The organism is Pseudoalteromonas sp. 1181_04, from assembly GCF_052850545.1.
In genome coordinates, this window is record NZ_VXCS01000026.1 from 1 (window position 1) to 57,671 (window position 57,671).

Sequence of the window (57,671 nt, forward strand, 5' to 3'; positions counted from 1 at the left end):
GTGTTACGGGAGTCATTCATCAAGTCTTTCACAAAGTACTTTGACATTTTAAAGGACATATTATGTTGACGAAGTATTTCATTGACCGAACATTCTAATGCAAATATTTCAGCTTCAGTAATCATTTTATGCACCTCCAATGTGCTTATTATATAATTCCAATAACTTCGAATTCAGTTCATCATCAGTAAAAGCAACAATATTACCGGCTGGCTTCGAATCATCTAAGCTTCCTATTCTCACTTCAAAATTTTCATTATCAAAACTATCTATAAAAATATGACTTCCTTTTTGTTCATCAAAAAATGATGCAAAGTTGTCTGTAATTGTCATATCAAATTTCATGTTTCTTCCTTGTAGATTAAACATCAAATAATAAAATCTAGTAACATTCTTGCCGATGTATGCAATAGCTTTGTAAATACTCCACGCGACATATTAAACGTTTCGCGAATATTGATTATTTCATCGGGTGAAATGGCGGGCTTATTTGCATCATTCATAGCATAAGTGAGTAAGGTTAGCTTGTCTTGTGCATGCGCTTAAATGTACGCAAATTACTTACACTTATTAAGTTAGCACTATGACGCGATATAAACCTGCTACCAGTGTGTAGCCGCAGGTTTATACCCCGTCAAATATATAATTTAGACGTTGGATAAAACTCAGCTGCAGAGCAAACTCTGTCGCGATATAAAATAGCTGCCACATGGCTCGTTAAAAAAGAAAAGCGCGGGATCTCTCCCGCGCTTCATTTTTCGCTTTAGTAATTTTGGTAATTACTTAGCTTGCCGTTTGTTCGTCATGGCTGCGTTTTTTGTCACCTTTTTTACGCATGTGTTTTTTAATTTCTTGGTACTTTTCACGTTGTTCAGCATTTAATACTTGCCATACTTGATGCTGCGTTTTTAGGTTAATTAAGCCAAATTGCTCGCCTTTGCTTTGGCGCTGCGCTAATAACTCTTTCGCTGCGGCTTCATCAAAGGTTGGCATATCTAACAATGCTTGCATTTGTGCCTTATGGGCAGCACGCTCTTGCTTCATGGCCTGTTTATCGTTGCCACGTAGCGCTTTAAACTGTGCTTTTTGCGCATCAAAAATGCTTTTTAACTGAGTTTGTTGTTGCTCAGTTAAATCAAGCTTTTTAACGCCACGCTCAGAGAGTAAAAAGCGCGCTTGTTTATGCTGTTGAGAATGGCCTGGTTTATGATCCATGCCCTCTTTTGCTATTACGGCGCCAGTGCCTAATGTTGCTGTCGCTAATCCACAAATTAATACTAGTTTAGAAACTTTACTTGAAATAGTCATAATCATTACCTTTGAGTTGCTTGTAACTTAGTGTCTGTTCAGTTGTTATGTTCACTATAACTAACCAAGTGCAAAGCAACGCAAAGCAATGTAAAGGTTGTGTAAAGGTTCACTTTTAAGTGCGTTAAGGCGTAAAATGAAGTTATTCCAGCGTGGTTAAGGTGAGCAAATAATGAAGCTATTAATGATTGATGATGATACCGGTTTATGTGAGTTACTCTCAGAGTACTTAACTGCGCAAGGTTTTCAAATAGAATGTGCCCATGATGGCGAACAAGGCTTAAAGCAAGCGCTTGAGCAAGAATACGCATTAATTTTACTCGATGTTATGTTACCGAAACTAGATGGCTTTGAAGTATTAAAACAGCTTAGGCAAACAAAATTAACGCCGGTGATCATGCTAACCGCCAAAGGTGAAGACTTTGACCGTATTTTTGGTCTTGAACTAGGCGCTGATGATTACATTCCTAAACCATTTAATCATCGTGAATTACTCGCACGGGTTAAAGCGATTACTCGTCGTATTGAACATATTACTAGCCTAGCAAATACCAGCAGTAATAAGTTAACCGTTAATAATATTGTTATAAATTTAGCTGCCCGCGAAGCGTATGTAGATGAACACCCGCTAAGCCTAACCGGTACTGAATATGAAGTACTTGCCTTACTGGTTAAACATGCAGGTGAAGTGGTCAGTAAAGAGCAAATAAGTGAAGAGGTGCTCGGTAGACGCCTAGCCTCTTTTGATCGCTCAATTGATATGCATGTGAGTAATATTCGTAAAAAAATTGCCGAGTTCAACAATGCAGAACGAATAAAAACCATGCGAGGGACTGGTTATGTCTTTATCCAAGGGGAGTAATAAAACTCGGTTTTCTTGGCTAAAACATCCTCAGCACTTTTTATTTTTCAAAATTTTTGTGTGGTTTTGGCTAACAGTAATAGGCACCATAACTGCATTGGTGTTTTTAAGTAACATTGCGACCAATCAAGTCAGTTATGAGAACTTACATGGGCCCATGCAGAAAAACTTGCAATACACGGCCAAAGGCATCGAACGTATGGTAGTCAAACATAATAAATCGATTGCCGAAATTTTAACTCATCCGCGGCTTGCAAAACAAAAGTTACTATATTTAAATTCAGATCAGCCAGATCACTCGCTCAGTAGCAGAGTACCATCAAGTGAGATTGATTTAAGTTTACTTAATTTCACTAAAAACATGCCGCCACAAATTATTTTTACCGAGTATTATCAAGCATTCGGACCGATAGAAATAAACCTTCCTGAGGGGCAATTTTACCTATACGAAATTGATGAGAATCATCAACCACCTTTTTTTATACGGTTAAAGCTGATGCCGATTTGGCTAAAAGTGATCATTGCTTTACTGGCTTCATTAACTTTAAGTTTTATATTTAGTCGTAACCTAATTGCACCTATTAATCACTTAAAGCAAGCTGCAATTAAGCTCTCTGACGGCGATTTAACCGCGCGCGCTGAAATTGATCCAAACAGGCAAGATGAACTGGGCGTACTTGGCCGTGACTTTAATAGTATGGCAACTCAGTTAGAGCAACTGATTTCTGCACAAAAGCGCTTATTGGCTGATATATCTCACGAGTTGCGTTCCCCCCTAACTCGCCTTAAAATGGCTACGGGTCTTGCGCAAATGCAGACCCCAGAAGAAAACCAAACCTATTTATTACGCATTGAAAAAGAAGCAAATCAGCTCGATAAAATGATCGCTGATGTGCTGCAAGTATCGCGCTTAGAGGCGAAAAGTCAGGCGCTATCGCTGCATCAACAATCCTTACAGATCATTATTGATCATGTTTTGAATGATGCGCAATTTGAAGCTAAACAGACCAATAAGCAATTAATTATAAATGGTCAACTCAATGTTGATATTTATTGTGACGAGAGTCTCATTGCCAGTGCGCTAGAGAATGTTTTACGCAACGCAATAAAATATGCAGAGCAAACAATCACCCTAACATTGAGTTTAAGTGATGCTATTTATATAGAGATCAGCGATGATGGCCCGGGCGTCGAAGCGCAAAATTTAGCCAAATTATGTGAGCCATTTTTTCGCCAATCGGATGCACGAGACAGAACTAGCGGCGGTACAGGACTTGGCTTAGCAATTGCTAAAAATGCAATTGCCGCCCATTCTGGCAGTTTAACGCTGCATAATAAACAACCAAGTGGGTTATGTGTGCGTATCGCCTTACCTCTGGATAAACAAAAATAATCATGGCCATTATGTTTTACAGCACAGAGCAAAACTTACTTTCCCAACAACCTGAGATCACAGAGTTTTTTCAGCAGCAGTTGCACAAAGCGCAGCTGACTACCGATAATGGCGATTTATATTATGGCTATGTGATACCTGAGCATGCCAAGGCCGCTATTGTTATTTGCTCTGGACGCATTGAAGGATTAGATAAATACCAAGAGCTAATCTGGGAGTTATACAAAAATAACTATGCGGTGTTTATTATTGATCATCAAGGCCAAGGCCGTTCTTATCGCGCTTTAGCCAACCCTCATAAAGGTTTTGTTAATAAATTTAGTGATTATGCTGATGATTTAGCACTGTTTGACCGTTTAATTGTCAGTAAACTCTACCAAGGCAAAAAGGTCATCCTCGGGCATTCAATGGGCGGCGCGATTGCTTTTGATTTCCTAACCCGGTTTGAACATAACTACAGTGGGGTATTTTTGTCTTCGCCCATGTTTGATATTTTCACTAAAGGTATTCCCAAACCAGTTGCTAAACTTGCCGCTCGTATTGCCTGTTTATTTGGTTTTAATAAACACTATGCATTTGGCCAAGCAGATTATCTGCCTATTGCTTTTACACAGAACGACCTTACCAGTAGCGAAACTCGCTATGATTTATTTAGACAGACCTACCAAACGGATAGCGCGCTACAATTAGGCGGGGTGACTTACGGCTGGTTGAATGAAGCTTTTGGTTTTATGACAACTATTGAGCAACAACAGCTATCGATTCCACTTTTTATAGCCAGTGCTGAGCACGATACTGTGGTTGATAACCAAGCCCAATTAGCCTTAGTTCACCGTCAAAGTAATGCTATTTTACAAACATTTACGAATGCTAAGCACGAGTTACTGTTTGAACAAGACACCATTCGCAAAGCTGTGCTTAGCCGTTTTTATCAGTTTTGTGATTCATTAACTTGAGCGCGGCTATGGCTCAATGACATTGGATCTTGATGGATCAAAATATCCATTTCACAATTAAATTCTTGTTGGATCATCGCCACTACTTCATCTGCTACATAATGAGCACGGATCAAGGGGAGTTGATCTTCAAGCTCTAAATGCATTTGAATAAACTTAATTTTACCACCTTGTCGCGTGCGTACATCGTGTACGCCAAATACATCGTTATGACTGTTAGCGATTGATATGATACTGGCTTTTTCGTCCTCAGGTAGTTCTTTATCCATTAAGTGATCAGCGCTTTGCCTAGCAATATCCCAACTGTTATAAAGCAAATAACCTGCAACACCAATGGCAAAAATAGGATCCGCGTACAGCATGTCATTTTGCGCAAGCAGTATGGCCAGCAGTACTGCTGCATTTAAAATTATATCGCCTTTGTAGTGCACAGAGTCTGCTTTAACTGCAATGGACTCGGTATGCTTAATGACTTGAGTTTGTACATAAACCACCACTAAGGTGCAAGCAATCGCAAATAGACTAACCCATACCCCGAGCATTGAATGATTTAACACCACAGGATTAAACAATCGTTCAATGCCATGAAACGCCAATAAACAGCCAGAGCCTGCAATAAATGCCGCTTGCCCTAAACCCGCCAAGGCTTCAGCTTTACCATGGCCAAAACGATGATCGTCATCAGCTGGGCGCAGTGCATAAAAGAGCACCATAAAACTCATTGCTGAAGCGGTAATATCCATCAATGAGTCGGTAAGTGATCCGAGCATAGACGCAGAGCCAGACGCAAGCCATGCCCAACATTTAGCAGCAATCATTAAACTCACCATCACCATAGTGACCACACTTGCTGTTTTTACCCAAAACTCATAACTGCGCTGATGCACGTTTTTGCCTATGCCTAAAGTGTTTACTTAAAATGAGTATATCATTTTTTTTATCTGTTTCGTGTATACTCTCGAACGTCAAAATGTAGATCACCAATAAGGCTCGTTATGCTTGATATCGTTTTATACCAACCTGAAATTCCACCTAACACAGGGAATATTATTCGCCTGTGTGCAAATACGGGCTATGCTTTGCATTTAATCGAGCCTTTGGGCTTTGAGTGGGACGATAAGCGCGTGAAAAGAGCTGGCCTTGATTACCATGAATTTAGCCATGTGCAACGCCATCCATCATTTGTAGCTTACTTAGAAAAATGCCAACCTAAAAAAGTATATGCATGTACCACTAAAGGCAGTCAGTTTCACCATCAAGCAAGTTATGAAGCGGGTGATTGTTTAGTGTTTGGCCCAGAAACCCGTGGCTTACCAGATGATATAATTCAATCACTACCTAATGAACAACGCGTGCGTATTCCTATGCAAGCTAACAGTAGAAGCATGAACTTATCTAACGCAGTGGCTGTTTTTGTTTATGAATCATGGCGTCAGTTAGGCTTTCCTAACGCGCAGTAAGTGATATTAAAATGCGCCTATACCATTGGGCGCTTTCTCCTCTAATTATCTTTAAAATTTAGCACCGCCTAGCGCAATAAATTTGCCTTGCGTGGATTCGCATTATTTCTATTCCTACACTATTCTAAATAAGTTCTTTTTAAACTGATTCAACGGATTGTAATGCGTTTTATCCTTCAAACATGCTGTTTTATTAGTATGTTATCTACTGTAAATGTAAACGCGAGTGTAGCTGAATTAAATGCGAATGAGCTTTCGCTACCCGCCATTAATGACTTTACTCAAGACCCGAGTAATGCGTTTTGGCTCGCAACTAATAAAGGGCTGTTTAACTACGACTCGGTGCATCTTTTTAGTGGCCAAGCACCGCCTTTTTCATCATTTGCGAATCAAGCCATTTTACAAGTAGCGACTTATAAATCCTGGTTATTAATTAACACTGAGCAAGGGCTGAGTTTAATCAACTTAATTAACAACCAGTTAATTCAACTAACCGCAACACCGCTAAAACAGCCGATATTAACCACCGAGCTCGGCTTTTACTTTCTATACCAAGGTCAGATCCACACTATAAAAGACGAAAAACTCCATTCCCCATTCGCCTTTTCAGAGCAAATCGTCGAACTCGCATTGGGATTTAACAACAGCCTATGGCTACATTCAGGTAGTAATTTAGTTAGTCACTTTGATTTAGCAAGTAATGCAATTACAGCTCAGCTCATCGTCCCCGCGCCTATCGCGCAGTTAAGTCCAAGTCAAACCTCAGCAGCGATCCTTATCAATACCAATAACGACCAACATTACCTGTTTAACAACACGCACTCTATGCAAGAAATAAAACTCCAGCATGCGCATGTTCAACAACTAAATTACTTTGATGATCAGCTCTATTATTTGCATAAAAATCGCGCTTATAAACATGATTTAACGACCAAAAACACTAATCCTTTGTTTTATAGTGCTCCTGCACGCTTTTTATCAATTAAACAAAACAACCAACAACTGTGGCTGCAAACTGCCACTAAAAGCTGGCTAAAGCTCCCTGCAATGCAAATTATCACAACCCCTATCACCGATAATCCTGCTCCGCGTATGCAGCAATACTTTGACATGTTGGAGCAGTTAGGTAATTTTACACAACATAAAAAAATTATTACCATCGCTTATCTGCGCGAAGACAAATGGGCTGTTGCAACCGACACTGGTTTATATTTATACAGTGCCCGCAACCTCACTTTTGATTTATTAATAAAGGATCAAGTTGCTGCGCTGCATTCAACTGCCCCAACAACACTGTGGGTAGCAACCAAAAAGCAATTAATAAAATATGATTTTGCGACGCAGCAACAAAGCCAAACACTACCAATTAGTAACATTAATGCTTTAACATCCCTTAATGACGAGCAATATCTCGCAAGTGATGGTGAGCAATTATTTTATATTGCTAAACAACAGCTCACCGCCCTTGAGCTTGAAACTGAAGCCCTCGGGCAGATCAATGCTATGTATTATCAACGCAACTCTTCAAGGCTTTGGCTTGCGACAAGTAACGGCTTATGGCAGAGCCAATGGCAAGCACCTGAAAATTCTCAGCAAATAACACTTGAGATAAATTTTGATAAAGTAAGTACATTTAACACCACAGCCATTTACGAAGCACCACAAAATGCTTTGTGGATAGTTGATTCTCAAGCGATAAAACTCTACAAACCCAGCACTAACCTATGGGTTGAAAATGCCACTCATAGTATTGCCGCTTATATTGATGATTCTATTAGTTATGAGCAACTTCCAAAATCACTCTTTAGCGTTAGCTACCGTGATAAAATAATGTTGTTTGCGCCAACGGGTAATACTTTATTAGAAGTGCATTCAACACAAGTACCACCTCAAAACAGCTCTTTTTTAATCAGTCATCTGACTTTACACTATCAAGAGCAAGACCAAGACTATTACCACTTAGCAACCAACGCAGTAAATACCAGCCAACCGCTAAAAGGCATCTCTGTTTGGTTTAGCAGTAATGGCCTCTTACCTATGCAGCTCAATTACCGACTCGATCCCAATGGCGATTGGCTAGCACTGCCGAATGCTCAGACCATGCTGTCTCTGGCTAGTAATGCAAAGAATATTTATCTTGAAGTTAAAAACCTTAATCAAGTAAATAACGAGCCGTTAGTGTTAATGATTAAACAAACGGCTTTTGCCTTCCCTCACTGGATCAACCACCTCGTTTTAGCGGCTATTTTTGCTATTTTACTGCTGTTAATTGTTTATAGATTAAAAAGTGGTGCTAAGCATAATTTGGTCAACGCGTTAATGACGCAATCAAAAGATGCCATTTGGATCGCCAATGAGCAGTTTCAAATCACGAACATAAACCAAGCATTTACAACTATTTGTGGCTTTACTCTTGCTGATGTAGTGGGTAAAAAACCAAAAGCATTTACTGTAAACGGTCGCGATAAAAAATTAGAAAGCCTCATTTATAATGATCTAGAGGTTGATGGTTATTGGTCTGGTGAAATTTGGAATGTGCGTAAAGACGGGCAACCCTATGCCTTAGATTTATCGATAACCAAAGTAAAAACCCCTAACCTACGTACTAGTAGCGCGCATTATATTGGGTTATTTTCAGATGTAACTGCACGTAAGAATAATGAACGTGCGATGCTTAAATTAACCACTCGAGATTCTGTCACTGGGCTTTCCAATCGCACTATTTTTATTGAATCTGTAAATAAGGCAATTGCCAGCTGTAATAACAACTTCCCTAATTTACTGATTATTTTTATAGATTTAGACAATTTTAATAAAATTAACGAATCCCTTGGTCACGCAATCGGTGATGAACTATTAAAAGAAGTTGCGGGCAGACTCACTCGTAATCTTGATTCTGGTTATACCTTGGCCCGCTTAGGGGGAGATGAATTTGCTATACTCGTACCGCCCTATTTATATTCAGGCATGTCCGTCTTTTTCGCCAAAAAACTGGCCGATAATATCCTTAAACAATTCCAAACACCGTTTATGCTTGAGGGTATAGAGAGCTTTATTTCTGCCTGTTGTGGTATCGCCGGGTACCCAGAAAACGGTTATAACAGCGAAGCACTGATGCGCAGCGCCAATAGTGCGCTCAATCACGCTAAAAAGATGGGTCATAATAATTACCAATTTTTTGATAAATCTAAACACACAATTGATATGAATGAACTTAGTAAAGAAAGCGCACTTTTTCGGGCTATCGAACATCAGGATTTTCAATTATTTTACCAAGTAAAATATAACGCAGATAAAGATCAAATACATGGTTTTGAAGCCTTAGTGCGTTGGCCGCAAGTTGATGGCAGCATCATTAGCCCGGCTGAATTTATCCCTCTTGCAGAACAAAATGGCGCAATTATTCCACTCACTTTATTGCTAATGAAGCAGCTATTTAAACAACTAGAGTTATGGCGTAATGAAGGAGTAAGTTTTGGTAAAGTGGCAATTAATATTTCGGCTCTGCACTTTCAGCAAAGTAGTTTAGTCGAAACCCTCACTGAGTGTTTAACAAACTATGATGTGCCTGCACGCTGTGTTGAGTTAGAAATAACCGAAAGTGCCATGATGGATAACCCTGAATTTGCCCAACAGCAAATGAACCGCTTAAAAGCACTTGGCTTTACCATTGCGCTGGATGACTTTGGTACTGGTCATTCATCATTGGGTTATTTAAAACGTTTTCCAATCGATACTTTAAAAATTGATCGCTCTTTTATTAAAGATATTGTCGATAGTGAGCAGGATCGTAATATTACCGCGACAATTATTCGCCTCGCTAAATACTTACATATCGATGTTGTTGCCGAAGGAGTTGAAACTAAAGAGCAGGCTTATATGCTGCATGTTATGGGCTGTAATACGATGCAAGGCTATTATTATAGTCGTCCGCTTTGTGCTGAAAAGGTAGCTACTTATCTCGAAAAAAACAATCTGAGAAAACAATCTAATTTGATGAATGACTAAGTACCTTGTTAGTTATAAGATTAACTACCAGCGTTTATACAAACCCATAAACGCTGGCAGCTACAAGGCACTGTTACTCTGATTTTTGCTCGCGACCTAATAAAGCCATCGCGGCTTCTTTCACGTCTTTATTTTCATAAAGTACCTGATAGATTTGCTCAGTGATCGGCATTTCGATACCAGTACGTTGTGCAAGTAAATAGACTTCTTTGGTGTTGCGATAACCTTCGACCACTTGACCAATTGATGCTATCGCCTGCTCTACCTTTTCACCTTTACCCAGTGCTAAACCAAAACGACGGTTACGAGACTGATTATCGGTGCACGTTAGGATCAAATCTCCCAGCCCAGCCATGCCCATAAAGGTTTCTGACTTAGCACCAAGCGCGCAGCCTAACCGGCATAACTCAGCTAAACCACGGGTGATCAATGCTGTCCGCGCATTAGCACCAAAACCAAAGCCGTCAGACATACCAGCGCCAATCGCAATCACATTTTTAACCGCGCCACCGAGCTGAATACCAATAAAATCATTATTGTTATAGACCCTAAATGAGCGACCACAATGCAATAGTTCAGCTAACTGTTTTGCAAAGGCTGTTGATGTTGACGACACTGAAATTGCAGTAGGTAAACCCATCGCCATTTCTTTAGCAAATGTAGGGCCTGATACGACCGCAAGTGGCACATCATCACCTAATTCTTGCTGTGCAACCTCTTGCAAAAGTCGGCCTGTATCTGGTTCAAGCCCTTTGGTGGCCCATGCAACTTGTGCCCCTTCAAGTAATGAAGGCTTAATTTGCTGTAGCGTATCGCCAAATGCATGACTTGGCACAACAACCAAGATCACTTGGCTTGCAGTTACTGCGGTGTGTAAGTCGGCTTCAAGGTGTAAAGTGTCAGGAAAAGTGACATCAGGTAGGTAACGTTGATTTTTCCGCTCAGCTGCAAGCGTGGCAACGTCATCGCTATTGCGACCCCAAAGTGTCACTTGGTGACCGTTTCGGGCTAAACAAATAGCAAGGGCGGTGCCATAAGACCCCGCCCCTAATACAGTAACAGCTGAATTGGCTGTACTCATAAGTTATGCGTCTGCAGTTGCCTGTTCAGCTTGCGCTGCACGTTGCTGCATGTATTGAGCGAATAACGCATCAAAGTTCACAGGTGCAAGGTTAAGCTGTGGGAATGTACCACGGTTAACTAAGTTAGATACCGCTTCACGTGCGTACGGGAACAATACGTTCGGGCAGAATGCGCCAAGCATGTGTGCAAGTTGTACTTCTTCAACTTCAGCGATAGTGAAAATACCCGCTTGTTGAATTTCACATAAAAAAGCCGTTTCTTCACCGATAGAAGCTGTAACAGTCAGTGCTAATACTACTTCAAACACGCCTTCGTCTAATTTATTAGAACGTGTATCAAGGTCAAGCTTAACTTCTGGTGTCCATTCTTTTTGGAAAATAGCAGGTGAATTAGGCGTTTCAAAAGACACGTCTTTTGTGTAAATACGTTGAATCGTAAATTGTGCGCCAGTTTCTTCTTGTGCTGCTACGTTCTGATTTTCTTCGTTCATGATAATTCCTAACTTTTAATCGTTTTTATAATAAATGCTTAAGCGTTTAACTTAGCGTCAAGTTTGCCTTGGGCTTCAATCGCCATCATGTCGTCACAACCGCCGATATGCTCATCATTAATAAAAATTTGCGGTACTGTGCTCGCGCCACCTGCTTTGGCGATCATTTCGTCACGTAATTCAGGCTGTACACCAATGTCGATATTTGTAAATTGCACACCTTTATTTGTTAGCAACGCTAAAGCACGCTGACAAAAAGGGCAATACGCTTTGGTGTAAAGAACAACATTACTCATAACAATTCCTCTATCGGCCTAACTAACTTAATTAGCGACCTGTTGTCGTTGGTAGACCAGCACTTTGCCATGCACCCATACCACCAGATAAAACATAAACCGATTCAAAACCAGCTTTATGCATAGCAGTTGCGATACCTGAGGCTGTCATGCCTGTGGTACATACCAATATAATGGGTTTACTCTTAGACTTTTCAAGGCTTGAGAAGTCAGATTGTTTCGCTTTTTCAGGGCTAATATGCTCAGCGCCTGCTATACGGCCATTATTAAATTCTTTTTGTGCACGTATATCTACAACGACACCGTCTTCACGGTTAATTAATAACGTTAGTTGTTGCGGGTTTATTTGACGAATTGCTGAAAACTTACTTTTAATCCAACCGCCGACAATGAGTGCAACCAAAGCAACCCACGCTAAACTTAATATCGGATGATTACCGACAAATTCAATATATTGATCCATGCGTCTTCCACTATGAAAATTGTCCCGCGCCTGTAGCACTGGGGTTAAACGTAAGGGCAATGCCCTAGCCACGCAAGTATACGTGCTTGATTAGAAATTACCAGAGAGTGAAATATTTTAATATGTCCCTTTGATTGCTGATCATAACCACAAAACACGGTATGCTAAGGCTAAGCAGGAGCTAATTTTCAGGAACAAAAATGACACAACATAAAAAACCTCTCGTATTAATGATTTTAGATGGTTGGGGATACCGTGAAGATACCCAAAGCAACGCAATTTTAGCGGCAAATACCCCTGTTTTAGACGAACTTTGGGCAACTCGCCCGCACACCCTAATTTCTGCATCAGGTTTAGATGTTGGTCTTCCTGATGGGCAAATGGGCAACTCAGAAGTAGGCCACGTCAACTTAGGTGCTGGCCGAGTGGTTTATCAAGATTTCACCCGTATCACTAAAGCAATAAACGACGGTGAGTTTGCACATAATCCAACACTAGTTGAAAACATTGATAAAGCAGTGAATGCCGATAAAGCGGTGCATTTAATGGGTTTATTAAGCCCAGGTGGTGTGCATAGTCATGAAGATCATATTGTAGCTGCAATTGAATTAGCTGCAGCGCGCGGTGCTAAAGAAGTGTACTTTCATGCATTTTTAGATGGCCGAGACACTCCACCACGTAGCGCAAAAGCGTCAATTGAACGTATTGAAGCACTGTTTAGCAAATTAAACTGTGGTCGCTTAGCATCGATCATTGGCCGCTACTATGCAATGGACCGCGATAATCGCTGGAACCGAGTAGAGCAAGCCTACGACCTAATGGTCAGTGGGATCGCACAACATAGCTACGAAAATGGTGTTGATGCATTAGCTGCGGCTTACGAACGTGATGAAAACGATGAGTTTGTTGCTGCAACTACCATAGCAGCACAAGGCCAAGACGCAGTACAAATTAATGACGGTGATACGGTTATTTTCTTAAACTTTAGAGCCGACCGTGCTCGTGAAATGACCCGCGCATTTGTTGATAAAGACTTTGACGGTTTCGCCAAGAAAAAAGCCCCCGCACTAAGCGGCTTTGTTATGTTGACCGAATACGCAGCAGACATCGACGCACCAGCAGCTTTTGCCACAGTCCCTTTGACTAATGTATTGGGTGAATGGTTTGAAAAACACCATAAAACACAGCTACGTATTTCTGAAACCGAAAAATATGCACATGTGACGTTTTTCTTCAGTGGCGGACGTGAAGATGAATTTGAAGGTGAAACCCGCGAGCTGATCCCATCACCACAAGTTGCGACTTACGATTTACAACCTGAAATGAATTCAGAAATGCTCACCGATAAACTCGTCGAAGCGATTAAAAGCGGTAAATACGATGCAATTATTTGTAACTATCCAAATGGCGATATGGTCGGTCACTCAGGTGTATTTGAAGCCGCAGTAAAAGCCTGTGAAGCAGTCGATCATTGTATTGGTCGTGTTGTTGCTGCCCTTGAAGAATTTGGTGGTGAAGCATTAATTACAGCTGATCACGGTAATGCTGAACAAATGGCTAACCTTAAAACTGGCCAAGCGCATACCGCACACACCAGTGAACCGGTTCATTTCATTTATGTTGGTCGTGATGCAACACCAAGCGAAGGCAAAGCCCTCAGTGATGTTGCGCCAACCATGTTGCACCTAATGGGCATGGAACAACCAAGCGAGATGACTGGCACACCAATCATGACATTGAAATAAATCATGAACAAAAGTATTAACCCATTAATTTTTAGTACGCTCGTTGTTACTGCGTTAATACTCACTTCATTAGTGACGGCCCCTGCCGTCGCTAATGAAGATCGTACTAAAAAAGATCTCAGCGAAATCCAAACAGCATTAAAGCAAAGCCAAGCTGAACTTGCCGCCCAGCGTAAAGACATCGAAAAATCGCAAAAGAACCTGCAACAGCACGAACTCGAGATCGCAAAAAATGCCAAGGCACTGAATATTGCCGAGCAATCAATTCGCGATACTGAAAAACAACAACAGCAGCAACAGCAGCAAGCTGAAGCACTTGAGGAAAAACGCCTAGAGCAGCAACATGCACTCGCCGCACAAATTAAAAGTGCCTATATGTCTGGCGGACATGACTACTCTAAAATGCTATTAAATCAAGAAAATACTGCACAGGTTGAACGCACCTTAAGTTATTATAATTACCTCAACAAAGCGCGTATTGAGCAAATTGATGAGTTAAAAGCACTCCTGATTGAAATAGCGGATGTACAAACCGAACTTGAAAAAACCAAACAACACTTAGTTATGCTCCATAAAGAGCAAGCCAATCGTCATCAAGCACTCATTGCAGCGCAACAACAACGAAAAGCCAACATCAGTGAATTAAAAACCAAGCTTAGCTCAACCAAAAACTCAATTGATTACTTAAAAGATAATGAAAAAACTCTAGTAGCTACCTTGCAAGAACTTGAAAAAGAAAAAACTAAAAAGGTTGAGTTGCTGGGCCTATCAGCCAGTAAAGGTAAATTAAACTGGCCAACAAAAGGTAAAATTGAGCACAGCTTCGGCCAACATAAGCACGGTGGTATTGACTGGAAAGGCGTATTAATTGGCGCTAATGAAGGCAATAATGTGCATAGCGTCCACAACGGTCAAGTCGTGTTTGCTGATTGGTTAAAAGGCTACGGCTGGGTTATTGTTATTGACCACGGTGAAGGCTTTATGAGTTTATACGGCCATACTCAAACCTTACTAAAAGACGTAGGTGATATAGTACGCCAAGGCGATATTATCGCTTTAGTTGGTCAAAGCGGCGGACAAGCAAATTCTGGTCTATACTTTGAAATACGCCACAAAGGACGCGCAGTAAATCCTGTAACATGGTGCAGACGCATTTAATTGATTAAACAGCTGCACCCCACTGGGAGCAGCTGATGCTAAATACACAATTACAAATACAGCGGTTACAATACCCTGTTTTTAATCGCATTCTAATAAGCTATTTATTACTCGTTAGCGTTTTTTTGTGCCTGAGTTTTAATTGCTTTGCAGTGACCTCGGTGGGCGATTTAAAAAGCCAACAAAAAAACGAAATCCTCTTTAATATCCATGCCTATTATGTTGAAGACTTAGCTTTACAACAAAGCTTTGAAAGCAGCCAACAATTTGAAGCCCTGCTTGCACAGCTAGACCCATACTCTAAGTACCTTGATGAACACGAGTTAGAAGCGCTATTTAGCAGCACTAACGGCCGCTATACAGGCCTTGGGATTGAAGTAAAACAGCAACAACAAAAAATTATTATTGTAAATACGATCAAAGATTCTCCCGCAGCCATTGCCGGAGTACAAATGAATGATGTGCTACTTGCCGTTAATCAGCAAACGGTCGCACATAAAGACATCAATCAAGTTGCACAAATGATTAAAGCGAGTGACACAGCAACGGTTACCTTAACGATTGAACGAGGTAATTCACCACAAGCCATTTATTTTACTCTGACTAGATCAGAAATTAACTTAGAGAGTGTCACCAGTTCATTATCAGAGTTTGGTATTGGTTATTTGGCAATAAATAGTTTTACCAATCACACCTTGCATGATGTTGCGCGGCAAATAACAGCACTGCAAAGCCATTACGGTAATCCACTTACAGGCTTAGTGCTCGATTTACGCGACAATCCAGGCGGCACATTACAAAGTGCTGTAGCGGTATCGGATCTGTTTTTACAAAGTGGCACCATAGTCACCACCAAAGGTCGCTTTTATGATGCAAACCAGCACTTTCGCGCCAAAAAAGGTGATATTTTAAATGGTGCGCCAATCGTCGTACTTATTAATGAAAACTCGGCCTCAGCAGCAGAGATTTTAGCCGCTGCACTTAAAGACAATCACCGTGCCACACTAATTGGCAGCCAATCATTTGGCAAAGGCTCTGTGCAGTCTCTGATCCCATTAGGCAATGGTAATACAGCACTAAAACTAACCACTGCAAAATACTTTACCCCCTCAGGACAATCAATTGATGGCATTGGCGTAACCCCTGATGTGGCGATTAATCAATCAACCCTTTCGCAAATTGATAAAGTAGTTATAATAAAAAACGAACAAGGAAATGACGATCAGCTATGGTCACGCACAGACTCAGCTGATCCACTGTTATTAAAAGCACAGCAGCTATTAACTATGAAATAAAGCTTTTAGCTCACTATAAAAAAGATAATAAAAATTATAAACGTGAAAAAATTAACTTGGTTGTTCTGGCTTTTTTTTAGCTTGCCTACGCTTGCCGCAAATAAGCAAATAGCGATTGTAATTGATGATATTGGCAACCATCAACGCGACCTCGAAATCCTAAATTTACCAGGTAAAATATCGTTCTCGATTTTGCCTCATACCCCGTATTCGCAAATTTTTGCGCGCTTAGCCAGTAAATCAAATAAAGAATTACTGCTACATATTCCCATGCAAGCACTCGACAGCAGCAAAGCACTAGGCCCCGGCGCACTTACCAGCGATATGAGCAAAGAACAATTACAAATCACCCTCGGCAATGCGCTTGCAACCTTACCTCAGGTGAAAGGTGTAAATAATCATATGGGCTCAGCACTTACTCAAGAAAGCCTGCCCATGAAATGGACTATGGAGGTGCTGAAAAAGCGCAACCTGTACTTTTTAGATAGCCGCACCACAGGCTTAAGCCAAGCGCAAAATGTTGCCAACTTATATGGCGTTGAAAATGTCGGCCGCCATGTGTTTTTAGATAATATTCCCAATGAGAAACAGTTACAATTTCGCCTCAACGAACTAAAGTATAAAGCCGAACGTTATAACTTCGCCATCGCGATTGCCCACCCTTACCCTGAAACCATTGAATTTTTACAGCGCATGCTACCCGAACTTGAACAACAAGGTTTTGAACTCGTGCCGCTATCACAACTGGTAGAGCGTAAATATATACAACTCGCACAAGCTGAGCATAAAGGAGTGAGTGCTAGGTAAGCTTTAAAGTTACAAGGGAAAAGGAGCGAGGTTCTAGGTTCTAGGAAAACAGAATAGTCCGTCGTTAAATTAACTACCGTAGGTTGTGGTTGAGAGCAACGAAACCCAACAATGTAAGAATAAAATTGAGTGACGGCTTCGAGCGATGAGCAGTCAGTCACTAGCTATGGATTAAGCTTTATTAAAGACGATTTTATTGTTTGATTAAGAATAATTGCAATTAGCTAGCAGCAATATTATACATTTCTGATTTTTTTAGTAATATGTTAGTAGCCGATGGAGTTTTAAATACCAAAATGGTACCAACCATTTTTAAAGGGATGTTACATGGAATTCATTTTTATAATTGCAGTTGTTATATTGATAATTTGGTTAATTACCAGTTCACGCTCAAATTCAAATAAAGCAAAGCCTCGAGTATTAGATAATCCAAGCTCGGACATAAAAGGCACTCATGATACGTCAGCCTCTAAGTCTTCTATATCTGCTCTATCCAATGATGCAATCAGCCCAATAAAATCTATTAAAATTGATAAAGCATCAGTAAGCGTTGAATTACACGAACAAACTAATGAATTAGCAACCTCAAAGGAGACAACTCCAAAGCCACGCATCACTGCTGTTAATACACCTTCCCCAATTATAGAAAGTGCTGATAGTGCGACATATTCTGAAGATGAGCTCGCCACATTTAATATTTTTGAGAGCGCAGCCCCTCAAAATATAAGCATTAAAAGCACAAGAAAAGCCCAATGGCTTGATAAGAATAAAGAAACTATTATACAAAAGCGTAAGCTAATGGGGTTGATATACATAGGTGAGCAAATGGAGTCTATGAGAAGTTATGACCCAGACCCTGCGCTAATAAACTCCATTTTACCTGCATCAACACCTTTAGGGCATCAGCTGGGTTATTACACTGATGATTCGCTTGGTTACTGGCCAAGTTATAGCAGGCTTTCTAGGCAATGTAGAGGTGCCTATCTCGACTGGTTAGCAACCGACAGAAGCGCAGCTAATACCCCAATAGGATTCGTATTTTTGTACTTTTATGGATTTGAAAGATTTGTTGTTGTGAACAACAAAGACAATAAAGTTGCAGATGAACAATTCGAGGATATTTTTAATGAAGTACTTCGTTTACACAAGGTGTTTGCTTCAAATCGCTCTTTTGCTGGTTACTCAGCAAACTTTTTAGAATTTATGTATTTACTAAAACCTGAATTTTTTAAAAGTAAAAAACACATATTACCTAAGACACGTCATTCACTACTTTTTAAATTACGTCTTTCAGAGCAAATCGTTGCCACAGAAAAAGTGGATGATGAGTTGGCACTTGAATGGATCAAAAATACAGACCAATACAATTTAAAAACCGCAGCTAGGCGCTGCGATTTAGAGTTTGATTCACTTTTTAAACTTTACTACAAGCAAAAATTCCCTGAGGGAATGCAAGTTAAGCCCAATAAAACTAAATTAAACGCTGAGTACTTCTCTGCCAGCGGTAGTCTTCCTAGCGTTAAAATTTTACTAGATAGTTTACCAGACCCGAGCATATTAAAAGCCCCTATTAAAAAGCTAATACCTATTGCTGATAAAGTCGCTGAGGAACTAGCTAGTTGTAGCCGTTACTTAGGTAAAGCAGGCACTAGTAGAGATGACTTAGCTGCACTGATGTTACTGCCTCGCGCTATTGCTAGTAGTCAACCATCACCATTAATTGAAAAGTTTAAGAGGTGGGCTCAGGCTATTATTTTAGAAAATGGTGGGGTAACAAATGTATCTGAATTTTGGTTGCAAACAGACTTACCAGTACCAAAAGCGATAAATAAAAAGGAAAGTGACCTCATTTATAACTTAGCGAGCCTTGCTGATATAGGTATTGCGCCTGACTTACGTTACCACCATGCAAAACCTAGATTAGATGGCAAACTTGTCTTATTTACTCCAGGGCATGGGGAAGAGTTTGTCCCTAGTCATGTATTTAACCAAGTGGGTGTCGCACTTCGCTTAGGTGCGATGGTTGCAAACATAGATGGGGTTGTAGATGAGTCAGAAAGTTCTGAGCTAGAAAAGCTAATTGCTCATGATGAGAAATTAACGGATACAGAAAAGCGTTCTTTAAAGGCTTATCTTACATGGCGATTAGTTACCCCATCGGATAATGCGGGTTTAAAAAATAGACTTAATAATTTAGGTGAAACAGAAATAGAATTTGTGAAGCGGTTTATTCTGTCTATTGCGCTCGCTGATGGCAACGTCGATAACAAAGAAGTAAAACAAATCGAGAAGCTCTACACGAATTTAGGGTTGAATAAAGAGTCTGTCACGAGTGATATTCATCAGCTTACTACAAGTAGTCATCAGCTTGCGCCAAAAAGTCAAAATTCATCAGAGTTTAGCTTAGATGAAGCAATCTTAGCCCTTCATGAAAGCCAAACAACAGAAGCTAAAAATATGCTGGAAAAGATCTTTACCTCAGATGAAGATGAAAGCGATTATATTGAAGTCTCAGAGCTGACAAACGAAGTTGAAGGATTAGATCAGGCTCATAGCCAGTTGTTTGAAAAGCTATGTGCTAAAGCGCAATGGGGTCGCGAAGAGGTAGCTCAAATGTGTAGTGAGCTAAAATTAATGGTCGATGGTGCTATAGAAACCATTAATGACTGGTCATTTGATTTAGTGGATGCACCAGTAATTGATGATGACGGTGATATATACATTGATGAAGAAATAGTCGAAGAGATAAGGGAGTTATAACAATGGCAGCAAAAAAAATCAGATCAAAAGAGCGCGATGCAATTATACAGTCTCTTAAATCGGGTGTTACCCCAAAAGTCGGCATACAACATATACAAGTAGGTCGTGGTAATGAGCTTAAAGCGCTCATTAAAGATATCGACAGAGTGACAGAGGGCGGCTCTGCTTTTCGGTTAATTATTGGCGAATACGGCTCAGGTAAAACATTCTTTTTAAGTGTAGTAAGAGCGATAGCATTAGAGCGCAAGTTAGTTACTGTTAATGCAGATCTATCTCCTGACCGTCGTATTCATGCATCATCTGGACAAGCCAGAAACTTGTATTCTGAGTTAATGAGAAACATGTCTACTCGTAATAAGCCTGATGGTAATGCATTGACCAGTGTTGTTGAAAAGTTTATTACCGAGGCACGAAAAGAAGCAGATAATACAAGCAAGGAAATAACCACAGTGATCCACGAAAGGCTCGCGTCTCTCTCTGAGCTTGTAGGTGGTTACGACTTTGCAAAAGTTATAGAAGCATACTGGACTGGCCATGAAACAGATAACGAGCAACTTAAGAACAACGCTGTAAAATGGTTAAGAGCAGAGTATGCAACAAAAACAGATGCTCGCAAAGATCTTGGTATAAGAAGTATTATCTCAGATGCGTCGTTTTATGACTCTCTAAAGCTTATGAGTTTATTTGTAAGGCAAGCTGGCTATGAAGGGTTATTAGTTAACCTCGATGAAATGGTAAATTTATACAAACTCAATAGCACCCAAGCACGATTATCAAATTACGAGCAAATTCTAAGAATACTCAACGACTGCTTACAAGGATCGGCTGAGTACTTAGGGTTTTTACTCGGTGGTACACCCGAGTTTTTACTTGATCCAAGAAAAGGGTTATATAGCTATGAGGCGCTGCAATCTCGTTTAGCTGGCAATACGTTTGCAAAGCAAGCTGGTGTTATTGATTACTCATCTCCAGCATTGCATTTGGCAAGTTTAACGCCAGAAGAATTATTCATATTACTTAAAAACCTTAGGCATGTTTTCGCATCAGGTGATGAATCGCTATATTTAGTTCCTGACGAGTCCCTTAAAGCATTTTTAGTCCATTGCAGTAAAACAATTGGAGACGCTTACTTCAGAACGCCAAGAAATACGATTAAGGCGTTTTTGGATATGCTTGCCGTGATTGATCAAAACCCAAGTATTTCTTGGGACAGCTTAATTAAAAATGTTGATATTGCAGAGGAGAAGCCTTCCGATGTAGAGTTAGAAATTGAATCTGAGGACGATGAGCTAGCTGATTTTAAATTATGATTGATGCACACGAAAGGCTTGATTTTCGCATTCAGCAGTGGATTTTTAAACAAGGCTGGGATCGACTCAGAGAGATACAATGTTTAGCAATTGACCCTATCCTCTCAGGAAAGACTGATGTGCTTATTAGTGCCTCTACTGCCGCAGGAAAAACCGAAGCATTTTTTTTACCTGCAATAAGTAGTATCGCAGATCAAGTAAGCGGTGTAGGTATTTTATATATCAGCCCGCTAAAGGCGTTAATAAACGATCAAGATCGAAGGCTAGAAAGCTTGTCAGACTTGTTAGACATACAAGTTACACCTTGGCATGGTGATAGCCCTCAAGGTCGAAAAAATAAGCTGAAACGAAATCCATCTGGCATCATGTTAATAACGCCAGAGTCCCTAGAGTCATTATTAATAAGAGACAGTGGCTGGGTAAAATCTGCTTTTCAGAATTTAAAGCATATAGTTATAGACGAATTTCACGCATTTATTGGTACTGAGCGTGGCCATCACTTGTTGAGCTTACTGCACCGCTTAGAGCATCTGCTTGGCCGTGTAAACGCACCAATACCCAGAACCGCTTTAAGTGCCACTTTAGGTGACTTAGAAAGTGTCCCGGCGTCTTTAAGACCCAATAAATCGTTGTCTTGTAAAATAATAAAGCAAACGCAGTCTTCATCAACGTTAAAAATGCAAGTGAAGGGATACATTGAAAGCGCTGTAGTAATAGATGAGGCGGTTACTGCGGAGCAAAGCGTATGTAACGATTTATATGGCCTTTGCCGTGGTGGGAACCACTTAGTGTTTGCAAACAGCAGAAGTCGCACTGAAAGCATTGCGACCACTCTTGCTGAGATGTGTGAGATTAACACTGTGCCTAACGAGTTTTTTCCACATCACGGCTCGTTAGCCAAAGAAATGCGAGAAACACTTGAAGCTCGGCTTCAGCAAGATCAAATGCCTACTACAGCAGTGTGTACTATGACTTTGGAGTTAGGCATTGATATAGGCAAGGTTAACTCTGTCGTGCAAGTTACTGCGCCGCATTCTATTGCAAGTTTACGGCAGCGCATGGGTCGTTCAGGTAGGCGTGGTGGCGCTAGTATTTTGCGAATGCTGATAACTGAGGCTGACCTTACAGAAAAATCGAGTATTGTAGATAAACTGCGGCTTGAATTGGTTCAATCGCTAGCGATGATACGTTTATTGGTTGCAAGTAAGTGGTACGAACCAGCAGACACTTCGCTCTATCACTTTTCAACATTACTTCATCAAGTTTTAGCTCTCATCGCGCAATGGGGGGGGATAAGAGCAGATCAAATCTACGTATTACTTTGTAAAGACGGTCCATTCCAACAAGTTACTGTTACACATTTTAAAGATTTGCTATCTCATATGGGTAAGGTAGATCTTATTACCCAGTTAGGTAGTGGTGAACTGGTTTTAGGTTTTATGGGTGAAAAAATAACAAATCATTATACGTTTTATGCCGTTTTTAAAACCCCTGAAGAATTTAGAATTATAACGGGTAGTAAAACACTAGGGACATTACCCGTAGATAGCCTTATTTTAGAGGGCCAACATATTGTATTTGCGGGTAAACGTTGGGTGGTTGAGCTAGTCGATACAGACAAAAAAGTGATTTCAGTACAGCATGCAAAAGGAGGGAAACCACCTAAATTTGGTGGTTCAGGGATGGCTGTACATGATGTAGTGAGACAAGAAATGCTTAAAATACTGGAAGAAGGTGACTACAGAGTTCAAGTTGGTGAACAAAGAATTGAATTTGGTGATGCAGTTGCTCAAGCACTTTTCAAAGAAGGTGCTGACTTTTTTAAAACTGCAAAACTTGAAAGTACGCATTTCTTACAGTATGGCAATACAGCCGTTGTTTTGCCCTGGGCCGGCGATAAAGTTGTAAATACACTCGTTGCAGTACTTATACACAAAGGGTTTGGAGCAGGTGCATTTGCAGGAATTATAGAAGTTGAGAATACCTTAATTGATGATGTCATCGGGGCTCTTAAAAGCTTTCGAGATGCTCAAACCATATCAGCAATTGATTTAGCTGATGCTATTGCAGAAAAAGCCATAGATAAGTTTGATGAATATTTACCTCAAGAAATTCTTGCAAAAGGGTATGCCGCTAGAGCATTTGATGTAGAGAAGGCCCGAGTATTAGTCAAAGAATTGCTCATGGCAAGATTTAAACAAGCCAAAGAGGTTAAATTATGACTTCACACATTATATTCATCAATGTCCGGAAATGGCACATTCAAGACAGTCGATAAGTCAAAACTTTGTAGTTTATAGGTTTGGATATTTTTAGTTGGATTTCGCTGCGCTCAAACCAACCTATGTTGATAACTCTAAAGCGCGGCGCCTCTAACCTATTTGTGAATAATTAACTTAAAGTTCTTTTTCTATAATGTTTCGCAAGAGGACAAGAAGATAGTGGTGGCTGCGTTTGTCACTTATGGCTTAAAACTTACCACTTAAAACTAAAAACTAAAAACTAAAAACTAAAAACTAAAAAGAAGCTAGCAGGGCTATATCTGCCCTACTAGCTATAACGTCAAACTACAGGATAAAGGTGGCGACTTTTTCATTTAAGTCAGTGGCGCGGTCTTTCAGTACCTTTGCTTGGCTTAAATGCGTTGTTGCTGATGCCGTGATTTCATCAGTGACATCTTTAATTGCGACCGTATTTCGGGTTATCTCATTTGTTACTTGAGTTTGCTCCTCAGCTGCGACTGCAATGTGCCCTGCCATGTCGGAAATCTCATTCACTGCGTGAGTAATTTCTTCTAAAGCTTGTGCTGCGGCGTTGACGTCGTGAACACTGTTATTAGCTAAACTTTTACTGCTATCCATCAAGCTAACCGCTTTTTTAGTGGTATTTTGCAACGTTTCAATCGTGGTATAAATCTCTGCAGTAGAGTTTTGAGTACGATGTGATAACACGCGAACTTCGTCTGCGACAACAGCAAAACCACGGCCTTGCTCGCCGGCACGCGCCGCTTCAATCGCAGCATTTAATGCCAGTAAATTAGTTTGCTCTGCAATCTCCTGAATCGTCGTTAAAATACTTGAGATTGCTTGTGCATGCAGGCTCAGCTCACTGATCACAACTGTGGTTTCATCAATTTCTGATGCCAATGAGTTAATCGTGGTTCTGGTTTTATCAACTAAGCTTTTCCCCTGAATACTGCTTTGCGCCGATTGCTGGGATGCAGCAGCGGTATTTTCAGCGTTAGCTGCAATTTCATGAGTAGCACTGGACATCTCTGTAACTGCGGTAGCAACCATTGTAACTTCTTGCTGTTGGCGCTGTAGTTCATTAACGCTTGATTGATTGGTTAACAGACTTTTCTCTGCATCTGAGTCTAGATCAGTCGCTAGTTGACGAATATGACTGATCAGCTGATGTTGACTACTTACAAAACTATTAAAGCTATCAGCTAACATGCCGACTTCGTCTTGGCTGTCGACTGTAATACGCTGAGTTAAATCACCATTGCCTGCAGCAATACGAGATAACGCTTGCGACACGCGACTTAGTGGCCCTAGTAACAAACTTAACAACCAAGAAATAGATAATACACTAATGATCAGTGCTAACGTTGCCAGTCCTAACTGGGTGACCATCAAGCTAACTAATGGTGCCTCTAACGTTTGTTTGTCGAGTACAAAAACTAGCTGCCAATCTGTATTGGGGATTTTTTCACTCCAAATTAGCTTATCCCGAGCTTCAGTTTCAAAATAAACAGGCGTAAGTTGGCCTGTTTGGCTACTTGATTCTATTAGTCGGCTGCTTAATTTAGTCTCAATATTGGTGATTTTACCCATCAATTTACTTGAGTCTTTATAGGCGATCACAGTACCGTCTTCATGCATCATGATGGCATAACCGTTTGCCGGTAGAGACATATTGCTAACGCTATCGACAATACTCGCAATTGACACATCACCGCCAACCACACCATTACGCGCTGGATGAGCTATGGTAACGACCAATAGATTAAAGGCAACATCCAAATAAGGCTTGGTAATTATGCTGCTACGAGCTTGCTGTGACTGCTGATACCAAGGACGTGTTCTAGGATCATAACCTGAGCGGTCAATGCTGGGATCAGAGTCCACCATCAGCCCGTCGCGGTTACCAAAATAGGTTAATTGAAAATCGCCAGATACCTGTGCTTGCTGCAATGCATTAAGCGTATCACCTTCAACTTTAGTGGCGACAGAAGCGATCACTCGCTGACGATCGGTTAACCATGCTTCGATACGCGCGGCTTGCTGTTTACCTGCTTGCCTCACACTATCAACACTGTTTTGCAGTAACAACGCTTTTTGCGTGGAGTAGCTATACCATGACAATAATACAACAACAATTACGAGGGCGAGAACAACCGATAATAATATTTTTTTCTTTAGTGAATATGAATTCATATTGAGTGCTAATACTGACTTTAATTAAATTGAAATACGGATATAAATACAGCTTGGGGTTAGCTTAATTTAGAGTATGAATTGAGAGACAATTCTCAATCTTGTTCTATTTTCGCATACAAGATTTGAATAATAAATTAAAATCAGTGATTTAAGTGAATATAAAAAGAATCATTATTAATTCAATGTAAAACTTAAATTAATAACCTAACGAGTGTAAATAAATAGCACGGTATAAATACTGCACGTATATTTTTATTTAAAATAATTGTAACGCCTAGGGTCTGTTGACCTTTGCGGATTAATATTTGTTCAAACTAGGGGCAATTTAATCGCGGCGCGAGGTTTGTAACCTAGTGGGCTAAGTAAAAATCGAGTAACAAAGAGTTAATTGCCCCTAGGCAGACCCCTTCGGGCAGCGCCTGTTTGGCATTGATGCTGCGTTATAGCCTATTTATGGGGAATAACCACACCACATAGACTCTGCCTTGCCTAAATACCAAACAGACTGCTGCAAATTCAACCTTGAAAGATCAACAGACCCTAGTCATTATATTAAATTAAGCAAAAGTAATAGCCGTGACGACGGAGCAGTCGCCCTGTATGAAATCCATATTATTTTTACTACTAATGACTTATCGCTTAAAACTTATAGCTTCCCTAAACGCAAAAAGCCCCGCATTTTCATGCAGGGCTTTTAATAATTTTGTAAAACTGTGATTAACTCATTGCAGCTTGTAACTTTTTCATCGCTGTTTTTTCAAGTTGACGAACACGCTCTGCAGATACGCTGTATTTTTCAGCCAGTTCTTGCAGTGTTGCTTTATCGTCTGATAACCAACGAGCACTAACAATGTCTTGTGAACGTTCATCTAGGGTTTTTAACGCACTAAATAAACGTGTATGAGATTGCTCTTGATATTGTTGCTGTTCAACTTCTTCAGCTAAATCATTACTGCCATCAGTTAAGTATTGCACAGGCGAATAGGTACTAGTTGGTGCGTCATCGCTGTCGTCACCGGTTAAATCAAAGCCCATGTCTTGGCCGCTCATGCGCGATTCCATTTCACGAACTTCTTTTTCACTCACACCTAGCTCACTCGCTACGGTAGCAACTTCAGCTTGGTTAAACCAACCTAAACGTTTTTTGTTTTTACGAAGATTAAAAAACAATTTGCGTTGCGCTTTAGTGGTCGCAACTTTAACAATGCGCCAGTTTTTAAGTACAAACTCGTGTATTTCGGCTTTGATCCAATGCACTGCAAATGAAACCAAACGTACGCCCACTGATGGGTCAAAACGTTTTACTGCTTTCATCAGGCCGATATTGCCTTCTTGAATCAAATCAGCTTGCGGTAGGCCGTAACCTGAATAACCTTTAGCTATATGTGCAACAAAACGAAGGTGAGACATGATGAGTTGCTTTGCAGCGTTAAGATCGCCATCTTCCTGTAAGCGAGTCGCTAACTCTTTTTCTTGCTCAGCACCTAGCATAGGTATAGTGCTTACCGCTTGAAGGTAGCCGTCCATACTTGCGCTTTGCTGTCCAACTGTGAGTGCCATTGCGTATAAATCTTTACTCATTTTTCACCTCAGTGATAAACATTTGAAACCATCTTAGCACTCTTTCACTTAGAGTGCTAACTTCAATGTAAAACTTTTTTTCGATTGAAGCAAGTGGTTTTTTAGTGTTTTTTATTCTACTTTAAACGCCTGAATAAGCGATGAATTCTAGCTTTGCGGTCAGTTGGTTATGATAAAGCAATTCACCACAACCAACTTAATCAATGATTATAAACAATAATTGTTACACTTTATCGGGTTCGATTTCTTTTATATATCGATTAACAGATAAGTAAGAGCCAACAAACCCTAAGCTGGTTGCAAGTAGCACTAACGCGCCAAATTCGCCTAAGCTTAAGCCGATTAAATTAAAGTTAGTTTGATACACTCCAGCGACTTGGGTGACTGCAGATCCAAGCCACCACATCATGAGGGCCACACATATAAAAGCAAACAAACCACCAACAATGCCATACCAAATGCCGGTCCATAAAAATGGCGCATGAATAAAGGTATTGGTTGCACCGACTAGCTTCATCACTTGGATCTCTTCTTTCTTATCCATAATTGATAAGCGAATAGTGTTGCCTATGATCAAAGTTACCGAAGTCAGTAATAACAACGCGATGGTGATCACGCTTTCTTTTAACAGGCTTAATAATGCATTTAAGCGCTCAAGCCAGGCAATATCTAATTTACCAAAATCAACTTCACGCTCTGCTTCAAGCTTTTTTAATAATGCTTGCGCGGCGTTTGGTTGACGATGGCGAGAAGTCGGCGTGACGATAACAACATCTGGCAGAGGATTGCTATCTAAATATTCAAGTGCTTGGCCAAACCCTGATACTTCTTTAAATTCAATGAGCGCATTTTGTTTAGAAATAAAAGTGACATTATCAATTTCAGGGTAGAGTGCTAAGCGTTTAACAAGCGTTTTTGTTTCTTGTTCACTCATGGATTCTTTTACAAATAATGAAATCTCTGCAGCTTCTTCAAAGCCACTGCTGACCTGCTGCACATTTTTAACCACTAAGTACAAGGTCGCTGGTAAGGTTAAACTTAAACCCAACACCGCAATGGTCATCATTGACGCCATCGGTGTGCGCCACATTTCCCCTAGGCTATATACACCTTGGCGAAATATATTCAGCACAAAGAAATATCCGGCTGCAAAAACTGATTTTTTTACTCGTTCATTTTGGCTCTTTCGGCCTTTGAATAACAAACTCATAGTGTTGCCTCTGCCAATGGATCTTGACTCATGCGACCATCTTTTAAGGTTAAGCTACGGTATTTCATTCGCGAGATCAGCCCTAAATCATGGGTGGCAATTAAGACTGTAGTGCCATGATTATTAAATTCTTCAAACAAACGCAAGATATCCATGGAAAGCTCAGGATCTAGGTTACCTGTTGGTTCATCTGCAAGTAATAATGGCGGAGAGTTTACAATTGCCCGGGCAATCCCAACTCGCTGTTGTTCACCACCAGAGAGTGTTGAAGGGTGGCATTTTACTTTATCTAGCAAGCCAACTTTATCAAGTGCGCCATGCACACGCTTTTCAATTTGCTTATGATGCGTACCTTCGATAATTAGCGGCAAGGCAACATTATCAAAAATAGTGTGGCGCTCTAATAAACGGTGGTTTTGAAATATGATACCAATATCACGGCGGACATAAGGAATTTGCCGCGATTTTACTGCATTTAAATCAACGCCATTAATAAAAACATGACCCGCCGACGGGCGTTCCATTAAACTAATGAGTTTAAGTAAGGTACTTTTACCGGCACCACTGTGACCTGTTAAAAAAGCCAATTCACCCGGTTTAACATGGAAATTAACTTTTTCCAGTGCTCGGTGACCACCGGGATATGTTTTGCTGACTTGCTGAAAATTTATCATTTTAGTTATCAATCATCCACAGCTGAAAAGGGAGCAAGCTCCCCTTTGAAATTTAAACTTCGTCCTCATCTTGGCTAAATAGCGCATCAATGAAGTCATTACTATTAAATTCACGTAAATCATCAATGCCTTCACCAACACCAATATAGCGGATCGGAATATTAAATTTATCGGCGACGGCAAAAATAACCCCACCTTTGGCTGTACCATCTAACTTAGACAATGTAATACCGGTAAGGCCAACACACTGATTAAATAAGTTCACTTGGCTAATTGCATTTTGCCCTGTGCCTGCATCGATGGTTAGCATCACTTCATGCGGTGCATCGGGATCAATTTTCTTCATCACCCGGGCTATTTTTTCAAGCTCTTGCATCAAGTTGTCTTTATTTTGCAAGCGACCAGCTGTATCTGCAATTAACACATCAACGTTACGCGCTTTGGCAGCTTGAAATGCATCAAATATCACTGAGGCACTATCAGCACCGGTGTGCTGTGCGATTACTGGGATTTTATTACGCTCGCCCCATACTTGTAATTGCTCAACCGCAGCTGCACGGAAAGTATCACCTGCAGCTAACATGACTGATTTACCTTGATCCTGAAATTGCTTAGCAAGTTTACCAATGGTCGTTGTTTTACCAACTCCATTAACACCCACCATTAAAATAACAAATGGTTTTTTATCAGCAGGAATTTCTAATGGCTGTTCTGCCATTTTAAGCATCGCCGCCATTTCTTGCTTCATTAGCTCATATAATGCATCACCATCCTTTAACTGTTTGCGGTTAGCCGCATCAGTCAAACGATCGATCAGCTTCATGGTGGTATCAACACCTAAGTCGGCTGTTAATAGCTGAGTTTCAAGATCTTCAAATAATTCATCATCAATTTTCTTACCAGTGAAAATCGATGCAAAGCCAGAACCTAAGTTTACTTTGGTTTTTAATAAGCCTTTTTTAAGACGAGCAAAGAACCCTTCTTTTTTAGGTTTTTCAGCTGTTTTTGCTTCCTCGATGGCAAGCTCGGCCGTTAATCGCTCTTGCTCTAAACGCTCAGCTTCCGCCTCTTCGGCAGCAATACGTTGTTGCTCTACACGTTCAGCTTCAGCTTGCTCGGCAGCAATACGCTCTTGCTCTACACGTTCAGCTTCGGCCTGCTCGGCAGCAATACGTTGTTGCTCTACACGCTCAGCTTCGGCTTGCTCTGCTGCGATACGCTCTTGCTCTACACGTTCAGCTTCGGCTTGCTCTGCTGCGATACGCACTTGTTCTACACGTTCAGCTTCAGCTTGCTCGGCAGCAATACGCTCTTGCTCTACACGTTCAACTTCGGCTTGCTCTGCGGCAATAAGCTCTTGCTCTAAACGCTCAGCTTCGGCTTGCTCGGCAGCAATACGCTCTTGCTCTACACGTTCAGCTTCGGCTTGCTCCGCGGCAATACGCTCTTGCTCTAAACGCTCAGCTTCCGCTTGCTCAGTAACAATACGCTCTTGCTCTAAACGCTCAGCTTCGGCTTGCTCTGCTGCGATACGTTCTTGCTCTAAAAGCATTGCTTCTTCTTGCTGCACTAAACGAGCGGCTTCATCGCGGCGTTGTTGTTCTGCTTGTTCTGTTGCTGCTAATTCAGCATCTGTGATGGCTTGGCGTTCAGCATCACGTGCCTCAGCTTGCTCTACAGCAATACGCTGTTGTTCTAAGCGCTCTGCCTCAGCTTGCTCTGCAACAATGCGCTGTTGTTCTAAGCGCTCTGCTTCAGCTTGCTCTGCAACAATGCGCTGTTGTTCTAAGCGCTCAGCTTCCGCTTGCTCTGCAACAATGCGCTGTTGTTCTAAGCGCTCAGCTTCAGCTTGCTCTGCAACAATGCGCTGTTGTTCTAAGCGCTCAGCTTCCGCTTGCTCTGCAGCAATGCGCTGTTGCTCTGCGCGCTCAGCTTCCGCCTCTTCTGCAGCAATTCGTTGTTGCTCTAAACGCTCAGCTTCAGCTTGCTCTGCGGCAATACGCTGTTGTTCTAAGCGCTCAACTTCCGCTTGTTGGTTATCGGCCTCTTGGGCGGTCTGCTCTACTTGTTGGTTTTTATCTGACTTACCAAAACCAAACCAAGACAGGAATTTATTTTTTTTTGCCATACTTGCTAATAACCACTTATAAAAATCTGATAAACTAACGGTAATACTTTGTGTATTCGCTGCATTGCTTTAAAACAAAGCCGCTAATAACCACAACATATTGTCTAAGATGCTCATAGTAACACTTTTAGCGCAGTTGAAAAATGACACGCTACTATATGATTGCAATATTATCTGAGCTGGATTCTAGATACCATTTTTTAGTGAGCTAAATGAGAAATAAATCACCACAAAAACAAGTGAGTAATAAAGCCAGCGATGGCGTTATTAGGATCATCAGCGGGCAATTTCGTGGCCGTAAATTACCAGTAAAAGATGTGCAAGGTCTTCGTCCAACCACAGATCGTATCAAAGAAACGGTATTTAACTGGTTAATGCAAGATACTCGCGATACTAAAGTACTCGATTGTTTTGCAGGTTCCGGTGGATTAGGTTTTGAAGCACTCTCTCGTTTAGCTCTCAGTGCACGCTTTTTAGAGATGGATAAACTAGCCGCCAACCAATTACAAACTAATATTGACACGTTAAAACTCACTAATGCTGAAGTAATTTGCACCGACAGTTTGCTTTATTTAAGTAACAATACTCAGCAACAACAGTTTAACTTAGTGTTTATTGATCCACCTTTTCGCCAAGGTTTAGCCCAAAAATGCTGTGACTTACTTACTGAAAATGACTGGCTAAGTAAAAATGCCCTCATTTATGTTGAAGTAGAAAGTGAGATGAGTGCGTTGCAAACGCCTAGCAATTGGCTGTTATTAAAAGAAAAAGCGGCGGGACAAGTATTTTGCCGCCTCTATGAACTACAGTAAAATTAGTAACATAGAAATATTTTTTGTTTCCACTTGGAGCAGACAATATTTATCCTTTACATGTGGTGCGGCTTCGGATTACAATACTGCACCATTTTTGAACCACTTGATCATTGTTTGATCAACTTGAGCAACGCTCATTATTTAGGTAGGTGAATTTTTAATGCCAGTAATTAAAGTAAGAGAGAACGAACCGTTTGACGTAGCACTTCGTCGCTTCAAGCGTTCATGTGAAAAAGCAGGTATCCTTTCAGAAGTTCGTCGTCGCGAGCACTATGAAAAGCCAACAGCTGAGCGTAAGCGTAAAAAAGCTGCAGCGGTTAAGCGTCACATGAAGAAGCTTTCTCGCGATAACGCACGTCGCGTTAAATTATATTGATCAGTATTGGTCTTGTATAAATGAGCCTTTTAATAAAGCTAAAAGATGCGCAAAAAGATGCGATGCGAGCGAAAGACAAATCTCGTCTTAACCCAATTCGTATGGTGCTTGCTGCAATCAAGCAGCGTGAAATTGACGAGCAAATAACACTTGATGATGACGGTATTACCGCAGTATTAGTGAAGCTTGTTAAACAACGCCGTGATTCTTACACTCAGTATACTGATGCTGGCCGTGAAGATTTAGCCGAAATTGAAGCCAATGAGATTACAGCTCTTGAAGAATTCTTACCTCAACAATTGAGTGAAGAAGAAATCATAGCTCTTATTGATGCGGCTATTGCTGATACTAACGCAGCAGGTATGCAAGATATGGGTAAAGTAATGGGTATAATCAAAAGCAAAGCTGAAGGTCGCGCCGATTTAGGTAAGATCTCTGGTTTAATTAAGCAACGATTAACTGCCTAATACTCCCACATACAGATGTATGATTTAAGCAAACCGAGCCATGTGCTCGGTTTCTTCGTTTTTCGCTTTAATAAAAATAGCATTTGTGTTCAAATCTAAATTGTAGAACTAAATTATCTGATATTTCGTTCACCTTATTTTCTATTTATCTCAGGACTACACTTTACTAATGGCTGGAAAGATCCCACGTAATTTTATAGATGATTTACTTGCCAGAACCGATATTGTTGAGCTAATTGACTCCAAAGTTGGCTTAAAAAAAGCGGGCAAAGATTACCAAGCCTGTTGCCCTTTTCATAACGAAAAATCCCCATCATTTACTGTATCTCAAGACAAGCAGTTTTATCATTGCTTTGGTTGTGGTGCGAACGGCAACGCTATTTCATTTGTTATGGAATACGACAAGCTTGAATTTGTTGATGCCATTGAAGAACTTGCAAGCATCCTAAATCTTGATGTACCTCGAGAGCAAGGCACCAGTAATGGTCCAGAGCGTACGGCTGAACAAAAACGCTCAGATTACGATTTAATGCTCCATAGTGCGCGTTTTTATCAACACCAGTTAAAACATCATGCTAATTCAGCAACCGTAATAGACTATGTAAAAGGCCGAGGCCTAAGTGGCGAAACAGTTAAAAAGTTTATGATTGGTTATGCCCCCAGTGAATGGGAAGGCCTTTGCCAACAACTTGGCCGCAATAAAGAACAAAAAGAGCAATTAGTTGAGCTAAAGCTGGCCTCAGAGAAAACCCCAGGCCGCCAATTTGACTTCTTTCGTGATCGCTTAATGTTCCCTATTCGCGATAAACGTGGTCGTGTTATTGCTTTTGGTGGCCGTGTGATGCAAGCGGATCAAGGACCTAAATATTTAAACTCGCCAGAAACCCGTATCTTCCATAAAGGCTTTGAACTATATGGATTATATGAAGCAAAACAAGCGCATAAAAAGCTCGACCATGTACTCATAGTTGAAGGCTATATGGATGTTGTGGCACTGAGCGAGCAAGGTATTGAATATGCGGTAGCTGCGCTTGGTACTGCCACCACCACTGAACACATGCATACATTGTTTAGAGCCACTGACCGGGTAATTTGTTGTTATGATGGTGACCGCGCTGGCCGAGATGCCGCTTGGCGTGCACTCGAAAATGCCCTGCCCTATTTAAATGATGGCAAAGCGCTACTGTTTGTATTTTTACCAGACGGTGAAGATCCCGATTCATTAGTACAAAAAGAAGGCAAAGAAGCGTTTGAACTACGTTTATCTCAAGCCGATGATTTTACTAAAGTGCTATTTAATAAACTCAGCCAAGAGATTGATTTAACTACCGATGCAGGTAAAGCTAAGCTTCTTAGTGCTGTGCTTCCGTTGGTTGAGAAAATCCCTAGTCAGTTTTATCAAGAAAACTTATTAGAGCACTTAGGTCGATTAATAGGCCGCACTAAAGAGCAGTTAAACAATCGCTTAAAAACACCTAAACAGCAGCATGCGATTGAGCGAAAATTTAAAATTACGCCAATGCGTCGCGCAATTGGGTTACTAATTCAGCACCCTAAATTAGCCAATACAGTGCCTTATTTAGCTGATTTAGCACAAATGAATATTGCCGGTATCGCCTTGCTTATTAGGTTGCAACATTGCGCTTTACAAAAAAGTGACATTACTACAGCGCAATTAATTGAATCATTTCGAGAAACACCCGAGTACGAGGCGCTCATTAAGCTCGCTACTTGGCGTCATGAGATCAATGACGACCGTTTAGAGGACGAATTTAAAAATACTTTCAGATTTATTGAAGATCAGTGTTTAAATTATCGACTCGAGACCTTATTAATAAAAGACAAGACCCAAGGACTTACGAGTGAAGAAAGACTAGAATGTTTAGCCCTTACTCAAGCGTTAAAAGGGTCGAAAAGACACTAACAGCTAGTCAAAAATGAATTATGCTGTTATACTGTGCTATTCACTGCGTCAAATAATACTTAGCTTGGCTTAATAAATAAGCAAGCTGGCGCCTGTTGTATCAACTTATCAGAGTGGAAGAAACAATCTCTATGGATCCAACTCCTCAGTCACAATTAAAACTTCTGATTCAAAAAGGTAAAGAGCAAGGTTACTTAACTTTTGCAGAAGTTAATGATCACCTTCCACAAGATATTATCGATTCAGATCAAGTAGAAGATATCATTAGTATGATCAATGATATGGGTATCAAGGTTAGCGAAAACGCGCCTGATGCCGATGAATTGATGATGCAAGAAACAACAACAGATGAAGACGCAGCGGAAGCTGCAGCCGCTGCGCTTGCTACTGTAGATAAAGAAATCGGCCGTACAACGGATCCGGTTCGTATGTACATGCGTGAAATGGGTACTGTTGAATTGCTTACCCGTGAAGGCGAAATTGTTATCGCTAAGCGTATTGAAGAAGGGATCAACCAAGTACAAATCTCGGTTGCAGAATACCCTGAAGCAATTACATACCTACTTGAGCAATGGGATAAGTTTGAAGCAGAAGAAATGCGCTTAAGCGACATTATCTCTGGTTTCTTCGATCCTAATGAAGATGCTGCGCCAATCTCTGCTACCCATATCGGTTCTGAATTAAGCGAAAAAGAACTTGATGATGAAGATGACGATGATACTGATAGCGATGATGAAGACGAAGAAGAAGTAGATACTGGCCCAGATCCTGAAGAGGCTCGTGTACACTTTGAAAACCTTCGCGATCTTTACAATAAAGCACGCGACACGTTTGATAGTAAAGGCCGTTCACATCCAGAATCGCAAGCTGCGATTTTTGAGATTGGTGAGCTGTTTAAAACCTTTAAACTAGTGCCGAAACAGTTTGATCGTATGGTTAACAACATGCGTGAAATGATGGACAGAGTTCGTGTTCAAGAACGTATCGTCATGAAACAAGCTGTACAAATCGCTAAGCTACCGAAGAAAACTTTTGTTAAGCACTTTGCTAATAATGAAACTGATGCTGCATGGATTGATCTTGAGATTGCTGCGAATGAAAAACATTCTGCAAAATTAGAAGAAATCAAACCAGAAATCATCCGCTGTATTAATAAACTATGTGTAATCGAAGAAAGCACAGGTTTAAGCATTGAGCGTATTAAAGACATCAACCGTCGTATGAGCATTGGTGAAGCAAAAGCGCGCCGTGCGAAAAAAGAAATGGTTGAAGCTAACTTACGTCTTGTGATCTCAATTGCGAAAAAATACACCAACCGTGGTTTACAATTTTTGGACTTAATCCAAGAAGGTAACATTGGTTTGATGAAAGCTGTTGATAAGTTTGAATATCGCCGTGGTTATAAGTTTTCAACTTATGCTACGTGGTGGATCCGTCAAGCAATCACCCGCTCTATCGCCGACCAAGCGCGTACAATCCGTATTCCGGTGCATATGATTGAAACGATTAATAAACTTAATCGTATTTCTCGTCAAATGCTGCAAGAAATGGGTCGTGAGCCAAATCCAGAAGAATTAGCAGAACGCATGATGATGCCTGAGGATAAAATCCGTAAGGTACTTAAGATTGCTAAAGAGCCAATTTCAATGGAAACGCCAATCGGTGATGATGAAGATTCGCACTTAGGTGACTTTATCGAAGATACCACTATTGATTCGCCAATCGACTCGGCAACAATGGAATCTCTTCGTGGCGCTACCAATGATGTGCTTGCTGGCTTAACAGCCCGCGAAGCTAAAGTATTACGTATGCGTTTTGGTATCGATATGAATACCGACCATACCCTAGAAGAAGTAGGTAAGCAGTTTGACGTAACGCGTGAGCGTATTCGTCAAATCGAAGCGAAGGCACTACGTAAATTACGCCACCCTTCACGCTCTGACTTATTGAAAAGCTTCTTAGATGCTAAGTAATTAGCAAATACAGATTTAAATTTAAAAGGCCGCTGTAGCGGCCTTTTTTCTATTTACAGGAAATAATTATGGCTTGGATCCAAATCCGTATCAATGCTAATGCTGCAACCGCAGATGCAGTAAGTGATCTATTAATGGAGGCAGGTAGTGCGTCTGTTACCTTTATTGATGCTAAAGACACCCCTATTTACGAACCAAAAATCGGCACTGTGGTGTTTTGGGCTGACACGACTGTAATTGGTTTATTCGAAGCTAACCACGATATGAATGCGGTGATAGCTCTATTACAGCGCCATGATGAGTTAAAAGACACCTTAGTGTACAAAATAGAGCAACTTGAAGACAAAGACTGGGAACGTGAATGGATGGATAACTTCCACCCAATTCAGTTTGGTGAAAAACTATGGATCTGCCCAAGCTGGCGTGATATTCCCGATCCTGATGCCGTCAATGTACTGCTTGACCCTGGCCTTGCTTTTGGCACTGGCACTCATGCTACCACCGCTTTGTGCTTAAAATGGCTTGAAAGCCAAGATTTGACCGGTAAAACTGTGGTCGACTTTGGTTGTGGCTCTGGAATTCTAGGTATCGCAGCTATCAAACTTGGCGCTGAGCGCATGATCGGCATCGATATAGACCCTCAAGCCCTTGAAGCAAGCTTAGATAACGCACAGCGTAACGGCGTTGCCGATAAACTCGAAGTATACCTGCCAGAAAATCAGCCTGAGTTTAGCGCCGATATCGTGGTGGCCAATATTTTAGCTGCGCCACTGCGTGAATTACACAGTGTGATATTAGGCTTGTTAAAACCAGGTGGTAAAATTGCCATGTCGGGAATTTTAGAAGAACAAGCGCAGTCGGTAGCAGATGTTTATGCCCCTTTTTTAGCGCTTGATGATATCGCTGTTGAAGGTGAATGGACACGAGTAAGTGGCATAAAAAAAGCTTAACTTACTGGGATCGGCAATTTAGAGTATTAACGTAAAACCTTCAGGTAAAGCCTGTAATTAACAGGCTTTACCTATTATTTACACGCAAAAAAACAGAATGATTTCTTACCACAAATTACTTCTGTATAAAATTCACACAAATAAAGCCATTCGTCAAACTGTTATCAAATGTCAATACGCAAAAGTCAAAAAAAAGTCACTTTTGTTCAATTTATAGCCTTTGATTTTTGCAAAAAAAACCGTAAACTTAGCGCCCCTTGAAAAGAGGCCTATTGAATACAGTGCGTATCGGAACATACCAATTAGAGAACAATGTAATTGTAGCGCCAATGGCGGGAATTACTGATAGACCATTTAGACAACTTTGTCGCCGCTTAGGTGCGGGGCTTGCCGTGTCTGAAATGCTCTCGTCGAATCCTTTGGTATGGAAAACCGAGAAATCGATGAACCGTATGGATCATAGTGGTGAATCGGGAATACGTGCGGTGCAAATCGCAGGAGCTGATCCCGAGCTTATGGCTCAGGCTGCACAATTCAATGTAACTAATGGTGCACAGATCATAGATATAAATATGGGGTGCCCAGCAAAGAAAGTGAACAAGAAACTCGCAGGCTCAGCCCTATTACAGTTTCCTGATTTAGTGGAAGAGATTATTGATGCAGTGGTTAGCGCTGTTGATGTACCTGTAACACTAAAAATCCGTACAGGATGGGATCAGGACAACCGTAACGGTGTCGAGATTGCGAGAATAGCTGAACGTTATGGCATAGCTTCATTGGCCGTACATGGGCGTACACGCGCATGTATGTACAAAGGTGAAGCTGAATACGCCACTATTAGGGATATTAAACGTTCAGTGTCGATACCTGTCGTTGCAAATGGAGATATAACCTCTCCTGAAAAAGCAAAACAGGTTTTGGACTATACGGGTGCAGATGCCATTATGATTGGTCGAGCCGCCCAAGGTCGCCCTTGGATTTTTAGGGAGATAGACCACTATTTGCGAACCGGTGAACATTTACCTGTGCCTCCAATTGAGGAAGTACGTGGTATTTTGATGGAACACTTAGTGAACCTTCATGCGTTTTACGGCGAACCAATGGGAGCGCGCATCGCTCGCAAACATGTATCTTGGTATTTGCAAACCCATGACAGTGACGGTCAGTTTAGGCGAGTATTTAATGCTCTCGATAATCCACAGGCACAAATCGAGACATTAGAGCAATACTTTAAAACACTAGCAGCTAACTAAGAAAGAAAGAGATATAAACAATGTTCGAACAAAACGTGACTTCTCCATTTATCACTAACCCTCATGTTCAGTCACACGAGAAACCGCAGCCATTACGCGATGCAGTGAAGAAAGCTGTTCATCACTATTTAAAACAGCTTAACGGTCAAGATGTGCAAGACGTTTACGACCTTGTTCTTTCAGAGCTAGAAGCACCATTACTTGAAGAAGTAATGACTTACACACGTGGCAACCAAACACGTGCGGCAATCTTACTAGGTATCAACCGCGGTACTTTACGTAAGAAACTAAAGAAATACGGCATGAACTAATACCGTGTTGTGATTTATCACAACATTCGTTTGAAAAAGCACCTTCGGGTGCTTTTTTTATATCTTTAAAAATCCTCAAAAAAGCGTCTAATTGCAAAATCCTCACTCTGTATACCCAAATGACTTGTGTATAAATATCGTTTTTTAAGCGATATTCAGTTAAAATAGCGCCTTTCTAAGCTAGCTCAAACACTGAGGTAATCAAACTACAATGGATACACATCGTCCAATTCGTCGCGCACTACTAAGTGTGTCAGATAAAACCGGTATTGTTGAATTTGCTCGCGCTCTTGAATCACAAGGCGTAGACATCTTATCAACTGGCGGTACTTGTAAATTACTTGCTGATAACGGCATTAAAGTCACTGAAGTATCTGACCACACAGGTCACCCTGAGATCATGGATGGTCGCGTAAAAACTCTTCACCCAAAAATTCATGGCGGCATTTTAGCGCGTCGTGGTCAAGATGAAGATGTAATGGACGCTCATAACATCTCAGCTATCGATATCGTTGTAGTTAACTTATACCCCTTTGCGAATACAGTCGCTCAAGAAAACTGCAGCCTTGAAGATGCCATTGAGAACATTGATATCGGCGGCCCAACGATGGTGCGTGCTGCGGCCAAAAACCACAAAGACGTGACTATTGTAGTAAACGCCAAAGATTACGACCGCGTGATCAGCGAAATGCAAAGCAACAATGGTTCAACTACATACAAAACACGTTTTGATCTTGCCATTGCAGCTTACGAGCACACCGCGCAGTACGATGGCATGATTGCTAACTACTTCGGTAAGATGGTTGCTGATTACACTGATGAAGCAGCTGAGGAAACTAAATTCCCACGCACTATCAATATGCAGTTTACTAAAAAACAAGACATGCGCTACGGTGAAAATTCACACCAAGATGCAGCTTTTTATGTTGAAAACGACGTTCAAGAAGCGTCTGTTGCAACTGCCATACAACTGCAAGGTAAAGCACTTTCTTTCAATAATATTGCTGATACAGATGCAGCTCTTGAATGTGTGAAAGAATTTGATGTACCAGCCTGTGTTATTGTTAAACATGCTAACCCTTGTGGCGTTTCAATCGGTGACAACATCCTTGAAGCCTATGATCGCGCATTCAAAACCGATCCTACGTCAGCATTTGGTGGCATCATCGCCTTTAACCAAGAGCTTGATGCTGATACCGCTGAAGCGATTGTGTCTCGTCAATTCGTTGAAGTGATCATTGCGCCTAAAGTATCAGAAGCTGCGGCACAAATTATTTCGGCTAAGCAAAATGTACGCTTACTAGAGTGTGGCCAATGGTCAGGCAAAGCGACAGGTCATGACATCAAACGCGTTAATGGCGGTGTACTCATCCAAGACCGTGATTTAGGTATGGTAACGCAAGGCGACTTAACGGTTGTGTCTAAGCGCCAGCCTACTGAGCAAGAACTTAAAGACTTATTATTCTGCTGGAAAGTGGCTAAATTTGTTAAATCAAACGCCATTGTTTATGCCCGTGACGGTATGACCATTGGTGTAGGCGCAGGCCAAATGAGCCGCGTTTACTCAGCTAAAATTGCCGGAATTAAAGCCGCTGATGAAAACCTTGAAGTTAAAGGTTCAGTAATGGCATCTGATGCGTTCTTCCCATTCCGTGATGGTATTGATGCAGCTGCAGAGGCTGGTATTACTGCGGTAATCCAACCAGGTGGTTCAATGCGCGATGAAGAAGTTATCGCTGCCGCTGACGAAGCTGGTATGGCAATGGTGTTTACTGGCATGCGTCACTTCCGCCATTAATCACAAAAAGAGCTAACTGCATCAGTTAGCTCTTTTTGTTTGCTACAAATTCACGTATTCTGCTTATTCTATAACCTATTCTAAAAATATAATGTGAAGGAACAGACGATGAAATTTGCACTAAAATCTCTACTTGTTGCCACCCTTGCGATGACATCAACTATGGCTATTAGCCATGAGCATGGCCATGATTCAGCATTAAATAATGCAGTTAAATCAAGCGAGCGCAGCAGTGATCGCGATCAATACCGCCACCCTGTCGAAACATTAGAGTTTTTTGGTTTTAAACCAACTATGACTGTTGTTGAGATTGCGCCTGGCGGCGGCTGGTACAGTGAAATTTTAGCGCCAGCACTGAAAGAGCAAGGCACTTATTATGCCGCGCATTTCCCTGCTGACTCATCGGTGGGTTATTACCAACGAGCTCTAGCTGGCTTTAAAAAGAAAATTGCTGAAGATGAGCGATTCAATAAAGTAAAGCTGACTGAATTCGCCCCTTCAACACATTTAGACATTGCCCCGGCGAGCAGCGCAGACATGGTGTTAACCTTCCGCAATGTACATAATTGGTATATGAGCAAAGATAAAGACGCCGCAGCTAATGCATTTAAGTCTTTTTACAAAGCACTTAAACCAGGTGGTACTTTAGGTGTGGTTGAGCATCGCCTACCTGAAGCGCAAGCTGATGAAATGCAAAAGTCATCAGGTTATATGAAGCAAAGCGTGGTAATCGAACTTGCTAAACAAGCAGGCTTTGAACTTGCAGCAAGCAGTGACATAAATGCAAACTCACTTGATACAGCCGATCACCCACAGGGTGTATGGACCCTTCCACCAAGCCTTAAACTTGGCGAGCAAGATGCCGCTAAATATAAAGCTATTGGTGAAAGCGACCGCATGACGCTGAAATTTAAAAAACCGCTTTAAATAGGATATTCGCCATGAATGTATTAGTCATTGGCAGCGGCGGCCGCGAACACGCACTTGCGTTCAAAGCCGCTCAAAATACAAAAGTAAACACTGTTTATGTTGCACCAGGTAATGCCGGTACAGCGCTTGAACCCAAGCTTGAGAATGTTGCCATTAACGTTGAAGATCTCGATGGCCTACTTAGCTTTGCACAAAGCAATAATGTTGAGCTAACCATTGTTGGACCTGAAGTACCATTAGTACTTGGCGTGGTAGATAAATTCCGTGAACACGGTTTAGCTATCTTTGGCCCAACAGCAGGCGCTGCGCAACTAGAAGGCTCTAAGTCATTCACTAAAGACTTTTTAGCCCGTCATGCTATCCCAACTGCGGATTATCAAACGTTTGAACAAATCGCCCCTGCGCTTGCTTATTTAAAAGAAAAAGGCGCGCCGATTGTAATCAAAGCTGATGGTCTTGCCGCAGGTAAAGGCGTCATTGTTGCCATGACTGAAGTTGAGGCTGAAGATGCTATTCGCGATATGCTAGCCGGTAACGCTTTTGGTGAAGCTGGCAGCCGCGTGGTAATCGAAGAGTTCTTAGAAGGTGAAGAAGCCTCATTTATCGTGATGGTTGATGGTAAAAACGTATTACCTTTTGCTACCAGCCAAGACCACAAACGCGCTTATAATGGCGATCAAGGTCCGAACACTGGCGGTATGGGGGCATACTCACCAGCGCCAGTGGTAACCGATGAAATTCATCAGCGCATTATGAATGAAGTGATCTACCCAACAGTAGAAGGTATGGCAAGCGAAGGCCATCCTTACACTGGCTTCCTCTATGCTGGTTTGATGATCGATGACTCTGGGACCCCTAAAGTAATCGAATACAATTGCCGTTTTGGTGATCCTGAAACACAACCTATGATGCTTCGTTTACAGTCTGACTTAGTTGAACTGATTGAAGCAGCTAATCGTGTTGAACTTGATAAAACGACGATTGAGTTTGACTCACGCGCAGCAGTGGGTGTGGTACTTGCAGCTAAAGGCTACCCTGATAACTACCCAAAAGGTGATGCAATCAGTGGCTTGAAAGTAACCTACCCAGAAGGCGAAAAAGTCTTCCATGCGGGTACTAAGCAAGACGGCGATAACGTAGTGACTGCCGGTGGCCGAGTATTATGTGCAACGGCGCTAGGTAACACAGTTACCGAAGCGCAGCAACGTGCCTACCAACTAGTTGATGAAATTAGCTGGCAAGGTATGGAATACCGTACAGATATTGCTTATCGCGCTATTGCTCGCGAAAAATAGGTCTAACCAGCAGCTATTAATAATAAGCGCAGTTTATCTGCGCTTTTTTAGTGCTACACTAAAACCGTGATGTATTACATATAAGTAGCACCTTGGAACAACAGCCATTTAAATACCATATTATTGCATTGTTTATTTTGAGCATACTATTGTTCATCGTATATACGTTTGCGAATCATTTAGCCACCCCTACTCGCTATACAATCAATAAAACAGCTGCGGTTTATTTAGCGCAAAGCTATCGCATAGATCCATCAAAATCATTAACACTTACAGCATTTTTAGACGAATCTAATTCACGTATTGCAGAGCCCTTTGACACCATTCCATGGGGGCTAAAATCTCAAAACTATTGGCTGCTGATGAAGTTAGACAATAGGACAGCAGTATCAAAAGAGCTTTACGCCCACTTTGATAATCCGATGATTGATTATTTGACTGTTTATCAACTCGATAACCAAGGCCAGTTAATTAACACCTTTAATTTAGGCGATCGGCAAACAGGATTAAGCTTATTTGAATACAGTGTACCGCATATAGAATTTACTGTTGCCGCACAAAACCAGAGTTTTTTGGTCATAAAAATAGACACTACAGGGATCAGTAAAACCCCAATTAACTTATATGGCGAGGCTGAATTTAAAGATTTACTCCGTGCACAAACCGCTATCTGGGGCATTTTTGTTGGCGTACTAATCATGGCGGCTTTATATAATTTAGTACTGTATTTTGGTATTCGTGATCGGGTTTATCTTATTTATATTGGCTACATACTGTCAGCGTTGATCCTAATGGGCTCGGTATTAGGCTTTGGTTTTTACTTATGGCCAGTATCCTTACAACAGCTTTTTAACCTCCATATAGTGGTAAGTAATTACGCCATCGCATTTTTTACGCTGTCATTTTGTACTATGTTTTTACGTTATCATAAAGATAAATGCTGGCGCTATAAACTAAGCCTAATACTATTGGGCTTAATGTTCGTTTTAGGGTTCGCCAGCTTTTTCATTGTTGAATATATTTCTTCGCAAATATTTTTTGCTGTGTTGGTATTACTCTATATTGTTTGTATTATTTTAATTTACAACAAACTACTTAGCGGCTTTCGTTGGGCTAAGTTTTATATGATCTCGTGGATCCCACTGATCATTGGCGCTGCAATCCAACCTTTAGAACTAACAGGCGTATTAGAATATAGCTTCACCACCCGCCATGCTTTTTTGGTTGCGATTCTTTGTGAAGTCATCTTAATGGCTATGGCGCTTGCCGATAGAGTGCGCTATCAACGAGAAAAGGCGTTGTACCACGCCACTCATACAGAACAAACCAAGTTATTAAACAGTGCTATGCTAAAACAAGCCTATATGACTTTACAGCTCAATCAGCGCACAGCAAGCTTATGCTTAATTAGAATTACTGATTTTAATTCTCTCAGTCATATTTTAAATCAAACTCAAAGCTGTCAGCTCGTTGTTGCTATAGCTAAATCTCTTGAGCTGCAACTGAGTAAAGAGCGCGAGTTTATCAATTTAGATAACAATTTAGATACCTATCCGCGGATTGCCGATTTGAGCAACGGTGTGCTAGCATTCATTTCAATTAAAACTCAAAGTGCGCAATCACTGCATGATAAATTAACCAAAATCCGCAAAAGCTTACCGAAGCATCATCCAGTGCAAGGGTTTGATTTACAGTTAAACTACGCAATGGGTTATTGTATCCTAGATGGTGAAAGTGGCTTTGATACATGGTTGCAAAATGGCTATTTTTCATTAACCGAAGCGCCACAAACAAGCTATCCAAATAATCACTCAAAAGTAATGCCTGTCACTATGAACATTAGCTTAGCGGCTGCATTCCAAAATGCCTTAAAAACTAACCAGTTAACTATTTATCATCAGCCACAAATAGATTTACGCAGCGGCCAAACGATTGGCAGTGAAGCCTTATTGCGCTGGCCTAATGCTCCTTATGAACAAATCAATATTGAAGCTTTAATTCTATTAGCTGAACGTACTGGTCTTATCAATGAACTTACATTATGGGTGCTCGATCAGGCTTGCCAAGATATCGCTAAGTTTAATCACGCAGGTTTTTTTAAGCATAAAGTAAGCGTTAATTTAAGTGCTAAAAACTTAATGATCCATAATTTAATTGAGAAAATTGAAAACACTTTACTCAAACATAACGTTCCTGCTAAACAACTTAAATTTGAACTTACTGAGTCAGCTTTAATTGCAAACCAACAGCAAATGATTAGCTTAGTTGAACAATTAACCCGCCTTGGTATTGAAGTGATTTTAGATGATTTTGGCACTGGCTATTCGTCACTAAATTGTTTTGTTAGCTACAACTTTTCAACCTTAAAAGTAGATAAATCATTTATTATAGGTCTCCCTACTCACAGTGCTAATCGAGTAATTGTTAAGGCTGCGATAGAAATGGCGCATAGTTTGGGTTTAAAAGTTACCGTCGAGGGAGTTGAAGATGTCACAACACAACAACTTTTAAAGGCCATGGGGGCAGACTACGGGCAAGGCTACTATTACTCCAAAGCCATCGCTGTGGATGACTATTTGCTGTGGTTAGCTGAAAATAAACAAGCTAATTAAGTAAAATTGCCACATGTTTAAGGATTACTGATAGAATCCTCTTTTTCACATCTTTAGGGGCGTAAAGATGCAAGGCACTATCAAAAAATTAAAATCATCGCTAACACAACCGATTCAGTATCATTTGCCTGTGGGTGATGAGTTGGTCGATCTTAATGCCTATATTGGCAAGCAACTTACACTGACTTTTAATGGCGCTATTGTATGTTCTAGCTGCGGTAAAAAAACCAAAAAAAGTTACTCGCAAGGTCATTGTTTTGTATGTATGCGTAAGCTTGCTAGCTGCGATATGTGCATTATGAAACCTGAAACATGTCACTTTGACCAAGGTACTTGTCGTGAGCCACAGTGGGGCGAAGAAAACTGTATGATCCCACATTATGTCTATCTTGCGAACACGTCAGGGCTGAAAGTGGGGATCACCCGTCATACACAAATTCCAACCCGCTGGATTGACCAAGGTGCAACGCAAGCACTGCCAATATTCAAAGTACAAACGCGCTTACAATCAGGATTAGTTGAAGTTGCCTTAGCACAATTTATTGCCGATAAAACCAATTGGCGTAATATGCTCAAAGGACAAAGCGATGTCCTTGATTTAAAAGCTGCTGCGGCAGAACTTATTCCACAAATTGCCGATAAACTAAATGAACTTGCAGAGCTCTTTGGTGCTACAGCGATAGAACAACTTGATGAAGAAGTGGTTGAATTAGAGTTTCCAGTTACTACCTACCCAACCAAAATCAGTTCATTTAATTTTGATAAAGAACCGGTCGTCAGTGGTATTTTAAACGGTATTAAAGGCCAGTACTTGATCTTTGATACTGGCGTTATCAACATTCGTAAATTTACTTCTTACGATATCACCGTAGGTTGATTTTGCAGCTGATAAAATTCAAACCATTGCCGCTGCGTTAACGGGCGGCAATAGTAATAGCCTTGGATCACATCGCAGCCTAAATCCAATAAGTAACTATACTGGGCAAGCTTTTCAACCCCTTCAGCGATAACTTGTAAATTAAGACTATTCGCCATTGCCACTATCGCGGCAACAATCTCACTATTACCGTATTCATCGGGTACTTTAGCAATAAAGCTGGCATCTATCTTTAATGTATCTATGGGTAATTTTGTAAGGTAACTCAGTGCCGAATAGCCGGTACCAAAGTCATCTAGCGCAATCTGTATGCCCATTTTTTTAAGTTGCCACAACTCTCTTTTCGCCTGACTAAACGAGCTAATAAAACTACTTTCAGTTAACTCTATTTCAAGACAATTTCCCGATAAATTATAGCGCTGGAGCATTTTTTCAACGTTACTTGATAAACTTCCCTGACTAAGATGGCAAGCTGAGATATTAATTGCCAACCGACCAGCCGTTATTCCTTGTTGTTGCCATAATGCCAATTGCATGCCTGCATTATTGAGCACCCAGAGATCCAGCTTTACAATTAGACCGAGTTCTTCCGCCAATGGAATAAACTGTGCAGGCGATATTATGCCAAGCGCGGGATCTTGCCAACGTAAGAGTGCTTCAACACCTTTGATAGCTTTACTTCTTAAACACTGTTTAGGCTGAAAATATAGTTCAAATTCATCATTTTCGAGCGCATATTGAAACCGGCTCATCATCGCCAAGCGCTCTAAAGAGCGTGCATTCATCGATGCTTTAAATAACTGAAATGAGTTTCTACCCACTTCTTTAGAGCGATACATGGCAATATCAGCATGTTTTAGTAAAGTTTCACTATCGAGACCATCATCAGGATAGACCGCTGCACCGATTGATGCTGTCGCGCCTACCTCAAGCCCTTCGAGCTGAAAAGGAGTGTTTAAGTTATTTAAAATTTGATCGGCTAAACTAATCACAGCGCTAATGTCTTCAATCTCGCACAGCACCACAAATTCGTCGCCACCTAAACGTGCTAAAGTATCACCTTCACATAATACGTTTTGCAGCCGTATTGCCACCATTTTTAATAACTCATCCCCAGCGCTATGCCCTAAGCTATCATTGATTTCCTTAAACCGATCTAGGTCAATAAACATCACTGCTAACATGTCATTATTACGATGTGCAGCAGCTAATGCCATAGTTAACCTGTCATTAAATAAGCGCCTATTAGGCAAGCCAGTTAGCTCATCAAAATAAGCTAACTGAACGATTTTGTCTTCTGCAGTTTTACGTTCAGTGATATCGCTAAAAATCGCCGCATACACTAGCTCATCATCATTTGGCTCGCGGATAGCAATAATAGTTAGCCATTCAACATACAAATCACCATTTTTTTTACGATTGCATATTTCCCCTTGCCACACACCAGTTTGGGTAATGGATTGCCACATTTTTACGTAGAAATTTTTACCGTGCTTTCCGGAGCTTAGAATTCTAGGGTGTTTGCCGACCACTTCATATTCTTGATAGCCAGTAAGGGCGGTAAAAGCAGGATTAACTTGCATGATCACACCATCTTGTTGGGTGATCATAATGCCATCAAGTGACGCATCAATTATTTTATTCGCGAGATACAAATTACGCTGTGAATGCTGAAGATCCATATCACGTTGTTCAAGTACTTTTTCAAGATCACTGCAATAAGCGCTTTCTATTTCATTAACAAGATGCTCAATGGCGAGCACCCCTTTAATCTCCAAATCGTCACTGACCACTAAATGGCGTACATTGTTAGTAGACATTAACCGATATGCATCGAATAAACTGCTTTTTGAGCTTACCCGATACAAGGGCCGACTTGCAAAACTCCAACATGACGCATTACTATCGGGTTCGACGATCAAATGCAGTAAATCTCGCTGGGTGATAATGCCATGTTCGTCTTGCTGCTGGTTATACACTAAAATAACTTGGGCGGTTCGCTCGCGCATCATTTCAACGCCTTCACTGAGCGTCAAATAACTAGGTACCACTAACACATCTTTATGATATTGCTCTTTGATTGGTCTAAATTGTAAATAGTGATCAAGCCCTTGATTACGTACAATATCACTAATACTAATAACGCCGCATGGTAGCTCATCATCATCCACAACTAATAAATGACGAACACTGTGTTGATAAAAAATAAGCGCGGCATCACACAGTAATTGCTGACAGGAGATTTTCAATACCGGGCTACTCATTACGCTTTGAATTTCAATATGTTTAAGGTTGCTGTCAGTAAAATCTAGTTTAATGCAATCTGCTTCAGTCCAAATACCAACGATTTCTTGCCGTTTTTTTATAAAAATTGCACTTATATTATGAACCTGCATCAACCGTACAGCATCAACTAAAGAGGTATCGGTGGAACAACATACTAATTTCCTTGAAAAGATATCTGATACCTGTTGAGGGTGGCGAGTTTGTTTCATAATATTCGTCCTTAGTATAATACGAACTATAATTATATTATTATATTGCTCGCGCTATTTGATACAGGACAATAAATACATGCATACTTACTTCCCTTACTTGATATGTAGTGACAACGAGCTAGAAATTATTAATGAACAACGGGATTTAAATGACTATCTACACAGTTTAACCGCTGAACAACAGCAACACTGTGTGATATTGAATAAACAAGGCGAATATTTTGATTTAGCATTTAACCTTGCAACACCGCTGACTAACATAGAGTTAGCTCGCAGAGTAACGCAGCACTTAGCACAAGAAGGACACTGCTGCTTAACTAAAATAACCAGCCTAACAGCTTCCCAAGCATTTGATCTATTAGGAATAAAATAGCACGTTTAGTTGCATCAGCCGTTTTATCCATGAGTTTAGTCGCCTGTGGTGGCAGCGATAACAATAAAGAACAGCAAACCCCACCAGCGACTTCTACACCGGTAACCTAGTAATTACAGTTTATTTATTACAAATAAAGAAAAAGCTTACTATCATGAACACGCCTTTAATATTGATTTAACGCATATCGTTTACAGTGATAAAAATGATATTATAAACATCTCGTTATACTCAGCTCAGTAAGGCATATAGCAATGAGTACACCTAATTTATCAAGACGCATGCGCAGGCTTCGCCACAGTGACGCAATGCGACAGTTAGTACGCGAATTTGATTTTAATATTGGCGATCTTATCCATCCTATTTTTATCGAAGAGTCGTTAACTGAAAGTCTAGAAATATCCACTATGCCTGGTATACAGCGCATTCCTGAACATGCATTAGCCCAAGAAATTACTGAACTGCATAGATTAGGAATTCAGTATGTTATGCCTTTTGGCATATCGCATCATAAAGACAGTGTTGGCAGTGATACATGGCACGATGATGGTTTACTGGCACGTATGATTAAAACAATCAAACAAACATGCCCCGAGATGATGGTAATACCCGACATTTGTTTTTGTGAATATACAGATCATGGACACTGTGGCGTTGTTGAAGATAATCAAGTTTGTAACGACGAAACTGTTGCTAATCTTGTAAAGCAGAGTGTGTGCGCAGCAAAAGCAGGTGCCGATATGCTAGCCCCATCTGCGATGATGGATGGTCAAGTTAAAGCTATTCGAGAAGGCCTTGATAATGCAGGGTTTGAACATGTTGCCATTTTAGCTCACGCCATTAAATTTGCTTCATCTTTCTATGGTCCATTTAGAGCTGCTGTTGATTGTGAATTAAGCGGTGATCGCAAAGGCTATCAAATGGATTACGCAAATATTCGTCAAGCGCTTCAAGAAGCCCTTCTTGATGAACAAGAAGGCGCTGATATTCTAATGGTGAAACCAGGCACGCCCTATCTTGATGTCCTTAGCAGCTTGAGAGAGAAAACAAACTTACCTTTAGCTGCCTACCAAGTTGGTGGTGAGTATGCCGCTATTAAATTTGCAGCTTTAGCAGGTGCCCTTGATGAAAAAAAAGTGGTATTTGAAACACTGACCGGCTTCAAACGTGCAGGCGCTGACTTAATAGTGAGTTATTATACAAAACAAGTTGCACAGTGGTTAAAAGAATAACCGTTGTCACTTTTTGGGCATGTAACATTTTAGAACACGCTAACCCTATATTGGCTTAGTTTAAACCTACGTAAATATCTTAACGTGTTACATGCGCAAAAATTAAAAAACAAAACTTGATCTCGTAAATCATAATTTGTCTTGTTTTATAGAGTGGGGATAAGTAATGTTTGCTGTGTTTTTACAAATATTGCTCATAGATAACCGATAAAAAGAGTCAATAATCACCACAACTTTGAATAATCAAGGAAGTACTATGTTCAAAAAATTTACTAGTAAGCTTTTCGGTGAAGATAAACAAATAACCATCAAAGATTTATTAATAGTTGCTTGCCAAGGCTATAACCATACGCAAACAGGCTTAGCCGCTAAGGTTGCTCATTACTTAGTAACAGGAGAAGGAGCTGATTGTCTTAACATATTAAATCAACTACCTAATTCGCGCCATTCGCAACTGCCAGGCCACTACTCGGTAAATAATAATGGCGAGTATGATAGACGCTCTTTAGTAGCCATGCAGCATGTTTTAAAGTCAGCTACAGGCCATCAAAACGACTTTTTACATCGTTTAGGTTTAGTAACAGAGGCGATTGCAAAGCATCACTATTTAAATCATATGGAGTCTAAACTAACAGGCTGGTTTGCCTTCTTACTGTTTTATTTTAACCAACACACTGATTTTGAATATGACACCAAGGCAACTCAATTCCCTAGTCGTGATGAACTGCTTACGCTGCTAGAAACGTATGACCAACCCCTATGGTATATTGATGCCTATATTCTTGAGCGCTCCTATGCACAAAGAGGCCTTATCTATCCAGATCATTTGCTAGCAAATAGTGATTGGATAACGATTTGTTCAACACCTGAAAAATGCCAACAACTACAAAAAATCGACGCCAGCGGTCGTAATACGCTTTGCCAGTTTCTACTTAAGCAGCCGGTAATTCCAACTTCGTTATTACCGTTTTTAGCACAGCTTAGCGCTGATAAGTCCAATCAAGTACGTCTGTCAGCGAACAGTGTGATCCGTAAAATCGATGATGCACAATGCCTTGAGTTTTTCTCTGAACATTATGAAAAGGCTAATGCAAGCACACGAACTCACTGGATAAGCAGTGTGGTTGAGTGTAGTAATGCATTAACATTACTTGAAACATGGCAAGCCACTGAAAAAACAGCATCAGTACACACTAAACTTACACTCGCCATTGAGCAATATCAGTTAAAGCAGCAAAGCGACAACTTTGATTGGCAGTTGCCTGCATACACAAACGTGAACTTTCACGGTGAGTTTCCAGCGCATTGGGTTGAAGACTGCATGCACAGCTTAGAAAAGCTAATTGCGCGTTCTGAACGATATATAAAAAACAGCAAGCCCGAAGCACCCGGCAGCTACTGGGCAAAGGCGATAGAGCGTGAAAAAGAAGAGCTTGCGGTATATAAAACGATCACTAAAGATGATGTTGTTCAAGCTTTAAACGCTCTAGAACAAGGTCAAAAGCTTGGTAATGACATCTTTTATGACATTATCGATGAAGCTAAATTACTCAAACAGCCAAACATTGCAATAGCACATTTTTTTCAACTGCAGAAAATTGGCAGATGGCACATTAATAATCTGTTAAATGCAGCCAATACGAGCAAATTACTGCAAGAGAATCTTAGCGATGTTCGCCAATTACTGCCTTTACTAGCAGAATTTAATTTTAGCGTTTGTGACTTAACGAACATACTTGTAAGTTCCCATGGTGAAGAGTTGGGTACTCGCCCATTGGCGTTAGAATCAATTGATGTGTGGCCCTTATTCGCCGAGTACCCAGAAACAATAGATTACGCACTTGATGGCCTATACACAAAGCTCATCCAGCAAGGAGATGACACAAAGCCAACGATTATCGATCGCCTCGACTCCAAGGATAACTATGATAACTATATGGTTATCAACCAGACACTGGCTTTATTAGCTGATTTTCCTAAACTTCCTCCCCATTGGTTACAACGCATCTATCAATTAGCGTTTGATAGTCGAAAATCAGTGCGCTTCACGGCACAAGCGACCGCACAAAAGCATGGCATCGTTGTTGAGCGAGTCAGCAAAGAATTACTATCAAGCGGCAATGATACTCGCAGTATTGCAGCAAAATGGCTGCAAACACTGGCGCTCAGTGATGCCCAACCAGCACTACAACAAGCAATTAGAAAAGAAAAAGATACCGCAATTCGTGCGCAAATGTTAGATGCCTTGCAGCAATGTGGCGGCGATATTAGTGAATTTACCTCACCAACTGCATTGGCTGAAGAAGCAGCAGCAGGGCTTCAAAAAGCAGTGCCTAAAAATATGCTTTGGCTGCAACGAGATAGGCTACCTAGCTGTAAATTTGTTAATGGTGAAGCAGTCGACACTGATATTATTTATTGGTGGTGTGTGCTCGCCGTTAAACTAAAACAGCCTGAAGGCAGTAACTTGCTACATTTGTATTTATCACTGCTTGATGATAATAGCCAAGCACAACTCGCTCACTGTTTATTATCAGCATTTATCACCCAAGATACACTTTGCCCCACCGAGCAACAAGCGCATGAATACGCCCAAGCTCATAAGCAGCAAGAATTTGATATGTATCAACGTTGGGCTCAAAGTGAATGGGGGAAACAGTACAAAACGCATACTTTGGAAGATGCATATAATGCGTGTTACAAACAGAAAAAGTCAGAGCTATTAGGTAGTGCTATTAAAGAAAAAGGTTTGCTCGCCTTAATTATTGGCGGTAAACCGAATGAGCTTTTAGCCCTACTACAACCCTACATGAAGCAGTATTATGTACGTCGTGCGCAGATTGAAGCAATATTGAGTGCTATCGCCAATATTAATGATCCGATAATTATTCAATTTATGCTGTCGTTATCGCGACGTTACCGCACCAAATCAATCCAAGAGTTAACACGTCAGTTAGTTGATAAAATTGCCCAGCGAAACGGCTGGACGACCGATGAACTAGGCGATCGTACTATTCAAACTGCAGGCTTTGAAAACACGCAAGGGCCAACACCTTTTAATTTAGGTCAGCGTACGCTGCAACTCCAGCTAAGCGATGATCTTAAATTTCAACTACTCAACGAAGAAGGCAAGGTGCTTAAGTCACTGCCGCAAGCGCGTAAAGATGATGACGATGCAGCCATCAGCGAAACTAAAAAATGGTTTAGCAGCTGTAAAAAAGAGCTAAAACAGGTAATAACGCAACAAACTAGTCGTCTATATGAGTCTATGGTTACTGAGCGTCATTGGCCTGCAAGCGACTGGCAAGAATATTTACATCAGCATCCTATCATGTTTCGTTTACTGCAACGTACGCTTTGGCAAGTACAGCTTGATGATGGTTGGCACAGTTTTCGCCCCACAGAAGATGGCGCACTCATTGATACAGAAGATGATGAAATTGAATTACCAGCCCAGGCCAGTATCCGCTTGCTAAGTGGTAATCAACTCAATAGTGAAGCAAGCCAAGCTTGGCAGGCCCACTTAAAAGATTACAAAATTAAACCGCTGTTTGAGCAACTCAAGTCGCTTGAAGTAAATATAACTGCAGAACAGTTAGCATTGGATCATCATAAAGGCTTGATGACTGATACCTTCACACTACGCAGCTTATTGACCAAAAAAGACTACAAGCAAGGCGACCCTGAAGACGCAGGATTTTTTGATCATTACTATAAACTGTTTGATCAATTAGGACTTAGAGTTCAATTTGACTTCAGTGGTAACTGTGTCCCCGAAGAGAATGTTTCTGCAGCTATTTATAGCATCACAGTATGGCAATTTAATCCAAAAGCACGTGGCTGGAACCGCTATGATGCATTACCGCTTACTCAAGTCCCTGCTAATCTGCTTAACGCTATCGCCTTGGATTACGAAGAGGTGGCGAAAAAGTGTCATGCAGATCCACTGTGGCAGCAAAAGCTACCTTTTAATTAGCCGCTATAACAGTAAATGCTGGCCACATTAACGATGGCCAGCGTTTAGAAATCAAGATGATCTATCTAGCAAGGACGTTTTATGCTTAATACGTTAAACACGCCTCCGAACACAGACATTGCTGAGCTATTAACTCTTGCCTGTAAAGGCTATGAAATAGCAGAATCAGGTCTCGCTCATAACGTTGCACATTACTTATTACATGGGGAAAATCCCCGTTGTTTAACTACTTTAGCACAGCTTCCCGATACAAAAAGTAAACAGGCACCTGGTTGCTATGACTGGGAAGCAGCAGAAGCGATGTGGCAAGTACTCATGTCTACTCAAAGCCAGCAACTGGACTTTTTGCATCGCTTAGGTTTAGTCGTTGCCTGTTTTAACGAGCCCTATTTTGATGCGTTTAGCCATGTACTTTCAAGCTTTGATAACTGGTTTGCCTATCTTCTAAACTTCCTGAGCAGGAAATTTAAAACGCATACAGCGTCATCTGTAGAGCAATTACCCAATCGAAACACACTGCTGGAATTATTAAGGGTATATCAATTACCTAGCTGGTATATTGATGCTTTTATATTAGAGCGTAATAACAAGTATGTCGCAGCAGAGTATGCCCAATATTTACTCGCACATACCAACTGGCTGAGTGTCAGCAACGAGCCTAATATCGATCAACAGCTACAACAACTTCATAGCGAAGGTCGTTACATTTTCTGTTGTCAACTGACGCAGTACTGTGAACTACCCAACACCTTACTACCGCTAGTAATGACATTAGCGGATGATTCCACCAGCAAAGTACGTCAGGCGGCGGCGCTTGCCTTCACACGCCTTGATACAGCAATGTGGGTCAACTACCTTAAAAAACACTATCAAAGTGCTAACACCACCACCCAAGCCCATTGGATTACGCTTATTAGCCGTTATGATGCAGCGCAACCACTTTTAACTCAATGGCTAAGTGAAACAAAAAGTAACGTGTTGCAGCAACAGATCACACAAGCACAGCATGACTATCAGCTGATACAAAAAAGTCAGTATTTTGATTGGCCACTGCCAAGCCTCCCCCCCCTTTCTATCAGCCATGATTTTCCAGAGCGTTGGCTTGATGTTTGCCAGCAAGTGTTAAGCACTGAAATAGCCAAAGCGGAACAAGAAATTGCAACGGCGCAGCAAGCACTTTTGGATTATCCGCAAAATTGTCACCAAAGGCAGCAACGTTTGGCATCTGATCGTGACGACTTACAAGGGCTGCGCTCACTTACGCCAGAACAACTTGCCCAAGCGCTTGCGCAACTACAGCAACGCCAAATACAAACACAGCCCGGCTACGATATTATTTATAGGCTAGTTGATAATAAATACGCAGCCCAAATTATTGGCGAAGCTAAACTGATGAACCAAAGTGATGCTCAACTAGTGCACTTTTTCCTATTAGCTACTGGTTTATTTTATGGGCTTTCAACGGTACTCGAAGAGCCTCACCCTAGTAAATTGATCCAACGTGATATCAAAGATATACGCCAGTTACAGCCAGTACTGCACCCTTTTGGTATTAGCCCTAGCGATTTAACTAATTACATCCTTGATATTAGACATGAACCTAGTGGCAGCCTCCCGATAGCTTTAGAGTCATTTGAAATATGGCCGCTATTTGCGCACTATCCACAAACGATGACGCTAGCACTTGATGGCCAACTGAGCAGCGCAACATTTAGTTCAAGTACCGACTCATGGATCATTGAGTCACTTCTCAATGATCGTATCGATAGCACGCGCATTACTGAACAAGCCTTGGCTTTATTAGCTGATTTTCCAGCGATACCCCCCTATTGGCTCGAACGCATATATCAACTCGCCTTTGATAATCGCAAGCACGTACGCAAGTTAGCGCAATACGCCGTGCAGCAGCATGAATTGCTCATTGAAAAAATAACGACAGGTTTAGCATCAAGCAATAAAGAAACCCGCAGCCTCACTGCACAGTGGTTAACTCACCTGCAACACCCTGATGCGAAGCCCGCACTGCAAGACGCAATCACCACAGAAAAAGATACCACTACTCGTAACCAATTATTGGATGCGCTACAACAATGCGGCGGTGATATTAGCTATTTCATCACCCCCGCTATTTTAGCTGAAGAAGCAGCTACAGGGCTCAAAAAAGCAGCCCCTAAACATATGGCCTGGCTACAACAAGCGATGTTACCCACCTGCCACTTTCGTCATGGCGACCCTGTGGAGCCAAGCATTATCTATTGGTGGTGTGTGTTAGCCGTAAAGCTTAAACAACCCCAAGGGAGCAACCTATTAAGGTTATATTTATCACTCCTCGATGATGACAGTCAGGCTCGCCTAGGCCACTTTTTATTATCAGCTTTTATAAGTCAAGATACGCTTGCCCCTTCTGATCAACAGGCGCATGACTATGCGCAAGCGAATAAGCAACGCGAGTACAACAGGTACCAAGATTTAGCGCAATATGATTGGGGCCAAGAATACGCTACACGCACATTACTCGATGCTTACAATGCATGTTACAACTTATATAAATCTCAATTGCATGGCTCGGCTATTAAAGAAAA

At 41.0% G+C, this 57,671-nt stretch carries 42 protein-coding genes (1 of these 42 running past the window's edge); 29 read left to right on the forward strand and 13 right to left on the reverse strand.

Annotated elements, in window-relative coordinates; genetic code table 11:
- Nucleotides 1-126: 126 nt before the first annotated feature.
- Nucleotides 127-345: a hypothetical protein gene (locus tag FW757_RS18905; protein ID WP_182762516.1), complete on the reverse strand. Its 219-nt coding sequence runs from the start codon at nucleotides 343-345 to the stop codon at nucleotides 127-129.
- A gap of 438 nt (nucleotides 346-783) precedes the next feature.
- Nucleotides 784-1,308: a Spy/CpxP family protein refolding chaperone gene (locus tag FW757_RS18910; RefSeq protein WP_145235251.1), complete on the reverse strand. Its 525-nt coding sequence runs from the start codon at nucleotides 1,306-1,308 to the stop codon at nucleotides 784-786.
- 172 nt (nucleotides 1,309-1,480) lie between these two features.
- On the opposite strand from FW757_RS18910, the gene FW757_RS18915 reads away from it, so the two are divergent.
- The 3 genes from FW757_RS18915 to FW757_RS18925 are packed head-to-tail and all read left to right on the forward strand — an operon-like array spanning nucleotide 1,481 to nucleotide 4,519.
- Nucleotides 1,481-2,170, forward strand: a complete 690-nt coding sequence (locus FW757_RS18915; protein ID WP_149982148.1) for a response regulator — start codon at nucleotides 1,481-1,483, stop codon at nucleotides 2,168-2,170.
- Nucleotides 2,148-3,563 carry an ATP-binding protein gene (locus FW757_RS18920; protein ID WP_182785279.1) on the forward strand — a complete coding sequence of 472 codons (1,416 nt, stop codon included), beginning with the start codon at nucleotides 2,148-2,150 and terminating at the stop codon, nucleotides 3,561-3,563. Before FW757_RS18915 ends, FW757_RS18920 begins: the two co-directional genes overlap by 23 nt.
- A gap of 11 nt (nucleotides 3,564-3,574) precedes the next feature.
- On the forward strand, nucleotides 3,575-4,519 hold the full coding sequence (locus FW757_RS18925) for an alpha/beta fold hydrolase (protein ID WP_149982162.1): 945 nt from the start codon (nucleotides 3,575-3,577) through the stop codon (nucleotides 4,517-4,519).
- Here the strand turns inward: FW757_RS18925 and FW757_RS18930 are convergent.
- Nucleotides 4,495-5,406, reverse strand: a complete 912-nt coding sequence (locus FW757_RS18930; protein WP_149982150.1) for a cation diffusion facilitator family transporter — start codon at nucleotides 5,404-5,406, stop codon at nucleotides 4,495-4,497. The genes FW757_RS18925 and FW757_RS18930 overlap by 25 nt on opposite strands.
- Before the next feature lie 108 nt (nucleotides 5,407-5,514).
- Between FW757_RS18930 and trmL the strand changes: the two genes are divergently transcribed.
- Nucleotides 5,515-5,979: a tRNA (uridine(34)/cytosine(34)/5-carboxymethylaminomethyluridine(34)-2'-O)-methyltransferase TrmL gene (gene trmL, locus FW757_RS18935; RefSeq protein ID WP_182785280.1), complete on the forward strand. Its 465-nt coding sequence runs from the start codon at nucleotides 5,515-5,517 to the stop codon at nucleotides 5,977-5,979.
- Between the two features lie 162 nt (nucleotides 5,980-6,141).
- Nucleotides 6,142-9,987, forward strand: a complete 3,846-nt coding sequence (locus FW757_RS18940; protein ID WP_182794130.1) for an EAL domain-containing protein — start codon at nucleotides 6,142-6,144, stop codon at nucleotides 9,985-9,987.
- A gap of 73 nt (nucleotides 9,988-10,060) precedes the next feature.
- Here FW757_RS18940 and gpsA read toward each other — a convergent pair whose 3' ends face one another.
- From gpsA to FW757_RS18960, 4 genes are read right to left on the reverse strand one after another with little or no spacing between them, the layout of a single operon-like run.
- Entirely contained in the window at nucleotides 10,061-11,068 is a 1,008-nt protein-coding gene (gene gpsA / locus FW757_RS18945; RefSeq protein WP_145235238.1) for an NAD(P)H-dependent glycerol-3-phosphate dehydrogenase, read from the reverse strand.
- Nucleotides 11,069-11,071: 3 nt separating this feature from the next.
- Nucleotides 11,072-11,560, reverse strand: a complete 489-nt coding sequence (gene secB, locus FW757_RS18950; RefSeq protein WP_145235236.1) for a protein-export chaperone SecB — start codon at nucleotides 11,558-11,560, stop codon at nucleotides 11,072-11,074.
- A gap of 38 nt (nucleotides 11,561-11,598) precedes the next feature.
- Nucleotides 11,599-11,856 carry a glutaredoxin 3 gene (gene grxC / locus FW757_RS18955; protein WP_145235234.1) on the reverse strand — a complete coding sequence of 86 codons (258 nt, stop codon included), beginning with the start codon at nucleotides 11,854-11,856 and terminating at the stop codon, nucleotides 11,599-11,601.
- Between the two features lie 31 nt (nucleotides 11,857-11,887).
- Entirely contained in the window at nucleotides 11,888-12,319 is a 432-nt protein-coding gene (locus FW757_RS18960) for a rhodanese-like domain-containing protein (RefSeq protein WP_446441572.1), read from the reverse strand.
- A 200-nt stretch (nucleotides 12,320-12,519) separates the two neighbouring features.
- Here FW757_RS18960 and gpmM point away from each other — a divergent pair, with 200 nt between their 5' ends.
- The 7 genes from gpmM (at nucleotide 12,520) to FW757_RS18995 (ending at nucleotide 23,616) form a co-directional block, all read left to right on the forward strand.
- Nucleotides 12,520-14,064 carry a 2,3-bisphosphoglycerate-independent phosphoglycerate mutase gene (gene gpmM / locus FW757_RS18965; protein ID WP_182739742.1) on the forward strand — a complete coding sequence of 515 codons (1,545 nt, stop codon included), beginning with the start codon at nucleotides 12,520-12,522 and terminating at the stop codon, nucleotides 14,062-14,064.
- Nucleotides 14,065-14,067: 3 nt separating this feature from the next.
- Nucleotides 14,068-15,222 carry a murein hydrolase activator EnvC family protein gene (locus FW757_RS18970; RefSeq protein WP_182767259.1) on the forward strand — a complete coding sequence of 385 codons (1,155 nt, stop codon included), beginning with the start codon at nucleotides 14,068-14,070 and terminating at the stop codon, nucleotides 15,220-15,222.
- 35 nt (nucleotides 15,223-15,257) lie between these two features.
- Complete coding sequence (locus tag FW757_RS18975) at nucleotides 15,258-16,517, forward strand: S41 family peptidase (protein ID WP_182717198.1); 1,260 nt, start codon at nucleotides 15,258-15,260, stop codon at nucleotides 16,515-16,517.
- A 42-nt stretch (nucleotides 16,518-16,559) separates the two neighbouring features.
- A complete protein-coding gene (locus tag FW757_RS18980; RefSeq protein WP_182767260.1) occupies nucleotides 16,560-17,324 on the forward strand; it encodes a divergent polysaccharide deacetylase family protein in 765 nt (254 codons plus the stop codon).
- 327 nt (nucleotides 17,325-17,651) lie between these two features.
- Nucleotides 17,652-20,084, forward strand: coding sequence for a tellurite resistance TerB family protein (locus FW757_RS18985; RefSeq protein ID WP_182761844.1), 2,433 nt, complete (start codon nucleotides 17,652-17,654; stop codon nucleotides 20,082-20,084).
- 2 nt (nucleotides 20,085-20,086) lie between these two features.
- Entirely contained in the window at nucleotides 20,087-21,394 is a 1,308-nt protein-coding gene (locus FW757_RS18990) for an ATP-binding protein (protein ID WP_039488422.1), read from the forward strand.
- Nucleotides 21,391-23,616, forward strand: coding sequence for a DEAD/DEAH box helicase (locus FW757_RS18995; protein WP_182761843.1), 2,226 nt, complete (start codon nucleotides 21,391-21,393; stop codon nucleotides 23,614-23,616). Before FW757_RS18990 ends, FW757_RS18995 begins: the two co-directional genes overlap by 4 nt.
- Nucleotides 23,617-23,961: 345 nt before the next feature.
- Here FW757_RS18995 and FW757_RS19000 read toward each other — a convergent pair whose 3' ends face one another.
- The 5 genes from FW757_RS19000 to ftsY all read right to left on the reverse strand — a co-directional run bounded on the left by FW757_RS19000 (nucleotide 23,962) and on the right by ftsY (nucleotide 31,429).
- Nucleotides 23,962-25,833: a methyl-accepting chemotaxis protein gene (locus tag FW757_RS19000; protein WP_182762209.1), complete on the reverse strand. Its 1,872-nt coding sequence runs from the start codon at nucleotides 25,831-25,833 to the stop codon at nucleotides 23,962-23,964.
- 720 nt (nucleotides 25,834-26,553) lie between these two features.
- Nucleotides 26,554-27,417, reverse strand: coding sequence for an RNA polymerase sigma factor RpoH (gene rpoH, locus FW757_RS19005; protein ID WP_145234811.1), 864 nt, complete (start codon nucleotides 27,415-27,417; stop codon nucleotides 26,554-26,556).
- A 223-nt stretch (nucleotides 27,418-27,640) separates the two neighbouring features.
- On the reverse strand, nucleotides 27,641-28,627 hold the full coding sequence (gene ftsX / locus FW757_RS19010) for a permease-like cell division protein FtsX (protein ID WP_182717203.1): 987 nt from the start codon (nucleotides 28,625-28,627) through the stop codon (nucleotides 27,641-27,643).
- Nucleotides 28,624-29,301 (reverse strand): cell division ATP-binding protein FtsE, encoded by a 678-nt coding sequence (gene ftsE / locus FW757_RS19015; protein ID WP_064665448.1) that lies wholly within the window; start codon nucleotides 29,299-29,301, stop codon nucleotides 28,624-28,626. The genes ftsX and ftsE overlap by 4 nt, the downstream gene beginning before the upstream one ends.
- 52 nt (nucleotides 29,302-29,353) lie before the next feature.
- Nucleotides 29,354-31,429, reverse strand: coding sequence for a signal recognition particle-docking protein FtsY (gene ftsY / locus FW757_RS19020; protein WP_446441573.1), 2,076 nt, complete (start codon nucleotides 31,427-31,429; stop codon nucleotides 29,354-29,356).
- A 212-nt stretch (nucleotides 31,430-31,641) separates the two neighbouring features.
- Here ftsY and rsmD point away from each other — a divergent pair, with 212 nt between their 5' ends.
- The 13 genes from rsmD to FW757_RS19085 all read left to right on the forward strand — a co-directional run bounded on the left by rsmD (nucleotide 31,642) and on the right by FW757_RS19085 (nucleotide 47,010).
- Complete coding sequence (gene rsmD / locus FW757_RS19025) at nucleotides 31,642-32,241, forward strand: 16S rRNA (guanine(966)-N(2))-methyltransferase RsmD (protein ID WP_182717206.1); 600 nt, start codon at nucleotides 31,642-31,644, stop codon at nucleotides 32,239-32,241.
- Nucleotides 32,242-32,404: 163 nt separating this feature from the next.
- The gene (gene rpsU / locus FW757_RS19030) at nucleotides 32,405-32,620 is read left to right on the forward strand and encodes a 30S ribosomal protein S21 (protein WP_002957797.1); all 216 of its coding nucleotides are present in this window, start codon (nucleotides 32,405-32,407) and stop codon (nucleotides 32,618-32,620) included.
- Nucleotides 32,621-32,640: 20 nt separating this feature from the next.
- Nucleotides 32,641-33,087, forward strand: coding sequence for a GatB/YqeY domain-containing protein (locus tag FW757_RS19035; RefSeq protein ID WP_145234803.1), 447 nt, complete (start codon nucleotides 32,641-32,643; stop codon nucleotides 33,085-33,087).
- Nucleotides 33,088-33,256: 169 nt separating this feature from the next.
- Nucleotides 33,257-35,011, forward strand: coding sequence for a DNA primase (dnaG, locus tag FW757_RS19040; protein WP_446441574.1), 1,755 nt, complete (start codon nucleotides 33,257-33,259; stop codon nucleotides 35,009-35,011).
- A 131-nt stretch (nucleotides 35,012-35,142) separates the two neighbouring features.
- Nucleotides 35,143-36,984, forward strand: a complete 1,842-nt coding sequence (gene rpoD / locus FW757_RS19045; protein WP_145234798.1) for an RNA polymerase sigma factor RpoD — start codon at nucleotides 35,143-35,145, stop codon at nucleotides 36,982-36,984.
- A gap of 68 nt (nucleotides 36,985-37,052) precedes the next feature.
- Nucleotides 37,053-37,934, forward strand: coding sequence for a 50S ribosomal protein L11 methyltransferase (prmA, locus tag FW757_RS19050; protein WP_149983109.1), 882 nt, complete (start codon nucleotides 37,053-37,055; stop codon nucleotides 37,932-37,934).
- A gap of 281 nt (nucleotides 37,935-38,215) precedes the next feature.
- Complete coding sequence (dusB, locus tag FW757_RS19055; RefSeq protein WP_179959235.1) at nucleotides 38,216-39,187, forward strand: tRNA dihydrouridine synthase DusB; 972 nt, start codon at nucleotides 38,216-38,218, stop codon at nucleotides 39,185-39,187.
- A 20-nt stretch (nucleotides 39,188-39,207) separates the two neighbouring features.
- A complete protein-coding gene (gene fis, locus FW757_RS19060) occupies nucleotides 39,208-39,498 on the forward strand; it encodes a DNA-binding transcriptional regulator Fis (RefSeq protein WP_002957804.1) in 291 nt (96 codons plus the stop codon).
- Nucleotides 39,499-39,709: 211 nt separating this feature from the next.
- Nucleotides 39,710-41,296, forward strand: a complete 1,587-nt coding sequence (gene purH, locus FW757_RS19065; RefSeq protein ID WP_182717208.1) for a bifunctional phosphoribosylaminoimidazolecarboxamide formyltransferase/IMP cyclohydrolase — start codon at nucleotides 39,710-39,712, stop codon at nucleotides 41,294-41,296.
- Nucleotides 41,297-41,404: 108 nt separating this feature from the next.
- Nucleotides 41,405-42,223 (forward strand): class I SAM-dependent methyltransferase, encoded by an 819-nt coding sequence (locus tag FW757_RS19070; protein WP_182717209.1) that lies wholly within the window; start codon nucleotides 41,405-41,407, stop codon nucleotides 42,221-42,223.
- A 14-nt stretch (nucleotides 42,224-42,237) separates the two neighbouring features.
- Entirely contained in the window at nucleotides 42,238-43,521 is a 1,284-nt protein-coding gene (gene purD / locus FW757_RS19075; protein WP_182717210.1) for a phosphoribosylamine--glycine ligase, read from the forward strand.
- 92 nt (nucleotides 43,522-43,613) lie between these two features.
- Nucleotides 43,614-46,133, forward strand: a complete 2,520-nt coding sequence (locus FW757_RS19080) for an EAL domain-containing protein (RefSeq protein WP_182717211.1) — start codon at nucleotides 43,614-43,616, stop codon at nucleotides 46,131-46,133.
- Between the two features lie 67 nt (nucleotides 46,134-46,200).
- Nucleotides 46,201-47,010, forward strand: a complete 810-nt coding sequence (locus tag FW757_RS19085; protein WP_149983115.1) for a DUF2797 domain-containing protein — start codon at nucleotides 46,201-46,203, stop codon at nucleotides 47,008-47,010.
- Here FW757_RS19085 and FW757_RS19090 read toward each other — a convergent pair.
- On the reverse strand, nucleotides 46,989-49,505 hold the full coding sequence (locus tag FW757_RS19090) for an EAL domain-containing protein (protein ID WP_182784591.1): 2,517 nt from the start codon (nucleotides 49,503-49,505) through the stop codon (nucleotides 46,989-46,991). The two genes, FW757_RS19085 and FW757_RS19090, sit on opposite strands and share 22 nt — an antisense overlap.
- Nucleotides 49,506-49,584: 79 nt before the next feature.
- Here FW757_RS19090 and FW757_RS19095 point away from each other — a divergent pair, with 79 nt between their 5' ends.
- From FW757_RS19095 to FW757_RS19110, 4 genes are all read left to right on the forward strand, one after another.
- Nucleotides 49,585-49,881: a DUF4144 family protein gene (locus FW757_RS19095; RefSeq protein WP_182717213.1), complete on the forward strand. Its 297-nt coding sequence runs from the start codon at nucleotides 49,585-49,587 to the stop codon at nucleotides 49,879-49,881.
- Nucleotides 49,882-50,135: 254 nt separating this feature from the next.
- Complete coding sequence (gene hemB / locus FW757_RS19100; protein WP_182717214.1) at nucleotides 50,136-51,113, forward strand: porphobilinogen synthase; 978 nt, start codon at nucleotides 50,136-50,138, stop codon at nucleotides 51,111-51,113.
- A 256-nt stretch (nucleotides 51,114-51,369) separates the two neighbouring features.
- Nucleotides 51,370-55,089, forward strand: a complete 3,720-nt coding sequence (locus tag FW757_RS19105; protein ID WP_446441575.1) for a DUF4132 domain-containing protein — start codon at nucleotides 51,370-51,372, stop codon at nucleotides 55,087-55,089.
- A gap of 81 nt (nucleotides 55,090-55,170) precedes the next feature.
- Nucleotides 55,171-57,671 carry the 5' portion of a DUF4132 domain-containing protein gene (locus FW757_RS19110; protein WP_446441576.1) on the forward strand. It continues 1,228 nt past the right edge of the window, so the window shows 2,501 of its 3,729 coding nt (coding positions 1-2,501); the start codon lies at nucleotides 55,171-55,173; its stop codon lies beyond the right edge, outside the window.

Coding starts and splice junctions, on each gene's coding strand:
- FW757_RS19090 (WP_182784591.1), bottom strand. CDS start 49,505: ATGAAACAAACTCGCCACCCTCAACAGGTATCAGATATCTTTTCAAGG.
- gpsA (WP_145235238.1), bottom strand. CDS start 11,068: ATGAGTACAGCCAATTCAGCTGTTACTGTATTAGGGGCGGGGTCTTAT.
- FW757_RS18905 (WP_182762516.1), bottom strand. CDS start 345: ATGAAATTTGATATGACAATTACAGACAACTTTGCATCATTTTTTGAT.
- rsmD (WP_182717206.1), top strand. CDS start 31,642: ATGAGAAATAAATCACCACAAAAACAAGTGAGTAATAAAGCCAGCGAT.
- FW757_RS19000 (WP_182762209.1), bottom strand. CDS start 25,833: ATGAATTCATATTCACTAAAGAAAAAAATATTATTATCGGTTGTTCTC.
- prmA (WP_149983109.1), top strand. CDS start 37,053: ATGGCTTGGATCCAAATCCGTATCAATGCTAATGCTGCAACCGCAGAT.
- ftsX (WP_182717203.1), bottom strand. CDS start 28,627: ATGAGTTTGTTATTCAAAGGCCGAAAGAGCCAAAATGAACGAGTAAAA.
- ftsE (WP_064665448.1), bottom strand. CDS start 29,301: ATGATAAATTTTCAGCAAGTCAGCAAAACATATCCCGGTGGTCACCGA.
- rpoD (WP_145234798.1), top strand. CDS start 35,143: ATGGATCCAACTCCTCAGTCACAATTAAAACTTCTGATTCAAAAAGGT.
- FW757_RS18960 (WP_446441572.1), bottom strand. CDS start 12,319: ATGGATCAATATATTGAATTTGTCGGTAATCATCCGATATTAAGTTTA.
- FW757_RS19105 (WP_446441575.1), top strand. CDS start 51,370: ATGTTCAAAAAATTTACTAGTAAGCTTTTCGGTGAAGATAAACAAATA.
- FW757_RS19095 (WP_182717213.1), top strand. CDS start 49,585: ATGCATACTTACTTCCCTTACTTGATATGTAGTGACAACGAGCTAGAA.
- rpoH (WP_145234811.1), bottom strand. CDS start 27,417: ATGAGTAAAGATTTATACGCAATGGCACTCACAGTTGGACAGCAAAGC.
- FW757_RS18915 (WP_149982148.1), top strand. CDS start 1,481: ATGAAGCTATTAATGATTGATGATGATACCGGTTTATGTGAGTTACTC.
- FW757_RS18970 (WP_182767259.1), top strand. CDS start 14,068: ATGAACAAAAGTATTAACCCATTAATTTTTAGTACGCTCGTTGTTACT.
- purH (WP_182717208.1), top strand. CDS start 39,710: ATGGATACACATCGTCCAATTCGTCGCGCACTACTAAGTGTGTCAGAT.
- dnaG (WP_446441574.1), top strand. CDS start 33,257: ATGGCTGGAAAGATCCCACGTAATTTTATAGATGATTTACTTGCCAGA.
- rpsU (WP_002957797.1), top strand. CDS start 32,405: ATGCCAGTAATTAAAGTAAGAGAGAACGAACCGTTTGACGTAGCACTT.
- FW757_RS18910 (WP_145235251.1), bottom strand. CDS start 1,308: ATGACTATTTCAAGTAAAGTTTCTAAACTAGTATTAATTTGTGGATTA.
- FW757_RS19070 (WP_182717209.1), top strand. CDS start 41,405: ATGAAATTTGCACTAAAATCTCTACTTGTTGCCACCCTTGCGATGACA.
- FW757_RS19035 (WP_145234803.1), top strand. CDS start 32,641: ATGAGCCTTTTAATAAAGCTAAAAGATGCGCAAAAAGATGCGATGCGA.
- FW757_RS18940 (WP_182794130.1), top strand. CDS start 6,142: ATGCGTTTTATCCTTCAAACATGCTGTTTTATTAGTATGTTATCTACT.
- purD (WP_182717210.1), top strand. CDS start 42,238: ATGAATGTATTAGTCATTGGCAGCGGCGGCCGCGAACACGCACTTGCG.
- grxC (WP_145235234.1), bottom strand. CDS start 11,856: ATGAGTAATGTTGTTCTTTACACCAAAGCGTATTGCCCTTTTTGTCAG.
- hemB (WP_182717214.1), top strand. CDS start 50,136: ATGAGTACACCTAATTTATCAAGACGCATGCGCAGGCTTCGCCACAGT.
- gpmM (WP_182739742.1), top strand. CDS start 12,520: ATGACACAACATAAAAAACCTCTCGTATTAATGATTTTAGATGGTTGG.
- FW757_RS19085 (WP_149983115.1), top strand. CDS start 46,201: ATGCAAGGCACTATCAAAAAATTAAAATCATCGCTAACACAACCGATT.
- trmL (WP_182785280.1), top strand. CDS start 5,515: ATGCTTGATATCGTTTTATACCAACCTGAAATTCCACCTAACACAGGG.
- FW757_RS18985 (WP_182761844.1), top strand. CDS start 17,652: ATGGAATTCATTTTTATAATTGCAGTTGTTATATTGATAATTTGGTTA.
- ftsY (WP_446441573.1), bottom strand. CDS start 31,429: ATGGCAAAAAAAAATAAATTCCTGTCTTGGTTTGGTTTTGGTAAGTCA.
- FW757_RS18995 (WP_182761843.1), top strand. CDS start 21,391: ATGATTGATGCACACGAAAGGCTTGATTTTCGCATTCAGCAGTGGATT.
- FW757_RS18975 (WP_182717198.1), top strand. CDS start 15,258: ATGCTAAATACACAATTACAAATACAGCGGTTACAATACCCTGTTTTT.
- FW757_RS18925 (WP_149982162.1), top strand. CDS start 3,575: ATGTTTTACAGCACAGAGCAAAACTTACTTTCCCAACAACCTGAGATC.
- fis (WP_002957804.1), top strand. CDS start 39,208: ATGTTCGAACAAAACGTGACTTCTCCATTTATCACTAACCCTCATGTT.
- FW757_RS18990 (WP_039488422.1), top strand. CDS start 20,087: ATGGCAGCAAAAAAAATCAGATCAAAAGAGCGCGATGCAATTATACAG.
- secB (WP_145235236.1), bottom strand. CDS start 11,560: ATGAACGAAGAAAATCAGAACGTAGCAGCACAAGAAGAAACTGGCGCA.
- FW757_RS18920 (WP_182785279.1), top strand. CDS start 2,148: ATGTCTTTATCCAAGGGGAGTAATAAAACTCGGTTTTCTTGGCTAAAA.